Raw genomic sequence first — 47372 nt, forward strand, 5'->3', positions numbered from 1 at the left:
GATTGGCCGCCTCCGGTTCCCAGCATTTCCGCTGGTCTCCCTCGCGGCGACTTAGAAAACAATACACCCACCACGCCCCCACCGCAACTCCACCCCCCACACCCACCCCACCACCCAAAAACCCCGCCACCACAACCCAAAACCACCCGACCAGGCCCGCCGGCGTCGTAAGCCAGCAGTGTGTGGTGCGTCACCGCCGAAGGGAACAGTGGGGGGCGTGAAACCGCCAAGTCCTTAAACGCGAGAAGGGCCGGCAACCAAATGGTTGCCGGCCCTTCTTCAAGCCACTGGCTTCAGGAGTCCTGAATTACCAGGAAGACTTCGTGATGCCCGGGAGCTCACCGCGGTGAGCCATGTCGCGGAAGCGAACACGGGAGATGCCGAACTTCTGGAAGGTACCGCGCGGACGGCCATCGATGATGTCGCGGTTACGCAGACGTACCGGCGAGGCGTTGCGGGGCAGCTTCTGCAGGCCGAGGCGAGCAGCTTCGCGTACTTCGTCGGTTGAGTTGGGATCAACCAGAGCCTTCTTCAGTTCGAGGCGCTTTGCAGCGTAACGCTCGACGATGACTTTACGCTGTTCGTTCTTAGCGATCATTGACTTCTTAGCCATGTGTTTAGCGCTCCTCTCGGAATTCGACGTGCTGGCGGATTTTGGGGTCGTACTTCTTCAGGACCAGACGGTCCGGGTCGTTACGACGGTTCTTGCGCGTCACGTAGGTGTAGCCCGTGCCCGCGGTCGACTTCAGCTTGATGATCGGACGTACGTCCTTATCCTTTGCCATTAGAGCTTCACTCCTCGTGCCAGGATGGCGGCGACGACTACGTCAATGCCGCGTACGTCGATGGTCTTGATGCCACGAGCAGAAACCTGCAGCGTGACATTACGGCGCAGGGACGGAACCCAGTAGCGCTTCTTCTGGATGTTCGGGTCGAACCGGCGCTTGTTGCGACGGTGCGAGTGCGAAATGCTGTGTCCAAAGCCCGGCTCGGCTCCGGTCACCTGGCAGTGTGCTGCCATGACGACTCTCCTCAAAAAATAAATGAAACGGCTAACGGAGTTCCCGTTGACCGTGCGTTGGGCGGCGTCCGCATCCGGCTCCCTCCCCCAACCGTCGTTGTCCGCGGGATTCAGACGGCACAAACCGTCTACTTCCTCACTGCGGCGAAGATTGTGGGCCACGGGCACCTGGCGCCGGCGATCTGTTGGACCGTCATTGCGAAGTGCCGGGATGCTGGGCGAATACAGGAATGCGCGCAACTTGAGCCCCTAACTACCGGCCTCCAGGACCGTCGATTTTTCAGACGGGTCCTGCCAACCGGAGCAATTGCGCACGCTCCGCGCCACCTAGCGCCTACCAAGTCTACGAGTTCGGCGATTTAAAGACCAATCCGGCGCTGAATGGTGTATAGGGTAGCGCCCCACAGCCAGTGCAGGCGTCGGGCCGGTGCCCTCCCGAGTCATATGCCCGACGAAGGCTTTTCACAGCGAAATGATAGGCAGGGGGGCAATTCTGGATCCATGAACACACAACTTCTGACGAACCGTCCCGGGATTCGCCGCAGCTCCGGCGGCGCTGTGAACCCCTTCAGGGCGCAGTACCGCCGGCGGTTGCTAAGAGCGGATCTGCTGACGGTCCTTTTCTGGACGTCGCTGGCCGGCGCGGTCGCCTTGTGGCTGGCCGACGGCGGAATGGCCGGCTTCTCGACTCCAGCCGGTTCCTTCACCGCGCTGGGGATTGTAGCTGGCCTCGCCGGCATGGACCTTGTGCTTCTCATGCTGCTGCTGGCGGCCCGAATCCCACTCATCGACCAGACAGTCGGCCACGACCGCGCCCTTGAGTTTCACCGCAAGCTGGGCAAACCGGCCCTGTACCTGCTGCTGGCACACGGAGTCCTCATTGCGATCGGCTACGGCATGGCGGAAGGGCTGGACCCCGTCAGCGAGTCGGTTGCCCTCTGGGTCCTTGTGCCTGACATGTGGCTGGCCTACATTTCCATGCTCCTGTTCATCGCCGTCGTCGTCACCTCCCTGGTAGCCGTCCGACGTCGGTTCCCTTACGAATTCTGGTACGCCGTCCACCTCCTGACGTACGCGGCCGTCCTGACCTCGCTCCCCCACCAGTTCAGTGTGGGCGGTCTCTTTGCCGAGGGAACCTGGCAGCGCTGGTACTGGCTGGCCCTCTGCATCGCGACCGGCGCCGCGCTCCTCTACTACCGGGTGGTCCAGCCTGTGGTGGCAACATTCAGGCACCAGTTGACCGTCAAGCGCGTGGTGCGGGTGGCCCCCGGGGTGGTCAGCATTGAGATGTCCGGCCTTCGACTGGACGAGCTGGCGGGCAGTGGCGGCCGGTTCTTTATCTGGCGGTTCCTGGCTCCGGGCCTGTGGTGGCATCCGCATCCGTTCAGTCTGTCCGCCGAACCTGTCCACTTCGACGCCGCCGGCCAGGGCACGCTGAGGATCACTGTCCGCAACCTGGGCAAGGGGTCATCCCAGCTGGCGTCGCTGAAGCCCGGCACCAAGGTGGCAGTGGAGGGACCGTACGGGCTGTTCAGCACGTCCGCGCGGAGCCGCACCCATGTGGTCATGGTGGGAGCCGGAATTGGCATCACGCCGGTTCGTGCCCTGCTGGAGAGCACGCCATTCCAGCCCGGCAACGCCACTGTCATCCTCCGCAGCCACAGCGAATCCGAGCTCTACCTGGGCGAGGAGATCCTCGATCTCTGCCGGCGCCGCGGCGCCACGCTCTTCCACTTGACCGGCTCCCGCCCGGCCGGCATCCAGACCTGGCTTCCGGAGCACGCCGCCCGTGCCGGCCACCGGCTTGCCAGTTATGACCCGAAGATCGCCGACGCCGACGTGTACGTCTGCGGCCCCTCCGCCTGGGCAGACAACGTGCTTGAAGACGCCCGCGCAGCCGGCGTCCGGGAAGACCAAATCCACTACGAAAGGTTCGACTGGTGAGAACCCGCGCAGCAGTTTCAGCCGCCCTGGCCTCCGCCGGCATCCTCATCGCCGGCTGGCAGTCCGGCGTCCATGTAGCCGATACCGGCAGCTCCGTCGCAAGCGCGGCCGCCGGGACCACCGGGTCCACGGGTTCGTCCGGCTCAAGCGGAACGTCCGGCTCCACGGGTTCGTCCGGCTCAAGCGGAACGTCTGGCGCGTCGGGTGCGGGCACCTCAGGGGCCTCGGCCAAGGCCGTAGGGACGTACCCTGGCTCGGTCGTCCAGACCCGGTTCGGCTCCGTGCAGGTGCAAATCACGGTTCAAGCCGGAAAGATCACCGACGTCACGGCGCTGCAGCTGACCGATGCTGAACGAAAGTCCGTGCAGATCAGCAACCGGGCCGCCCCGCTCCTGCGCGCCGAAGTGCTCCAATCCCAGTCCGCGGATGTGCAGACCATCAGTGGTGCCACGGTGACTTCCGAGGCGTACTTGAACTCCCTGCAGGCGGCCCTCGATGCAGCCAACCTCTGAGCTGGGCGGCTCTGCCCTGCGGGCCAGGACGTTTGGCTCGATGGGCACAGTCATCAGCCTGACCGTTCCAGCGGGGGCCGTCCCGGAAACTGTGGGCGGGGAGGGCGGGCTCGACGCCGCAAGCGCCGCCGTCGAGCGCGTCTTTGCCGGGTTGGACGAAACGTTCAGCCTGTACCGTCCCGATTCGGAGGCGAGCCGGCTGGCGCGCGGCGAGCTTTCCCTGCGGGACTCATCCGCCGCGATGCGGGACCGCTACGCGGAGGCGCTCGGCTGGCGGCTCAGGACGGAGGGCGCGTTCTCCCCGGAGCGGCCCGACGGTGTGCTGGACCTTTCGGGGCTTATCAAGGGCTACGCGATCGGGCAGGCCGGTGAGGCGTTGCGGAGCCGCGGGATCACCGACTGGTGCCTTAATGCCGGCGGCGACGTGTTGGTGATGGGCTCGCCCGTGCCGGGCAGCGGAACCGCGTGGGCGGCCGGCGTCGTTGACCCGCTGGACCGCTCGGCGCTGCTTGCCGCCTACGAGCTGGGCGGACCTGGCCCCCGGTGCGCCCTTGCGACGTCGGGCTCAGCGGAGCGGGGTGACCATATCTGGGCAGCAGGAGCCGGAAGCCGGACTGCGGGCTCCTCCGGCGCCGGGTTCGCCCAGGTCTCCGTGGCCGCGGCAGACATTGTCACCGCCGATGTGCTCGCGACGGCGATCGTGGCCGGCGGGACCGCGATGCTGCACCGGGCCACGGACGGTTGGGAGATCGATGTCCTCGCCGTCCGCCGCGACGGGGAACTGCTCGCGACGCCGGGGTTCCGCGCCTAGGGTGCCGTTCTAGAGGTGGGTCAGCTGGCCGTACTTCGGCTCCAGGCCGTCGCCGGACGACTTGCCGGTGACGCGCCGGACAACCCACGGGCCGGCGAATTCTCGGACCCACCGGGCATTCGCGCGGAGGGCGTCCACCCGGCTCAGCTCGGGAACCGGCGTCATGGGCGGGACGTCAATCGAGTGCTCGTGTGCCAGCACCGTGAGGACGCGCTTGGCCATGTTCGCGTGGCCGGCGGCAGACATGTGCATCCGGTCCGTGGCCCACATGCCCCAGTCGTAGTACTCGCTGAAACGCCAGTAGTCGACCAGCAGGGCCCCGTGGTCCCCGGCGATGCCGCGAACCAGTTCGTTGTAGATGGCCGTACGGCCGCGCATGGTGCCGAAAATCTTGGAACCCCGCGCATCGAAGCCGGTGAACATCACCACGGTGGCGCCCGTGGCCGTGAGCTTGCGGATTCCGGCATCGTATTCGGCCAGCAGGTCATCGATGTCGACCTTGGGCCGGAGGATGTCGTTGGCGCCAGCGTAGATGCTGACCAGGGTGGGATTGAGGGCGACGGCGGCATCGACCTGTTCGGCCAGGATCTGGCGGAGTTTCCGTCCGCGGATGGCAAGATTCGCGTACCCGAAGCCGGGATCGGCGGCGCCAAGCCCCTCTGCCACCCGGTCCGCCCAGCCCCGGACACCGTTGGGCCGGGTAGGGTCGTCGTCGCCGACGCCTTCCGTAAAGGAGTCTCCAAGGGCTACATAGCGGGACGTGAAATCCATGGATCCAGTCTGCCAGCAGTTGCCGTGAGCAACAAAGACGGTGATGCCCGACGTCGGACTGCGGCGCCTTCGGCTGTCGCGCTTAGATGTCGCGCAGGATCCAGTGGTCGTCGTCGAGTCGGGCCACGATCTTTTCGCCGATCCGGGCCAGGTCCGCGACGTCCTCGGGGCTCAGGGCGTCGAGGAACAGTGAGCGGACCGCCTCGACATGCCCCGGGGCGAGTTTCACAATAGTCTGCATTCCGGCATCGGTCAGGTGGGCCGTGGTCACGCGGGCGTCGCCCGGGTGCGGCCTGCGCTCCAGCCAGCCGCGGTTCTGCAGCTTGGTGACCACATGCGAGAGCCGGGACAGGGAGGCGCTGGTGCGCGCGGCGAGCTCACTCATGGGCAGGAAGCGCCCTTCGGCCTCGGAAAGCATCGCCAGCACGTTGTAGTCGAACAGGGAAAGCTTGCCCGCGGCGTGGAGCTGGGTGTCCAGGGCGGCCGGCAGCATGGTGTTGATGCTGAGCTGGGCCAGCCAGGCCCGGCGTTCGTCGGCGTTGAGCCAGCGGGGTTCTGTCATGGCTACATTCTAGGAGACTGGAAGCTTGACGATTCAACTTCAGCCGGGCAATTCCGGAAAACTTCCCGCCTGTCCGTGGCCAGCTACCGGTAGGCTGGCCGCATGTACGTAGTCTCCCTGACATACAAAGTCCCCGAGGACATTGTGGAGTTCCATCTTCCGGCGCACGTGACGTGGCTGCAGGCAGCCTTCGACGACGGCGTCTTCATGGTCGCGGGGCGCAAAATCCCCCGCACCGGCGGTCTGTTGCTCTCGAACGCGGACCGGGCCAGCCTTGACGCCGCCCTGGCCAAGGACCCGTTCTACGTCAACGGTGTGGCTGAATTCGAGGTCATGGAGTTCCACGCCAACAGGGTGGCTCCGGGCTACGAAAACCTGCTGGACAGCTAAGGCCCGGCGGCTACCCGGCCCCGGACTGGCCGCTGGCGCGCTGGTCGGGCAGCAGTTTCTTCAGACCGCCCTTGCGCGGGACCCGCACGGGTTCGGGCCAGCGCGGCCGGAGCTGATCGCCGAGGGTTACGCCGCGGAGCTTCCGCCCGAACAACGGCAATACCCAGTCGCGGACCCAGCGGCGCTGCCGGCGTTCCCACTCCCGCAGGCCCGGTTTCACGGGCGGTTCCCATTCCCTGGGTTTGATCTTGTGCGGCACGCCAAGGTGGTCCAGGACCTGTGAGGCGAGGTATTTGTGGCCTGCCTTGGACATATGCAGCCTGTCCGAATCCCACATCCGCGGGTCATGGAAGGCGTCGAAGCACCAGTAGTCCACCAGCACCGCGCCGTAGCGGCCGGCGATCTCGCGGACGCGCCGGTTGTAGAAGGCGTTGCGTTTCTTCAGCGGCTCCAGCAGCGCCGAGACCTTGACGTCGAAGCCGGTGAAGAGCACCAAGGTTGCCCCCGTGCCGGCGAGCGCAGCCACCAGGGACTCGTAGTCCCGCATGAGGGCCCCGATGTCCGTGCCGAAATCCAGGATGTCGTTGCCGCCCGCGTAGAGCGTGACGAGGGTCGGCTCCATGGCCACGGCGGGACCAAGCTGTTCGCCGGCGATGTGGCGCAGCCGTTTGCTGCGGATGGCCAGATTGGCGTACTCCCACCCCGGCTGCGCCTTGGCCAGCCTCTCCGCAACCCGGTCTGCCCAGCCCCGCACGCCGTTGGGGAAGCGGGGATCGTAGTCCCCCACGCCCTCGGTGAAGGAATCCCCCAAGGCAACAAAGACCCGCCGCCCGCCTCGATCCGGAAGCAAAGGAACTGAACCCATCCGTCCAAACTAACCCCCGCAAAAAGCGGCCAGGGAAAGGGAGAGTTAACCCAAGGTGACCGACCGAGCGAGCCGCAACCGCAACCGCAACCGCAACCGCAACCGGCGAGTGTCCTTAATGTCACCCGGGCCGCACTGAAGGTAACCCACCCCCAAGACCGCAATCGCCGCTTTGCAAAGGAGCGCATCGCCGACTAAGGCCGCCCGCGGCCGCAGGAGGTGTCTAAGCGACGGCAAAGCAGCGATTGCGGGCGAAGCCGCACAGCAACCTGCACAACGGGAGCGACGGCAAAGCAGCGGTGGCGGGCGTAAGCCCGGAAGGACCTGCGGGAGCGTCAGGGCAAGAACCGCAGGACCTGCGGGAGCGTCAGGGCAAGAACCGCAGGACCTGCGGGAGCGTCAGTTAGAGCTCAGCTTTCCCCTGCCGCCAGTACCCCATGAACGCGACCTGTTTCCGGTCAATCCCCACGTCCCGCACCAAGTACCGCCGCAACTCCTTGACGGTGCCCGCTTCGCCGGCGATCCAGGCGTAGAACGGCAGTGCCCCGGTGGGCTTGTCCGGGTTCTTGCCGGCTCCGATCATCGCGGCGTCCATCCGGGCGGGGGTCTCCCAGAGGATGTCCTGGTCCACGTTCACGTCATCGGGTTCGGGCCCTGCCCCGCCGCCGGCCGCAGAATCAGAGGGCGGCCGGAGGCCGACCCAGCCGGGTTCGGGAACAGCGGCGCGGACGGCTTCCTGCAGGAGTTCGCCGTGCGGACGTGAGCGGCCGATCGAGGCGCCTCGTGCCAGCCAGGTGATTTCGACGTCGGCGTCGGACCTCAGATCCAGGAAGTCCCCGGGCTCGGGGACCTCAAGAAACGCATGTCCGCTGATGTAAGACGGGAGGCTTTCCAGGATGGCGCTGATGGCCGGGACAGCGGTCTCGTCACCGGCAAGCAGTACGCGCTGGGCCCGGCCCGGCCGCCATTCGATGCCGGAGTAGGTCTCCGCCGTGACACAGTGCGCGGCCCGGTTGTTGGGTCCAATGAGGGTGAGGGCGTCGCCGGGCCTGGCGTTCAGGGCCCAGTTCGCGGCGGGTCCGCCGCTTCCGGCGGCGTCGAAGTGCATGACAAAGTCGACGTCGATCTCCGGATACACGGAGTCGAGGCGTTCCTGCCGCACTGTGTAGGTGCGCATGGAGCCACGGATCGCGGGATCCATGGCCAGCCATTCCTGGTACCAGCCGGACTGCTCCATGTGGAACACCGGCAGCGGCAGCTGGGTGCTGTCCCCGGCAAGGGACGGGATCATCAGCTTCACGCGCAGGTCCAGGGTTTCGCCGTGGACGCCGAAGCCACGCAGGGAGTATCCGCCGAAGGTGATCCGGCGGAAGTTGGGGCTGAGCTCCTGCACCGCGGCGACCGTCACGTCGAACGCCAGGGTCATTGGTTGGGTGGGCGGCTGGCTGCTTACCCCAGAGGGAGTACGGCGTATCCGCGACTGGCTGCTGCCTGCTGCAGTGCCGCCCGTTGCACTGCCGGCTGTTGCACTGCTGTTAACTGCCCTCATAGGACCAACTCCAGGGTTGCTGTTTCTGCTTTTGGGAACTCGGCGTGGTGCCGGCCGAGCGGGATGATCAGTGGTGTGCCGGAAATGGGGTCGGGCAGCACCCGCGAGTCCAGGCCGAAGACGTCACGGACCAAGTCCTCGGTGACGACGTCGGCGGAGGTGCCCTCGGCCACGATCCTGCCGCCTTTCATGGCGATGACATGGTCCGCATACCGGGCCGCCAGGTTTAGGTCGTGCAGGACGATTGCCACGGTGGTGCCGCGGCGCCGGTTCAGGTCCGTGATCAGGTCCAGGACCTCCACCTGGTGGGCCAGATCCAGGTAGGTGGTTGGCTCGTCGAGCAGCAGAACGTCGGTTTCCTGGGCCAGCGCCATCGCGATCCAGACGCGCTGGCGCTGCCCGCCCGAGAGTTCGTCGACGTTGCGTTCGGCGAGCTCCAGCGTTTCGGTGGCTTCCAGCGCACGGTGCACAGCGAGGTCGTCACCCGTGCTCCAGCTGCGGAAGAACCCCTGGTGCGGGTAGCGTCCGCGGCCAACGAGGTCGCGGACCAGAATTCCGTCGGGGGCGGTGGGGTGCTGCGGGAGCAGGCCGAGGATGCGGGCGAGTTCTTTGGCCGGGCGGGAATGGATGTCCTTGCCGTCCAGGGTCACGGTGCCGCCAGCCGGCTTCAGCAGCCTGGACAGGCCGCGGAGGAGCGTGGATTTACCGCAGGCGTTGGCGCCCACGATCATTGTCACCTTCCCCTCGGGAATCTCCGCCGTGAGGCCTTCCACCACCCGGCGCTGGTCGTACTGCAGTGTCAGGTCCTTGGCGTTGAGAACTGCCATGTCAGGCGTCCTTTCGGTTGGCCGTGACCAGGAGCCACAGCAGGAACGGTGCTCCCAGCGCGCCGGTGACCACACCGACGGGAAGGACGGTGCCGTCCAGCAGCAGGGGGGCGATGTTGGCGGCGAAGTAGTCGGCGGCGAGGACGATCAGGGCGCCGACGAACGCGCCGGCCGGAAGACTGGCCTTGCCGGTGAAGCGGCGCGCGATGGGGCCGGCCAGGAAGGCGACGAAGGCCACGGGCCCGGCAGCTGCAGTGGCGCCGGCGGCAAGGGCGACGGCAACGGCCACCACGCCCAGCCGGGTGATGCCCACCCGGATGCCGAGCCCGGCGGCGGCGTCGTCTCCGAGTTCCAGGATGCGCAGCGGGCCGGCGAGGACGGCGGCGGCGGGCACCAGGACCAGCAGCGCCAGGGCCAGCACTCCGGCACGGTCCCAGCTGGCGGAATTCAGGGATCCGTTCAGCCAGATCAGGGCCTCGGCCGCGGTGCGGATATCGGCCCGCGTCATGAGGAAGTTGACCACGGCGTTCAATGCCGCGGCGATGCCGATGCCGGCCAGGATGAGCCGGCTTCCGGCTGTGTTGGCGTGATTGCCGCCGCCAGATCCGAGGGAACCGCTGCGCGAAATTGTGTAGATCAGGACGGCTACCGCCACGGCCCCGCACAGTGCCGCGCCGGACACCGCCGCTCCGGAGGCGCCGAAAACGACGATGGCGGTGACGGCGGCCGCGCTGGCCCCGTAGCTGATGCCGATCACGTCGGGACTGGCCAGTGGATTGCGCAGCATCGTCTGGAACAGGGTGCCCGAGAGCCCGAAGGCAATGCCGATCATGGTGCCGATGACTGCCCGCGGCAGCTTGGTTTCCATCACGATGAAGCTGGCGCCGGGGATCCTCTCGCCACCGGTGAGGTGGGCCGTGAGGATCCTGACGAAGTCCGGGACGGTGACGGTGTAGCTGCCCAGCAGGATGCTGACGGCGAGGAGCACAACGACGGCGAAGGCCAGCAGGGCCGTCCGGCCCATCGACACACGGCCCATCAGCACACGGCCCATCAGCGCACTGCGAAGCGGCCCCACATTGGCGCGGACCGGGCCGGCCGGTTCGGCCAGTTCGCGCTCGGCGGGTGCGTTCTCCCCCAGCTCGCGCCTGACGTTGGCGAGGTCTGCTTTGCTCACAGCCCTGCCCCCTTCCCGCGGCGGACCAGCCACACAAAGACAGGCGCACCCACCAGCGCCGTCATGATGCCCGCCGGGACTTCGCCGGGCAACAGGATGACACGGCCCACCACGTCCGACAGCAGGAGCAGCACCGGTGCCAGGACCAGCGAGAACGGCAGGATCCAGCGGTAGTCCGGGCCGGTCAGGAAGCGGACGGCGTGCGGAACCACCAGGCCGACGAATCCGATCGGCCCGGCCAGCGCCGTGGCCGAGCCGCAGAGCAGCACAATGCCCAGCGCGGTGACGGCGCGGACCAGTCCGACGCGCTGGCCCAGGCCGCGGGCGATGTCATCCCCGAGGGCCAGGCTGTTAAGGATCCGTCCGGTGAACAGCACAATCAGCGCCCCGGCGGCCAGGAACGGCAGCCCGGGCAGCACCACCGACCAGTCCCGGCCGGCGATCCCGCCGACCTGCCAGAAGCGAAACCGGTCCAGGGTGTCCTGACTGGAGACCAGAACGACGTTCATCAGCGAATACAGCCCCGCGCTCAGGGCCGCGCCGGCCAGTGCCAGTTTGACCGGCGTCGCGCCTTCCCTGCCAAGTGACGCGATCAGGTAGACGACGACGGCGGCTGCCGCGGAGCCGATGAACGCGAACCAGATGTAGCCGGTCAGGGACGAGACGCCGAAGACGTAGATCCCGGTGACGACGGAGAGGGCCGCGCCGGCGTTGACACCGATGATCCCCGGGTCCGCGAGCGGGTTGCGGGCCACCCCCTGCATGGCCGCGCCAGCCAGTCCGAGGGCGCCGCCGGCCAACAGACCCAGCACGGTGCGGGGGACGCGGGCGTGGATGACGGCGTGGTCGCCGTCAGCGGGATCGTACTGCGTCAGGGCCTGCCAGACGGTGCCGAGCGGGACTCCGCGGGCACCCACAGCCAGGGACGCCGCGAAGACCAAGACAAGGACGACGACGGCGGCCAGCAGCCAGGCGGCCTGCTTGGCGGCGGCTTTCCTCCCGGCGGGGGCGACAGGTGCGCCGGGCACACTGCCGGCGGGCGCCGTCGCCGTACTGATTGTCATGGAAGCGTGTTACTTCGCTGCGGCGGCGACTTTGTCCGCGGCGCCGGCCAGCTGCGGCAGGAACGTGTCCAGGGACCACGGCAGGCTCAGCGGCGAGGAAGCGGAGATGGACAGGGTCAGCGTGTTGTTCGAGTCGGCAACCAGCGCGCCGGTCTTGACGGCCGGGATCTGGCCCAGCAGCGGGTCAGCCTTGATGGAGTCGGTGGTGGCGGCATCCGGCACCCAGGTCACGAAGATGTCCGAGGTGAGTTCGTTGGCCTTTTCGGCGGACCACGGGATGAAGAATTCCTTGGAGCCCTTGGAGTTGTCCTCGACAACGGATGCGAGCTTCATGCCGATTTCGTTGAGGAAGCGGGGACGGTTGTCGTTGGCGGTGTAGACGTTGACGCCGTCGCTCTTGTCCGGTTCCAGGTTGCCGTAGATGAAGGACTTGCCGGCGATCTGGGGGTACTTGGAGACCTTGTCCTTGATCGTGGCCTCGGTGTCGGAGACCAGCTTGGCGGCTTCGACTTCCTTGCCAAGGGCCTTGCCGATGATGGCGGTGGAGTCCTGCCACGGCGTGCCGTAGGCCAGCTCCGGGTGCGCCACGACGGGGGCGATCTCGCTGAGCTTCTTGTAGTCCTCCTCCGTTAGGCCGGAGTAGGCGCCGAGGATGACGTCAGGGTTCAGCTTGGCGATCTCGGTGAAGTTGATGCCGTCAGCCTCGGAGAACTGGACGGGAGCCTTCGCGGAACCGAACCCGGCGCCGAGCTCTTCCAGTGCGGCGTCCTTCCACGGTGTGGAGCCCTTGTCGTTACCGCCCCATTCGTTCTTAGGCACGCCCACGGGAACCACGCCGAGGGCGATCGCGACGTCGTCGTTGACCCAGGAAACGGTGACTACGCGCTTGGGCTGTTCCTTGATGGTGGTCTCGCCGAAGACGTGCTTGATGGTCACCGGGAAGACGGTGCTGGCCGGCTGGGAGGGAGCGTCCGCCGCCGTCGAGCCGGCAGGTCCGGTAGAGCAGGCGGTCAGGGTCAGCGCGACGGCGGCCAGGAGGGCTGCGGCCCGCCCTGCGCTCTTGCGGAGGCGGCGGCCGGCGGGGCGGCCGCCTGAACGGGTGAAAAGGGCGGAAGCCACGGAACTCCTTAGGTAAGTGATGCAAACCTAAGTAAGGCTAGCCTATCCTTTGTATAATTAAGAAAGGTTTGAGTAACGTAATTGTCTCAATTGCCCTTTGAAGTGCACCGGAGCATCGATGCGCCCCTCGTTGCACTACTCAAGGCCCAGCCGCCGGGTGCGGAATGCGAACTGGACACGAATCCCGGGCTTTGCGAGGATGGGCTCGCCGGATAATCGGAACCGGTGATGTGTTGGGACGGGGGAAGTGAGCATGGACATCGCGACGATGACTGTTGCCACGGTTAGCGGGGTGGCCGCTGTGGCCTGCTACGCGCCCGCGCTCCTGCCAGCCCCGCCCGCGCAGGCCCTTCCCGCGAAGTCCCGGACCAGCACGGACTAGTCCCGCGAGACGCCTTGCCCCACACCGGAGTTGCAGGCTGGCAGTCTTCTGCCCACAATCCGCCTGGCGCGCCGCGCGCCCGTCTGGCCGGAGCCATCCGATTTTCGAAAGTGTCCGTCATGCAAAAATTCACGGCGCAGCAGATCCGCTCGTCCTTCATCAACGCGAGCCGCTCAGAAGCCGCCAAACTCAATCTGCCCAAGAGCTTCGACACCCTGGATTGGGAAGCATTGGACTTCCTGGCCTGGCGGGACGCGAAGATGCCCCTCCGCGGCTATCTCGTGGTGCAGGGGCCGAAGGGTCCCACCGGCATCATGCTCCGGGCCCCTGAAGGCGGGGCCAAGAAGAACCGTTCCGTGCTCTGCGAGCTGTGCCGGGACGTGTTCTCCAAGGACGACGTCCTGCTGTGGGTGGCCAAGCGCGCCGGGCAGTCCGGCCGCAACGGCAACACGCTGGGCACCCTGATCTGCGCCGATTTCCTGTGCTGCCGCAATGTCAGGGTGGAGCCTGCGGCCAACGAGATCAACCCGGACCCGGCCGCGGTCGTGCTGCGGCAGATCGAAGGGCTGGTGGCCCGCACGGCCCAGTTCGTGGAGCGCGTCCAAGGCAATTAGCCCCGGCCCAAGCAACGCGGGGTCACTTACGGCCCATTACGGTGGCGTTTATGGGCCGTAAATGACCCCGCGTTGCTTCAAGGGAGAGGGGTGAGGTCAGCGCAGGACGATGTCCACGGGGTTCGCCTCGGAGCGCCAGGTGCCCTCCGTGCCCGGACGTGCGGCGATCACCGGAGCCGTCAGGACGCCGGAACGGTTGGTGCGCTTGTCCCGGAGGATCTCCGTCACCGAGCCAAGGTGCCGGGAAAGGTCGATGACGTTCTCCGGCGCAGCCAGCAGGAGCTGGAAGCCGAACTCATGCAGCGCCTTGATGCCCGCGCCGGCGAATTCCTCGGAGGCGAGCACGAAGGCCTCGTCCATCATGACCGTGCCGTACGTGGTGAAGCCCTGCTCGGCGATGCCCAGCTGGTAGCTCAGCGCCGCCGCCATGATGAATGCGGTGAAGCGCTGCCGCTCGCCACCGGACATGGAGCCGGTGTCCGCGTGCATGTAGACCTCGGTCTTCTTCGCGCCCTTCGCTGCCCCCTTGGCACCGGCAACCTTGGAACCGGCACCCTGGACTTCGCGGTGTTCCTTGCACTGGATGAACAGGTGGCCGCGGACGTCCAGCACTTCGGCCCGCCAGCGGCGGTCCTCCGGGGTCTGCGAGCCGAGCCGCTTCACGAGCGTTTCGAGCGACTTGTAGCGGGTGGTGAGCTCGGCGTCGTCGTCCCCCTCCGCCCCGGACGTAGCAGCGGACGCCGACGCGACAGTCTTGCCGGGCCGGGTGTGCCGGACCTTGAGCGCGTTCTGGATGGCGTCCTTGAACTGCTTCGCCGTCGCCGGCAGCGTCTGCTTGATGTCGAGTTCCAGGAAGCTGCCCTCGTGGAAGTTGACCTCGGACAGGATCCCGTTCAGCGGCAGGATGCGGCTCGTGATGGCGCGCCGCTCCTCGTCGAGCAGGTGCAGCAGGGTGGAAAAGGATTCGTGCGTCCGCTGGTTGAAGAACTGCCGGAACTCGGCCTCCTGGGCGGGCAGCCCGTCGCTGACAATCGCGTGGTAGCGGGATTCGAACTCCCCCGCGGCGCCGATCGAGGTGCCGTGGTCCGCGGATATCGCCGTGCCCCACTCCCGGACGAAACCCTCGAAAATGCGGGTGAGGCGCTCCGAGGTGGCCTGCCCGCGGGACTCGGCGACGTGCAGTTCGGCCAGGAGCCTGGTGCGGACCTGGTTGGCGAGGTTGTCGAGTTCGTGCATCTCCAGGACGTCACCGAAGCCGGTGAAGTACGGTTCCAGCGCGGCGACGCCGGCGTCCGACGGCGGTGCCTGCGCCAGCCGGGTGCGTGCGGCATCGAGCAGCGCACCAGCGGCGGTCATGCGCGCATCGAGGGCCTTGTACTCGCTTTGCAGCACGGCCGCGGATTCGGTGCTGGACTGGTGCTTGTGCCGCGCGGCTTCGATGCTGGCGCGGAGCGGTTCGAGGTCGGCCTGTGCGGCGAGGGCGTCCTTGAGGCGCTGCTCGATCCGGGCGAGCTCCTCGCCGGCCACGGCGGCCGAGACCTGCTCCCAGGGCCGGTGGTCCTCGGCCACCCGGCGCAAGGCTTCAAGCTGCCGGGTCATGCCCTGGTGCGACTCTTCCCGGCTTTGCGCCAGCTCGGCGGCCTTGGCCAGCTCCTGCTGCAGGTCCTCAACCTGGGCCGCCACCAGTTCGAGCTTGGCGGCATTGTCGAACCCGAGGACGTAGTCCTGGCGGGACGTGAAGCGGTCATCCTTTTCCACCGTGTGGCGGTTGCGCTTGACCACACCGCCCAGGCTCAGGCCCTTGTCCAGGCCGGCGAGCTCGTCCGGGTTTTCCACACACGGGTAGGCGAAGTCGAGGGCAATCCGTTCGCGGAGCCAGGCGCTGGACTGCGCAAGCGCCTGGGCGTGTGGCCCGGCGGGCAGCCCGACATCGGTGAGGAAACTGAGCTTGGTCAGCAGGTCGCGATCGGCCACGTCCTCGACGGCCAGCGCACCGCCGGCCAGGGGCCGCGAGACGTCCACGGCACGCAGCGCCCCGCGCACGGAATGGTCGTTGAGGTAACGGGTGACTGCCGCGAAGTGCTCGCCCGGGACCAGCAGCGTGGTGGCCAGGCTCCGCAGCGCGCGCTCGGCAGCCGGGCGCCACTGTTCCTGGCCCTCGGCAAGGTCGATCAGCTCGCCGCCGAAAGGCATCTGCTCCTCGGGCACGCCCGTGGCAGCGGCAATGGCGCTCCGGTTTTCAATGCTCGACGGCGGCAGCAACGATTTGCGCGTCTTCAGCGAGACGAGCTCCTGCTGGGCCGCGGCGAGTTCGCGCTTCCGGGTGGCGTGGCCATCAAAGGCTTCGAAGCGCAGTTCCTTGAGCGCCTCGGAATCGTCCTGGAGCTCAGCCGAGCGTGCCGCGGCGTGCTCGTGGGCCTGATCCCAGCCGGCGGCCGACCACTGCAGTTCCAGCCCGGCGTCGGTCAGCGCCTTGCGGGTCGATGCCTCGACTTCCTGCCGGAGCTTGAGCCCCACCCGGGCGTTCTCCAGGGACTGCTCGATCGCGGAAATCGCGTTGCCGCCCTGGTTGTTGTACTCGCCCTCCAGCTGGCGCAGTTCCTTGGCGAAGCCGTCACGGACAGCGCGTTCGGCGGCCAGGTCCGTGGCCTTCGCCTGGGCCAGCTCCTTCAGCCGCGCCAGGGTCTTCTCGTGGACTGTGACCGCGAGCTGCTGCCTGTAGGCCTCGAATTCCTCACCTGTTAGGTCCCGCAGCCGGTTCGCGTCCAGGAGCGCCTGCGCGTATTCCTTATTCAGCCCGGGGACGGGGGCCAGCTGGTCGCGCTGCTGCCGGACGTCCTCGAGGCGCTGCCGGATGGACATGAGGTTGCTGAATTCCTCGACGACGTCATCCGCCGCGGCCAGCGTGGCAGGGGCATCGAGGACCTGGTCGCGGAAGAAGGTGTTGACGCTGCCCCCGAGACCCTTGCCGGCCTGGATAACGCGCAGCAGCGGAAGGGCCTGATCCGAATTGATGCCGAGAAGCCGGCGGAATCGTTCGGCGAAGGCCTTGTGGACGTCGAAGATCTGGGCGTCCGGGAAGATCGCGTCCAGCGCAGACTTGGTGAACCGCTTCTCCGCGATGCCCTCGATCGCCGCGAGGTCCAGCGGCTTGTTATCGATCACGTAGTACCGGCCGACGCTGGATTCCGTGCCGTTCTTGGGCAGGTCGAAAAGCGCCGAAACCGTCACCCGCGTGCCGGCGGCGTTGTCGAACGTCAGCGCGACGGCGGACCAGGTCGCGCCGGGGCGCTGGAACGCACTCGCCGAGCCCTCCCCCACGGCCTTGTCGCCTACCTTGCCGCGCATGTACGTGAACGTGGTGCGCTTGTCCTCGACGGCGCCGCCCGCCCGCTGTGCAGCCGCTTCGTTGGAGCGCGGACGGGCGTCGAAGACCCGAAGCATGGCATCGAACAGCGTGGACTTTCCGACGCCCGAATTGCCGGTCAGCAGTGTGCCGTTGCGGTCCACGTGCATCGTGTGGGCGCCATGGAATGTGCCCCAGTTGACCACCTGGACCAGGGCCAGGCGCATCTGGCCGGGGTTGGTGAGCTCGCCCATCGGGAGCATGGTTGCGATGCTCACTTGGTCTCCTCGGCTTCTTCAGTGTGGCTGGGTGACGACGACGGCGATGCCGCCCCCGCCCCTGCGCCGCGCAGCTGATCTTCGATCAGCTCAGCGTGCGGCTCCGACAGGCCCGATGCCACTCCCGGGGCGGCATCGCCGTCGTCGTTGTACGGGTCACCTTGGGCGTCCGCAGCGACTGCGGTGCCGCTGTTCACGTCACGTTCGGCGACGGCATCGCCGTCGTCGTCCGGGTCTTCCTCCGCGTTTGCCGAGGTGTCTGTGTCGAGCTCCAGGAGCGGCTCCGTTCCCGACTGGTCTGTGCTGGCTGCCACCAGGGCTTCGATTTGGGCCGGGATGTCGCCGATGTTTTCGAACGGCAGGGCCAGCGGGAGGGCGTTGGAGATGGTGTAGACCTCGTCCAGGCCCGTGGCGAGCAGGAGCTGGCGGGCCAGGAGCTTGGTGATGGCGCGATTGACGACGTCGGCATCGCGCAGGGCGTCCTGCTGGCCGGTGGGCTGGTAGTGGGCGACGAGTTCGGCGATTTCCTCGCGCGTGATCGTCGGGTCCGTCTGGGCGGTGACGTGCCGGTCCAGGAGCAGGCGCAGGCGGAGCAGGACGATGGTCTCGACCCGGCTCAGGGCACGCTGCTGGCGCAGGATACTGGAACGCGTACTGCCGCCGATCGCCTCGGGGTCAACCGGGCGCAGGACGGCGACCTTACGCTCGTGGTCCAGTTGCAGCGTGAGGAAGAGTTCGGAGAGGCGGCTGCGCAGGATCAGCTGGTTGTCCAGGAGCGTGGTCCACAGCTTTTCGTCGCGGCCGCCGTCGATGTAGGGGCCCTTGAGCAGCTTCACGAGCGCCTGCCGCACCTTCATGGGCAGTACGCCGGTGTCGCCCGGGAAGAGTGCGGCGCCGTCGACAAACGTGTCCCGGGGGGTGACGATGAAGGGGTCGCTGCGGACGTGGGCGCCATCGCTGTCCGCAGGCGCAGACTCGGGCGCGGACTGCGGGTCCGCCGCCGCGGTCTCCGCCGCGGTCTCGGTCGCGGTCTCGGTCGCGGTCTCTGCCGTGGTTTCTGTCGTGGTCTCGGTCAGGGTCTCGGTCACAGTCTCTTCAGTCATGGTCAATCCTTCGCGAGCGTGACGACGGGCAGGTAGGCGGTGCGGGTGGTGCCGTCGATTTGTTCGAATTCGATGGGGCCCCAGGTCCCGCGGTCGAAGCCGGCGCCTTCGTGGAGGGTCTGCGACAACAGGGCCCGGATGGAGTTGATGTGGCGTTCCTCTGCCGGCAGGTGCGCCCAGGCCTCGGTGAGGGTTGAGGCCCCCGCGAGCGCGGCGCGGATGGCCTCCGGCCTGGCTTTGGCGGTCCGGGGCGAGCGCGCCCGGTCCGAGTCGGAGAACGCGATGGGGTCGGCCAGCTTGGGTGGAGCCGCGAATTCGTCAGGGTCGAAGAGCTTGACCATGGCCAGGGACTCGAAACCGGCGCTGAACAGCACCGGGCCGCGGACCAGGCCGGGCCGTTCGCGCTCGTACGGCAGGGCGCGGATCGCCTGCTCAGCCTCCCGCAGGACCTTGCGGAGCCGGACCGACTGCCGGAAGTCGTCACTTTGGACGTAGGTGTTGAGGCTCTCGCTGAGCTTGCCGTAGATCCGCTGGATCTGGCTGTGCTGGGTGCGGAGTTCGGCCACAAGGTTCTTGAGCGTCTCGCGTTCATCGTGGCTGAGCTCGTCCGCGAACTGCCGGCTCAGGACTTCGCCGATCGCCGACCGGAAGCGCAGCTGCTGTTGCGGGTCCTCCAGGAACGCGGTGAAGGAGCGGAACGTCCGGCCTTCGGGGCTCTGCCGCAGCCGCTTGTCGGCCTCAAGCACCTGGGCCATGGTGGCGCCCTTGCTGAGCGATTCCTCGATGATCTGGTTGCGCAGCTCCCCCACGAGCTCTTCGATCCGGTCACGCATCTTCTTGTAGTCCGCGGGCAGGCTGGCCGCGAGATCGAGGATGTTGCCTGCCGCCTCCACAGCCTCGTCGTCGTCGAGCAGCCCGTCGAAATCGCCGGAGCTGATGTCTTCCATCAGCTGGCGGCGCTCGTCGATCTCCTCTTCGAGGGATTCAATGCGTGCGCTCTGGTCCGGGTTGGTCTCGTTGGCGAGCTTCTCGACGTCGCCCAGCAGTGTACCGAGCCGGGAGCCGTTCAGCGTGGACCGCTCGCTGGAGAGGCTGTCCAGGAAAGCCAGGACGCGGGCAGCAGGCTCCGTTACTTCGTAAACGATCTGGCCCGACTGGTTCCGGCGGGTCAGGAAGTTCTTGCGGGTCCATTCGTCCGCGTATTTCTTTCCGGAAAGTGTGCCGTTGGCCGAGCCGCTGTGATGCTCTCCGGTGCCGGGGGCCTGCCGGCGGAGCTGCTCGAGGAAGGCGTCGACGTCGGCGTGGAACTGTTCCAGCGGCAGTTGCGCGCGCGTGCGGGTGAAGGAAGCCTGGAGCACGGCGATCACCCAAGGCGCCGAACGCGTCAGCGCCCAGGCAGGTCCCTTGGTAAGGAGCTCAAGGTCCCGGAGCCGGGTGCTGATGGCGTCGGCTGATGACACGGCGGAACGGGACACGCGCTCTCCTTCGGCTGTAAGGGGATGGTTTGGGGTGGCGTTGCGGGGCAGCGGATTCTAAAAACTGCCAGCTACAAGGTTAACGCAGGGCCCCGTCCGCATTCATCGTTGTCTGGGCCCCTATGTCGGCGCACACTGGAATGACCAGCCGAAGGGAGACGATCATGCGCAAGAGAACGGTCTGGATCACGGGGGCGGCCTCTGCAGCGGTGGTGCTGGGGGGAGCGTCAATTGCGGTCGGGGCCACCCAGGCCAGGGATGTCTGGTCCGGAAGTGCGGGCGCCCTCACCGCCAAGATCGGGAACTTTGAGATCGGTGACGATTCCGATGGACCGGCGCTGAGTGACGCCGACCGTGCCATGGCAACACAGGCCGCGTTGGCGAAGGTGGGCCAGGGCAGCGTCACCGAAGTGGAGCGCGATGACGACTCCGGCGCGGCCTACGAGGTCGAGGTACGCCTCAACGACGGGTCCCAGGTCGAAGTCGCCCTCGGCGCGGACTTCCAGGTCATGAGCCAGAGCGCCCCTGAACACGACGAAGACTGACACCGGGCAGCCTCCCGGCACTGACAAGCGGAGCGACCCCCCGATCGGTGAGGGTGCCGCAACTCAGCCGTGACCTACGCCCCGGTAGCATTTCGATCCCGTATCAAGAGGCCCCCAACGTCCAAAGGACCCTAGTTCAGCACGCCCACGGCACCCTACGCTCGGGCTACTGGTTCAACCGGAGCAATGGTGCAGGGGGAAGAATGCAGTTCGACCTAAGCGCAGTGGAAACCGGCACGATGGTGGTCATTGGAACCCTCGTGTTTGCCGTGATGATCGGCGCCTTCATGATGGTGTCCGCGTTCGCGGCCATGGTTTTGGTCGGTGCCGGCCGGCTCGCCTGGTACCTCGTGGCCGGCGCGGTGGTGGGCCTGGTCCACGGCATCAACCACGGTTGGGACCGGCTGGTCCACCACGCCTCAACGGTGGAGATGCCCGCGGATTTCCAGGTCGACTTCGGCACGGACTTCCGGTCCGACTTTCCGGGCCAGGCCTCCCCTAGCACAGGCACTTACCCGCGAGTAGTATTGCGGGACAGCTAAAGGGTCCTCCACCCGCGGCGGATCCAGGGCTCAAGCCGGTCACCCGGTTAGAGGAGATGCCCCGTGAGCTCCGCCATCGAAGACCCCGCCACCACACCCGGTACTCCAGCGTCAGATTCTCCAACATCAGGCATTCCGATTCCGGCGGCCGACGGGGACGCTGAGCACGTCGGCCCCGACGCGACGGCCGCCGACGCCCGCGCCATTGCCGAGGCCGCCCGCGAAACCAGTTGGACCCAGCCCAGCTTCGCGAAGGGCCTCTACCTTGGCAGCTTCGATTTGTCGCTGATACACCCGTGGCCCGAGGCCCCCGCCGACGACGTCGAACGCGGCGAGGCGTTCATGGCCCGGCTGGCCGACTACTGCCGCACGATGTCCGGGCGCACCATCGAACGCGACGACCGGATCCCGGACGACTATCTCAGAGGGCTCGCGGAGCTCGGTGTGTTCGGAATGAAGATTCCCCGCGAATACGGCGGACTGGGCCTCACGCTCGTGTATTACGGCCGCGCACTGGCCCTGCTGGGCTCGGTGCACCCAAGCCTCGGCGCCCTGATCTCCGCGCACCAGTCGATCGGCGTCCCGGAGCCCGTCAAGGTCTTTGGCACTCCGGCCCAGAAGCGCGAATACCTGCCCCGCTGCGCCGCCGGCGCCGTCACCGCTTTCCTGCTCACCGAGCCCGACGTCGGCAGCGACCCCGCCCGGATGGGCAGCACGGCCGTCCTCTCCGACGACGGCGAGTCGTACCTCCTGGACGGCGTCAAGCTCTGGACCACCAACGGTGTTATCGCCGAGCTCGTCGTGGTCATGGCCCTCGTGCCGCCGCACACCGATGCGGACGGGACCGCCCACAAAGGCGGCATCAGCTCCTTCGTGGTCGAAATGGACACCCCTGGCATTACCGTGGAAAACCGCAACACCTTCATGGGGCTCCGCGGGATCGAAAACGGCGTCACCCGCTTCCACCAGGTCAGGGTCCCCGCTGCCAACCGGCTGGGCCGGGAAGGCCAGGGCCTGAAGATCGCCCTCACCACGCTGAACACGGGCCGGCTCTCCATCCCCGCGCTGTGCGTCGCCACGGGCCGGTGGAGCCTGAAGATCGCCCGCGAATGGTCCGACGCCCGCACCCAGTGGGGCCGGCCGATCGGCCAGCATGAGGCAGTGGGCAAGAAAATCGCCTTCATCGCCGCCAGCGCCTTCGCCCTGGACGCCGTGTTTGAACTCTCCGCGGAGATGGCCGACGCCGGGCAGAAAGACATCCGGATCGAGGCGGCCCTGGCCAAGCTGTGGTCCACGGAGATCAGCTGCCTCATCGCGGACGAACTAGTGCAGATCCGCGGCGGCCGGGGCTTTGAAACGGCGGACTCCCTCGAAGCCCGCGGCGAGCGCGCCGTCGCTGCGGAACAGCAGCTCCGCGACATGAGAATCAACAGGATCTTCGAGGGGTCCTCGGAAATCATGAGGTTGCTGATCGCCCGCGAGGCCGTGGACGCGCACCTGGCGGCCGCGGGAGACCTCGCCTCGGAGGATGCCCGCCTCTCCGACAAGGCGAAGGCCGCCGTCGGCGCCTCCGGCTTCTACGCGAAGTGGCTGCCCAAACTCGTGGCCGGCGCCGGCATGGACCCGCGCTCCTACAGCGACTTCGGCCGGCTCGCGAAACAGCTGCGCTACGTGGAGCGCTCCTCCCGGCGCCTCGCCCGGCAGACCTTCTACGGGATGGGCCGGTGGCAGGCCAAACTTGAGCACAAGCAGGCGTTCCTGGGCCGGATCGTGGACATCGGTGCGGAGCTGTTTGCCATGGCAGCCTGCTGTTCGCGCGCCGAGATGCTGCTGCGGACGCAGCCGGAACGCGGCGCCTCCGCGTACGAACTCGCCGAGGCGTACTGCGAACAGGCCCGTGTTCGCGTCGACGAATATTTCGACCGGCTGTGGCGGAACACCGACGACGCCGACCATGCCCTGGCCCGCAAGACACTGGCCGGGGACTACACCTGGCTGGAAGCCGGAATCCTCGACCAGTCTGAAGGGACCGGTCCATGGATCGCGGACGCCAGCCGGCGCGCCTCCGTCCGGGAGGACCTGCACCGCAAGTACCGCTGACGGGCCGTCGCCACGGATAGTAAGCATCCTTGCTAACCGGATTCCGCCGTGGTTAGGTTGACGCCAGACCGGCGTCTCCAGTGTGCCCGGTCATTCAGCGAAAGTGAGCAGCCCTCATGAGCAGCACCGCAGGCCCCGACGACAAGACGACACAACACGCCGCGCAGGACGACGCCACAACCCGCCCGGTGACAGCAGTCCGCCACGACGACCCCGTCCGCGACGCACCGGTCCGCGATGCTGTTCACGACACTGTCGTGGAAGAGATCCCCACGCGCGAGACGGTAGTGGCCCGCGAGAAGGAACAGTTCGGCGGCATCAAGGTCGGCTCGGCATTCTTCGGCTGGCTGACGGCCACGGGTACGGCCGTGCTGCTCACCGCGCTGGTCGCTGCCGGCGGTACCGCCGTCGGTCTGGCCACCAACACCGATGTGAACGACGCCGTCGACCAGGCCTCCAGCAATCAGACGGTCGGGCTGACCGGCATCATCGTGCTGCTCGTGATCCTCCTGGTCGCCTACTACTGCGGCGGATACGTCGCCGGGCGCATGGCCCGCTTCAACGGCGCCAGGCAGGGCTTCATGGTCTGGATCTGGGCCCTGATCGCCGCGATCGTCGTCGCCGTGCTGGGCCTGGTCGCCGGGCAGCGCTTCAACATCCTGGCCAACCTGAACAGCTTCCCGCGGATCCCGATCAACGAGGGCGAATTGAACACCCTGAGCATCATCGCGGCGATCGTCGTGGCCGCGGTGGCTTTGGTGGGCGCAGTGCTGGGCGGCCTCGCGGGAATGCGTTTCCACCGCAGGGTGGATCGGGCCGGCTTCAGCCCGGCAGCAACGGTTGAGAACCACCCCGTCAGGGACAACTCAGCACGGGACAACTCAGCCGGGCGCCCCTAGCCGCGACGGCGTCAGCCCGGAGGGCTCAGCCGGCAACGACGCCATCTACGTAGTACCAGCGCCGGTCCACCCGCATAAAGCGGCTGGTTTCGCGGTGCAGGCCGCGTTCGCCCTCGTGCCGGTAGTGCGCCGCGAATTCCACCGTGCCTTCGCTGTCCAGCGGGCCGCCGCGGCTGGTGGAGAGGATGTCCAGGCGTCGCCACTGCATGCCGGAATCAAACTCCAGCTCAGCGGGCCGAGTGTCCGGGTGCCAGGTCCGGAGCAGGTACCCCTCGTCGTGGACCACGAAGGCGCTGTACCGGGAGCGCATAAGCTGCTCCGCCGTAGGCGCCTCGGCGTCCCCGCGATGGAACCGGCCGCAGCAGTGCACATACGCCTCGCCCGACAGGCACGGGCAGTTCCCCTCATACGGCGCGGAATATGCCGCTTCCGGAATACTCACGGAGCGGTCCGTGCCAGATGCTCCGGCGGGCTCGGAATCGGCTGCTGCGGCGTGCGTCACAAGATGTCCTTCCGGCGGGCCGGACGACGCCGGCGGGGCTGTCTCCGACTATAGACGCCCGGCCGGCAGGGCCCGTGCCCCGCCCGCGGATAACGGCTTTGACACATATTCGCCACCACCGCCGGGGGCGGCACGGGGCCAGCGAAAAGTACGTATTGTTAAGGGGGCTCCTGCCCGCCGCGTGCTAGCGGCAGGGACCACGCTGAAGCAGGCCGGCAAGGAGAGGTGACATGGAAGATCCAACGACCATTGCGCTGAACCTGACTTTTTTCGGGACCCTCGGCGTGGCGTTCTTCATGTTCCTCGGCCTCTTCCTGGTCTTCGCCGCCACCCTCGTGCTCGCAGGGATCGGCCGGCTGGCGGCAGTCGTTGTCCTGGCCGTCGCCGGGCTCGTCCGCGGAACCCCGGTATCACGGGAAAATGGGGCTGGGGAAGAGCCGGCGCCGCACCGGCCGGCCAAGGCAGCGAAGCCCGCACGCCCCGCCCGGAATGCAGCCAAAAAGGAACCCGCACTGTCGCCGGAGTGGGCGGCCGCCGTGGCCCGGGCAGATGCCCGCGCCGCCGCGAGGGCCAGAGCCGAGGCCGGACCCGCCGTCCGGGTCACCGTCCGGGACCTGCCCGACCCCCTGGCACCGGCACAGGACATCACAGAAGTCTCTGCCCTCGTGCAGTCTGCCACGGACACCAATGGAACACTTGGCTCCGTCCCGCGGGCGTTCAAAAAGCCGCCCATGCCCGCAGCGAAGTCCCTGCTGGACACCGGATCGCTCGTGGCGCTGCGCGGCACTCCGCCGGCCGGGAAGGCCAAACGGCCGGTCCAGGAACGCAAGGCCGGCTGAGCCCTTACCCCGGGCAGGCAAGTCCGCTACGTTGGAACCCATGGAATTCAGATACCTCGGGAACAGCGGCTTCAAGATTTCAGAAATCACGTTTGGCAACTGGCTGACCCATGGCTCCCAAGTGGAGAACGATGTCGCCACCCAGTGCGTCCGGGCCGCGCTCGACGCCGGTATCAGCACCTTCGACACGGCCGACGTGTACGCCAACACGGCGGCGGAGACGGTCCTCGGAGCAGCCTTGAAGGACGAGCGCCGCGAGTCGCTGGAAATCTTCACGAAGGTCTTCGGCCCCACCGGGCCCAAGGGCCACAACGATCTCGGCCTGTCCCGCAAGCACATCATGGAATCCATCAACGGCTCCCTCACCCGGCTGCAGACCGACTACGTGGACCTCTACCAGGCACACCGCTACGACTACGAGACGCCGCTGGAAGAGACCATGCAGGCCTTCGCGGACATCGTGCGGCAGGGCAAGGCCCTGTATATCGGGGTCAGCGAGTGGACGGCCAACCAGATCCGCGACGGCCATGCCCTCGCCAAGGAACTGGGCTTCCAGCTGATCTCCAACCAGCCTCAGTACTCCATGCTGTGGCGAGTGATCGAGGCCGAGGTGATTCCGGCGTCGGAAGAACTGGGCCTGTCCCAGATTGTCTGGTCCCCGATTGCCCAGGGCGTGCTGAGCGGCAAGTACCACCCCGGCAAGCCTGCCCCTGAGGGCAGCCGCGCCACGGACTCCAAGGGCGGTTCACGGATGATCGAGCGTTGGATGTCCAACGAGGTCCTCACCGGCGTCCAGCAGCTCAAGCCGATCGCGGAGGAGGCCGGGCTGACCATGGCGCAGCTCAGCATCGCCTGGGTGCTGCAGAACAAGAACGTGGCCTCCGCGATCATGGGCGCGTCCCGGCCGGAGCAGATCGAGAAAAACGTCGCGGCAGCCGGCGTGAAGCTGGACGCGGTGATCATGGACAAGATCGACGCCGTCATCGGCTCACTGGCCGAACGCGACCCCGCGCAGACCAAGTCGCCCGCCTCCCGCGAGGCCTAGGCCATGACCAACGCTCCTGAGCTTGCCGTCACCGGGTCCACCGGCCAGCTGGGCGCCCTGGTGGCCAGGCTGCTGGCCCAGGCCGGCAGCCAGCAACGGCTCCTGGTGCGGGACGCCGCCCGGGCACCTGAGCTCGAAGGCGCCGTCCCCTTCGTCACCACCTACGCCGAGCCGGAGCAGGCGAAGACGGCGCTTTCCGGGGCGAAAACGTTGTTCATGGTCTCCGCAGCCGAGGCCGAGGACCGGCTGCAGCAGCACTACGCCTTCGTCGATGCCGCGGCCGCAGCGGGCGTCCAGCACATCGTGTACACCTCGTTCTTCGGCGCGGCGCCGGACTCCACGTTCACGCTGGGCCGGGACCACTTCGCGACGGAGGAGCGCATCAAGACCTCCGGCATGGACTACACGTTCCTGCGGGACAACTTCTACCTGGACTTCCTGCCGCTGCTGGCCGGCGAGGACGGCGTGATCCGCGGCCCCGCCGGAGACGGCGTCATGGCTGCCGTGGCGCGGTCAGACATTGCCCGCTCGGCCGTCACCGTACTGCGGGACCCGTCCCTGCATGTGGGACGGACCTATGACCTGACCGGCCCGGAAGACATCTCGCTGGCCCGCGCCGCCGAACTCCTGACCGCCGGAACCGGCCGGGCCATCACCTTCCACAACGAGACCCTGGCGGAGGCCTACGGGTCCCGTGCCTCGTACGGCGCCCCGCCATGGCAGGTGGACGCCTGGGTGAGCACCTACACGGCCATCGCCGCCGGCGAACTCGCCGGTCCGACGACGGCAGTGCATGAGCTGACGGGCCGGGAACCGCTGAGCCTGGCGCAGTTCCTGGCCGAGGCGCACACGCTGTAGCCCCTTGACCGGAAGAGACGGGACCGGAAGGGACGGGACCGGCGCGTCCCGGTGTTGACGGTTTCCGGGCTGCGGCGTAGACCTGAGACCAGGTGATACCTACGAAAACCGGCGGGTCCTTCACAGGAGCGGGACCGGGCCGGTCCGGAAAGAATCGCGGCATGCCATGCCAAAGCAAATGTCCAGACACTCTTCTGTCCTTAAGAGTCCGCGCCGGCAGGCCGGACAACCCCGGGCGCATCCCGGCGAACCGAGCCACGGCCCGCTGACGGCGGAGGAACTCCAACTCGCCGTGCGGAACCATTCCATGCCGCTCGAGGCCCTGCGGAGCGACACCACACCGCCCGGACTGCACTACGTGCTCACGCACTTCGACATTCCGTTCATCGACGCCGAGCACTGGCATCTGTGGATCGGCGGCGCCGTGCAGCGGTCCTTCGAACTGAGCCTGCGGGCCTTGCTCCGGGCACCGAGCATCACCCTCCCGGTCACCCTGGAGTGCGCCGGCAACGGCCGGTCCCTCCTGCGGCCCCGCCCACTGAGCCAGCCGTGGGTACTCGAGGGCGTGGGGACCGCCGTGTGGACCGGTGTCCCGCTCGCCTACCTGCTGACGCGGGCCGGAGTGGAGGACGACGCCGTGGAGGTGCTCTTCACCGGGGCCGACGCCGGCAGCCAGGGCGGCGTCGCCCAGCAGTACGCGCGCAGCCTGCCGATCGAGGAGGCCTTGCGCCCCGACGTCGTGCTCGCCTACCGGATGAACGGCGCAGACCTGCCGCCTCAGCACGGCTATCCGCTCCGGCTTGTGGTGCCCGGCTGGTACGGCATGGCGAGCGTGAAGTGGCTGACCTCGATCAAGGTTCTGACCAAGCCCTATGACGGTTTCCAGCAGGCAGTGGCGTACCGCTACCAGCATGACGCCGAGGATCCCGGAACCCCGGTCACCTGGATCAAGGTCCGCTCGCTCATGATGCCCCCGGGGGTCCCGGATTTCTTCACCCGGAGCCGGATCCTGCCCCCGGGACCGGTGATGCTCACCGGCCGGGCCTGGTCCGGGCAAGGCGCCGTGCAGCGCGTCGACGTCGGAATCGACGGAAAGTGGGCAGCGGCCCATCTGGAGCACCCGGCAGCGCCGTTCGCGTGGTGTGCGTGGTCGATGCCGTGGGTGGCCGATCCGGGCGAACACGAGCTCTCCTGCCGTGCCACGGATGCCAGCGGCGCGGTCCAGCCGCTGGAACCGGAATGGAACTACCAGGGCATGGGCAACAACGTGGTGCAGCGGATCAAGGTCAGCGTGGCATAGCGCCCCCACCCGGGGCGCGGGGACTTAGCGGCCGCGCCGCAGGTGCTCCGCATTCAGTTCATCGAGCTGGGAATCCGTGAGCTCGTCAAAGCCGCGGGCCTCGCGTTTGTCGCTGCGGGAGAAGCGGATGAACATCAGGATGATCAGGGGCAAGTCGACAATTTCGCAGATGAACCACAGGACGTCCCCCGCCAGCTGCTGGTCACGCAGGGCGTTGGGGAACCAGCCCATCGCAGACGGCGTCGTTGCGACGTGATCCAGCACCTGGCCGTTGAGGCGCAGCAGGATCCCGGGCACGGCATCGACCAGCAGCTCGATGAAAACAAACACGAACTCCATGATGAAGAACGCGCTGGAGCGGCGGAAGTCCGCGTCCTCGATGATCGGCAGGGCCATCATCATGCCAAGCAGCGGGACCCCGACCGTCAGGAGCGCCTCGGTCCAAGCGGCTGTGCGGAGGGTGTAGAAGGCCGGAGTCAGGAAGGTGGCGAAGAGGGCAAGGCCCAGGAGCGGGGCGGCCATGGAGTTGCCGGCAAACCGCACCGCGCTGTGCGCGAGCGCCCTGTTCAGCCGGCCGACGCCGCGCGGCGGCAGGGCCGCACGGGCGAGGGAGATGGGTTTTCCCAGGCCGATCAGCAGCGGCACCACGAAGAGCAACAGGGAAATCTTGAGCGTGAAGGCCCACCGGAGCTGCGCGCTGTAGACGCCAGGGAACCCGCACGTCAGCACTGTCAGGGACCCAAGGCCCAGAACATAGAACGCCAGCGTCCGCCACCCGGGATGGCGGTGCCCGCGCGCCGCCGCGGCCCTCAGGCCCAGCGCGTACAGCAGCGCCGAGCCGCCGATCAGGGCGGCGGCGGCCCAGTCGATCTGCCAGGCGGTGAGGACTACATCAAGGGGCGGCACGGGCTCATGATAGATACCATTTCTTGGAAGACGCCGGGCCCGTGCCTGGCCGGGCGGCCCGGGGCAGGCCTCAGCATCCCTCGTAGCCGGTGAGCACCTTGACCTTGTCCGCCGAGGCGGACGACGGATCGAAGGTGTAGCCGATCCACTCCCGCGCGAGCCGCCGTGCGAGTTCCAGCCCCACCACGCGCTGGCCCATCGTGAGGACCTGGCAGTCGTTGGATAGTACGGACCGCTCCACGCTGAAGGAGTCATGGGCGGTCGCGGCCCGGATGCCGTCCACCTTGTTGGCGGCAATGGCGACGCCGATCCCCGTGCCGCAAAACAGGATGGCCCGGTCCGCCTGCCCGTCCCGGATCAATTCGCCCGCGGCGATGCCCACGTACGGGTAAGGCTTGGCGAACTCCTCCGGGGCGTCGCCGCGGTTGACACCGATGTCGATGACCTCGGCCACCCGCGGGTCCGTCCGGAGGTCCGCCAGGATCTGGTCCTTGTAATCCACTCCGGCTTCGTCCGCACCCACAATGAGCCGGATCCCTGCCGCCGGGCTCACGGGCGTGCCCCTGCAGCCTGCCGCACACCGGCAAGGTGCGGACCGAATACGGTGAACACCATCGCCAGGGACGTGGCTCCGGGGTCGGGTGTGCCCACGCTCTTTTCCGCCAGGGGCCGCGCCCGGCCCTTCAGCGGGCGCAGGGCCGCGGTGGCCTGCGCCGCGGTGGCAGCCTCCCGCGCAGCTTCCGCCCAGCCGGCATCCGCGCCGGCCCCTTCGCTGGTGAGCCGGCTGAAGGTCCCGGCAAACGGGACCAGCGCGTCCACCATGGTCTTGTCGCCGACGTCGGCCTTGCCGAGCTCGGCGATCCGGGCGGCAAAGGCTGCCACCGCTGCCGCAAGTTCGGTTGCACTGGGTGCGCGGTCGTTGCCGAGGGACTCGCCAAAGGCCCGCAGGCCGGCGCCCCACAGCACCCCGGAGGTGCCCCCGGCGCTGTCCGCCCACGCATCGCCGGCGGCGGCCAGAGCGGCACCGGCACCGGCACCGCGGGACGCAGCGCCTGCCGCGGCGGCACTGGCCGCATCAATCCCGCGGACCATGCCCCGCCCGTGGTCTCCGTCGCCGGCGATGGCATCGAGGTCGCCAAGGACCTTCTCGGCGTCGTGGATGGCTTCGCGGGCGGCCGCCAGGGCGGCAACGCACTGCTGTGCATAGTCGCGTGAAGCGTCTGCCGCGGCGAAGGCCTCCGGCGCCTCCGTGTCCTCGACCGGGGTCGACTCGTCCGCCTCGCCGCGGGGGAGGGCGGCATTCCCGCGCCGGTAGGCGGGGGTCTCCGCCGGAGCGGTCCAGAGCGGCTCGAGTTCGTCATCGAGCCACGTCACGGTCAGGGACACACCGGCCATATCCAGGCTTGTGACCAGCTCGCCGACTTCCGGCATCACCAGTGTGTAGCCGGCGGCGCGAAGCAGCGGTGCGACGCTGAGCCAGAGGACGAAGAGTTCTTCGTGCTTAGTGGAACCGAGCCCATTGAGAATGACGGCGATGCGGTCTCCCGCACCATGCGGCGTCTCAGCCAGCAGCCGGGACACGAACTCCTGGCCCAGCTCCTTCGCGGGCGGCAGATCCGTGTCGAACAGGCCGGGTTCGCCGTGAATGCCCAGGCCGAGACCCATCTGCCGGTCCTCGAGGGTGAACAGCGGCGCCTCGGCGCCGGGGAAGGTGCAGCCGCGGAAGGCACCGCCGATGGTGCGGGTCAGGTCGTTGGCCTTCCGGCCCAGGCGCACCACCTCGGCGAGGTCGGCGCCGGCTTCGGCGGCCGCGCCCATGATCTTGAAGACCGTGAAATCACCGGCAATGCCGCGCCGTTTTTCCGACTCCGACGGCGGCGCACTGGCGACGTCGTCGGTCACCAGGACGTTCTCCGCTTCGATCCCCTCGGCGGCGAGCCGTTCGCTGGCCATGCCGAAGTTCATGACGTCGCCCGCGTAGTTGCCGTAGGTGAAGACCACCCCGGCCCCGGAATCAGCCGCCTTGGCAACGGAGTACGCCTGCTGGGCCGACGGCGAAGTGAAGATATTCCCGACGACGGCGCCGTCGGCCAGTCCGGCGCCGATCAGCCCGGCGAAGGCCGGGTAGTGCCCCGAGCCGCCGCCGGCCAGCACGGCCACCTTCGGTTGGCGGGGCCGGTGCCGGCGGACGGCGCCGCCGGGCACCTGGCGCACCAGATTCGCATGGACGTCGCAGAAGCCGGCGAGGGCTTCCTCGGCGAAATCGGACGGGTCGTTAAATATTCTGGTCATCGTGGGCTCTTTCAGCTGCTCGCGGTCTTCTCAACGGCGGGAGTGCTAGTGGATGTGGCTTCCGCCGTTGATATCGATGGTGGTTCCGGTGAGGTAGGCGGACTCCTCGGAGGACAGGAACGTGATGACGGCCGCGATTTCCTCGGTGCTGGCGTTGCGCCCCAGCGGAATTCCGGCGTTGATGGCAGCTTCCTGCTCTTCGGTGCTGCCCACGCGGATGTTCGTGTCCACGGCGCCGGGGGTGATGGCATTGACGGTCACGCCGGTGCTGCCGATTTCGCGGGCCAGGGCCTTGGTGAAGCCCAGGATGGCGGCCTTGGCTGCGGAGTAAGGGACCTTTCCGAAGACGCCGCCGCCGCGCTGGGCGGAGACGGAGGACATGTTCACGATCCGGCCCCAGCCGCTGGCAATCATGTCCGGCAGGAAGGCGCGGGTGACAAGGTAGGTTCCCGTCGCGTTCACGGCCATGACCTTGTTCCAGAGCTCCAGGGTGGTCTCGAGGAACGGCACCGGGGAGGTGATGCCGGCGATGTTGGCCAGGGCGCCGACAGCAGGGAGGCTGCCGGAGCGGACTTCGGCGGCCACGGCGTTGTACGCGGCTGTCACGGAGTCCTCGCTGGCGACGTCGACCTCGTAGCCAAACGCGGGAACGGTGAACTCGTTGCCGATCTCCGCTGCGACTTTGGCGGACTTCTCGCCGTCGAGGTCCAGGATCACCACGGCCCAACCCTGGCTGGCGTAGCGGCGTGCAGTGGTGATGCCGATGCCCCGGTCCGAGGTTGCCCCGGTGAGGACGGCGGTGCGTTGGATGGTGTTCATGATGCTCCTTGGGTGGGTGTTGTGTCTTTGATTGAATCGATTGCTCCAGAAGCGCCGTTTTGGCGGTCCAAAAGGGCCGTTTCGGAGCAATCGATGGTTCAGATGAGGTCTGTGATGAAGCTCGCGGCCTTGGCGGCCGCCGCGGGGCGCTCCCCGTGGGTCACGTCCCGGGTCTCCAGCTCCAGGGAGAAGTGGCCGGTGTAGCCGTCGGCCGCGAGGGCCTCCAGGCCGGCGGCGAAATCGGCCTGGCCGTTGCCGATGCTGAGGTTGATGTTCCCCGGCACGGCATCGCGAAGGTGAACGTGGGCGATCCGGCCCTGATGGCGCCTGAGGTAGTCCAACGGATCCTCGCCGGCGGCCACGATATGGCTGAAGTCCATGACGATCCCGACCCCGGAACCCGCCAGCCGCCCGGCCAGCTGTTCCGCGCGCTCAAGGTTCCAGCAGAACCTGAGGAAGTGCAGGGACTCGGTCCAGAGCTCGACGCCGAACACGTCGGCCCGCCGCTTGGCGGCGGTGAGTTGCGCGGCAATGGTGTCCAGGTCCTCGTCGAGGCTGCGGACAGCATCGTGGCCGAGGGCGCCGCAGGGCAGCACCAGCGCCTTGGCGCCCGTGCCGGCCGCCAGGGTGAGCAGCGCGTCAAGGTGCCGGTTCCGCGCTGACTGTGCGTCGGCGTCGAGCAGGGCGTTCAGGTCCCCGATGTCCCCGTTGACCGACCGGACCCGCAGCCCGGAGGCAACCACCTCGGCCGCGACGGCGGCGACGGCATCGGCGTCAAGGTCGTAGGGAACGTGGTCGCACACGCCGGGTAGGGCACCGAGATCTATTTCCTCGAAGCCGAGGCCTTCGATGGTGCGCAGGGCCTCTGGCAGGCTCTGGTGGCGGAAGCTGATGGACGAGCAGCCGAGTCGGGAATTGAACATCGTCGTTGATCCTCTGGTCGCGCGCGGAGGCGGTGGTGATATGGACCACACTACAAAATTCAACTGTCAACAGTCAACCTTTGAAGTTGACTGTTGACATTGCCTTATGGCACGGGTCACACTGGCGTATCATCTGTTAACAGTCGACAGTGTCGGTGCGGAAGCGTCGGCAGCTCTCTTCGAAAGGGATTGACATGAGCAACGAAGCTCTGACCATGCGGGGCCCGGTGCACGGCACCAGGGAAGCGAAACGAGTCGCGATCGGCTCCAGCGTCGGCGCCGTCATCGAAACCTATGACTTCATCGGCTTCGGCACAGCGGCTGCCCTGTACTTCGGTACGGCCTTCTTCCCCACCGGCGATCCCGTGACCGGAACCCTGGCTGCCTTCGCCACCCTGGGTGTCGGATTCGCGGCGCGCCCGATCGGCGGCATCATCGGCGGGCACCTTGGGGACAAGGTCGGCCGCAAGCCGGTCCTGGTGGCCTCCCTGATCCTCATGGGCATCGCCACTTTCGTGATCGGCCTGCTCCCCACCTACGCCCAGGTGGGTCTGCTGGCGCCGGCTCTGCTGGTGTTCGTCCGTATCGTCCAGGGCCTGGCCTTCGGCGCCGAATGGGGCGGCGCCATCCTCATGAGCTACGAACATGCACCCTGGAAATCGAAGGGAAAGTACACCGGCATGGTCCAGGCCGGCTTCCCGGTCGGGCTGCTGCTGGCCAACCTCGTGTTCCTCTTCAGCGTCCAACTCGGCGGCGAACTCGCCTGGCGCATTCCCTTCCTCGCCAGCATCGTGCTGGTCGTCGTCGGACTGATCATCCGCTCCAAGGTCCCCGAATCCCCCGTTTTCGACGAGGTCAAGGACAGCGGCGACATCGTCAAGTCCCCCATCACGGAGGTCCTGAAGACCGACTGGCGCAACATCGTCAAGGGCATCGGCCTGCGCATCGCCGAGACCGCCGGCTACGCCGTGTCCATCACTTACATGATTTCCTACCTGAACAGCCAGCACCTGGCCGACAAGTCCCAGACCCTCGTGGCCTTGTGCATCGCCTCCGCCATCGGCATCTTCGCCACCCAGGCCTGGGCACGACTGACGGACAGGATCGGCCGGCGCCCGCTATACATCTGGTCCTGCGCCTTCGCCGTGGCCTTCGCGGTGCCGATGTTCCTGCTGGTCAACACCGGACTGTTCATCTTCATCATCGCCACCCTCGTGATCTCCTACGCCGTCTGCCAGAACTCCCTGGCCGGCGCCCAGGGCCCGTGGTTCCCGGAGCTGTTCCAGGCCAAGACCCGCGCCTCCGGCGCCTCGCTGGCCTACCAGATCTCGGCCATGGTCTCAGGGTTCACCCCGTTCATCACCACATTGCTCTTCGTCAGCTTCGGCTGGATGGGACCGGCACTGCTGTTCGGCACCTACGCCGCCATCGGCCTGTGGGCCGCCGTCGCCACCCGTGAAACCTGGGGCAAGCGCGAACGTGAATTCGCTGATCAGGCCACCAAAAGCACCCCCACCCACGTGAGCGCGTAGAAACGCACCGCCCCGGAAGCCGTCGAAGGCCTCCCGCAGCAGCTCGTCACGTCATATTTGAAAGGCAGAATCGTGGTTTCAACACAGGAAATGACCACCCGAGGCAAAGCCTCCGACGTCGAGGCAGAACGCCTGGCACGGGTCGAAGGGGCCGCCTACCGGATCCGCCACCATGCCCTGAACATGGGCGAAGTGCAGGGCCAAGGCTACGTTGGCCAGGCCCTCGGCGCGGCCGACATGCTCGCCGCGGTCTACGCAGACCAGCTCCGGTTCCGCGCCGACGATCCTGAGTGGGAGGACCGCGACCGGTTCCTGCTCTCCACCGGCCACTACGCGATCGGCCACTACGCGGCCCTCGCCGAGGCCGGAATCATCCCCGTCAAGGAACTGGAGACCTACGGCTCGGATGACTCCCGGCTGCCGATGTCCGGGATGTCCACCTACACCCCCGGCATGGAGATTTCCGGCGGCTCCCTCGGCCACGGCCTCTCCATCGCCGTCGGCGCCGCCCTGGGCCTGCGCTACCAGGGTTCGGGTTCCCGGGTCTATAACTTCCTCTCCGACGGCGAACTTGACGAGGGCTCCACGTGGGAGGCCGCGATGGGCGCCCAGCACCACCGGCTCGGTAACCTCACCGCCATGGTGGACATCAACGCCCTGCAGGCCGACGGCAAGACCGACACCGTGCTGCGCACCGAGCCCGTCACCGAAAAGTGGCAGGCGTTTGGCTGGTACGCCCAGCGCGTGAACGGGAACGACGTCGGCGCGCTGCTGGCCGCGTTCGACAACGCGGCCGCCCAGGCTGCTGCCGTCGGACGTCCCTCCGTGATCCTGTGCGACACGAAGGTGGGCCGCGGCGTGCCGCTGCTCGAGGACCGCGAAAAAGCCCACTTCATGCGCATCGAAGAACACGAATGGCAGCTCTGCCGCGAGCAACTGACCGCAGGTTTCGAAGGAAAGGCCGCACGATGAGTACCGCAACAACACCGAAGCTGAAGACCTCTGCCATGATCGCCTCCTTCGCGGACCCGGGCCAGAAGACCGCGTCCGCGCCGTTCGGGCATGCCCTGGTCAAGGCCGCGCAGGAGAACGACAAGATCGTGGGACTGACCGCGGACCTGGGCAAGTACACGGACATGCACATTTTCGCCCAGGCCTTCCCGGAACGCTTCTTCCAGATGGGCATGGCCGAACAGTTGCTCTTCGGCGCCGCTGCCGGCCTGGCTGAGACCGGTCTGGTCCCGTTCGCCTCGACGTACGCGGTGTTCGCTGCCCGGCGTGCCTATGATTTCCTGTGCCTGGATGCCGCCGAGCCAAACCTCAACGTCAATATCGTCGGCGGGCTCCCGGGGCTGACCACCGGGTACGGTCCAAGCCATCAGGCGACCGAGGACATGGCGATCTTCCGCGGGATGCCCAACCTGACCATCGTGGATCCCTGCGACTCGCTGGACATCGAGCAGGCGGTCCCGCAGCTGGCGGCCAGCAAGGGGCCCACATACTTGCGTCTGCTGCGCGGCAACGTCCCCACCGTGCTGGACGAGTACGGCTACACGTTCGAACTCGGCAAGGCGAAAGTCCTGCGTGGCGGCCGTGACGTCGTCTTCGTCTCCAGTGGGCTCATGACCATGCGGGCCCTCCAGGCGGCCGAGGCGCTGGCAGCGCACCACGTGGATGTCGCGGTCGTCCACGCCCCCACCATCAAGCCGTTCGACACCGCGACGGTCCTCGCCGAGCTGAACACCGACCGCCTCGCGGTCACGCTGGAGAACCACAGCGTGGTGGGCGGGTTGTTCGAAACCGTGGCCTCGGCCGTGGTCACCGCGGGGCTGGGTAAACGGGTGGTGCCGGTAGCGCTGCCGGACGAATTCCTGGACGCGGGCGCGCTGCCCACCCTGCACGAACGCTACGGCCTCTCGGTGCAGAGAGTCGTTGCCAAGGTGCTCGCCGAACTCGGCTGAGCATGGGCGGGGCCGACAGTCGCCGCCCCCGCCCATGCCGTACCATCAACTGTTAACACACCAACTGTAAACAGTTGACCACCGACAAACAGTTGACCACTGAGCGTGAGGACTAACGATGGCCGGAGCAACAGCCCCGCTTCTCGGACTGGAAAAGAAGAGCCTCCGCGAGCAGGCGCTATCCGCCCTGCGCACGGCCATCACGAGCGGAGAGCTGGAGCCAGGGCGGCATCTGGTGGAGACCGAACTCTCCGACATGCTCCAGATCAGCCGTGGAACACTGCGCGAGGCCCTGCGCCAGCTGGAGCAAGAAGGACTGCTGTCCGCCGGACCGCGCGGCAGGCTGTCCGTGCGCCACCTGGACGGTAAGGAAATCCGGGACATCTTCGCCGTCCGGGCTGCGCTCGAATCGCTTGCGGTCCGGACACTGTGTGAGTTGCCGGACCGGGCCTCAGTGATTACTTCCCTGCGCTCGGCCGTCGATGCCATGGCCGCGGCCGCCGAGGCCAGCCTGGAGGAACGGATTGAATCCGATCTGGAGTTCCACCGGACACTGTGCCGGCTCACCGGAAACGAGACCCTGCTGCACTCCTGGGAGTCGCTTGAGGGCTCCATTCGGATGTCCATCATGTTTGCCGGGATCGAGAGGGCCGTCAAGAACATGAGCGTGGACCGGCACCACGACATCGTCGCCGCGATCGAGACCGGCAACGCGACACTGGCCCGCACGACGGTCCTCGAACACATGGACGTCGCCGCAGCCAACCTGGTGGCCTGACCGGCGTCAGTAGTCCACGATCGCGCCGGCGGAGATGTTGACGGTCGCGTCCGTGATGGCCGCCGCCTTGTCCGAGACGATGAAGGAGGCCACGTTACCGACGTCCGTCAGCGTGGCCGTCCGGTTCAAATGCGCGGCCCTGGCAATCTCCACTACGATCTCTTCGCGGCCCTCGGCCTGCCACGGGATGGTTTCGATAATGCCGCCGGTGACCATGGTGACCACCCTGATGCCGTGTTTTCCCAGTTCCAGGGCCCATTGCCGGCGCAGTCCTTCCATCGCGTCGAGCGCCACCTTGAAACCGCCCAGGCCGGGGATCGTCTGGGGGCCCGAGCCGCCGAACATGAGCACGACGCCGGAGCGTTGCTTGACCATGTAGGCGGCGGCCGCGCGGGTGGTCAGGAAGTGCGTCCGCGCGGCCAGGGTGATGGGCTGGGTGAAGTCATCCACATCGATCTCCATGAGTGGCTGCTGGATGTCGCCGAATGAGATCACGTTGAAGGAGATGTCGATCCTCTTGCTCTTCTTCGCCACCCGGCTTACGAAGGCATCCACTTGCTCTTCGTCCAGGGCGTCGACGACGGCGGTTTCGGCTGTGCCGCCCGCCTCGCGAATGTCATTGGCTACTTTTTCCAGCCGCGATTCCGTCCTTCCGGCAATGTGCACTGTGGCGCCGTCGGCCGCGAAAGCCCTTGCCACCGCCCCGCCGACCGCCCCGCCGCCGCCATAGATCAGGGCGGTCTTGCCGTGAAGCATGCCGTTTTCCGGAATCCCGATGTTCACCATGGTCGCCTGCCTAGTGCCGCGGAGTACGTGAATTCCCTCAACTATGTTCTTGCGGAGGGCGGGTGGCAAGAGGACCGGGCGCAGCGCGGCATTAGCTTCTGGGCGGCCCTCCGGGTCCGGTGGCTGGTCCTCCGGGTCCGGGCGCGGGCCCGGGTCCTGGTCCGGGGGCGGGTCCGGGCCCGACGGGTCCGGCAGCGGGTCCGGGGGCGGGCCCTCCGGTTCCGAGCGCGGGTCCGGCGTATGCAGGCACCGGCAGCTCGCCCGGATCGACCGGACCCATATCAAGGTGGAACGGCGGATATTCGTCCCGCATGAGGGCAACGTAGGCGATAACGCGGTAGATCCAGCGGTTCAGGCCAAGCAGGAGGTCGAAGAGCCCCCGCTGGTATTGGCCCGTGAACAGCAGGATCACGCCGGCGATGAGGACCAGCAGCCCCAGGAGGGAGATGCCCACACCTTGCTGCACCCACTCGCCGTCCCGGTACTCCCACGTCCTCGCGGTCCCCGTCAGCAGGCTGATAAGCAGCAGATGTGGAATGGCCAGCAGCCAGGACTTCACCAGCACCAGGCCGCGGGACAGCCGTTCGGGATAATCGACGTCGAAGTCCGCCGGGTAATCGGTGCGGGCCAGGGTGAAGGGGGGATAGACATCCGTGCCGATCGCGCTGAACGCGTAGAAGGCCACACGCCAGTTCCAGCGGATCACACCGACACTGAAATTGAACAGCGAGCGCGGGTAGCGCGCCGTGAACAGGATCGCGAACCACGCCACAATCGTGACCACTCCGAAGGCGAACCAGAGGATAAACAGGACGATGAAGTGCGGGATGGCCAGGAACCACTTCACGAGCCACATCCACCGTGACAGGTTCGGGTCGAGGTAGCCGTGGAGGCGGGCGGGGTACACATACGGGGTCGTAGCACCCGGCGCCACCGGATACGGAGTCCCCGGCGGGGCAGCATAGGCCGCCACGGCACCCGGCGGGGCCGCACTGTTCTGCTGGCCGGGGGTGGCCCTGGGCGGGTAGGGACCCGCGGGATACGGCTGGCCGGGCTGGGCCGGCAAGTGCCCGGGAGGGACACCGCTGCCCGTCCCGCCTTGGCCCGGGCCGCCACGGCCGAGTCCAACGGCGCCCAGCACTATCAGCGGCACGCCGATCAGCAGCATCACAAGCCCGCCGATCAGCAGACCGATGAACACCGGCAGGAGCAGGTCTGTGCGTGCCCCTGCCTGCAGATTCACGCTCACCGGAGACGTCGCGTCGGCGTTCATGACCACCACTGCCCAGGACCCGGAGCGGAGGTCCCAGGTCAGTTCCTGTTCCCCCGGGCCTGTGGCAGTCGCGGCCCAGAAGGTCTGCTGCGCCGGATTGGACGGGATTTGGGAGCCGGCCACTTCGCGGTACTGCGCTCGGAAGGGGTTGAACCTGACGTCGACGATTTCGGTGCGCCGGACACCGGCCAGGTACGTCGCGACGTCGGCCCGCGGGGCAATTCCGATGAAGATTTCCTTGCCGGGGTCGGTGGAGGAACCGCGGAGCAGCACGCTGCCCGCAATGTCCACCGGAACGCCGTCGTCCACGCCGCCGCCGGTCATGAGGTCCAGCCGGGGGGTCGTCAGCGCGTAGGAATTGCCTGAGAAAGGCGCCGACGGCGTGATGAAGTACCTGCCGTCACGTTGTTGGTAGTTGACCCAGCCCGCAAAGCCGGCGCCCGCCAACAGTCCCAAACCGACCAGCGCGCACAGCGAGCCGATCACCAGCATGACAATCCGGCCTGCCTTCATGGCCGCCGTCCTTTCAGATGGTCCGTTTGCCACGCCCGGCCGGGCGTGGCTTCCGGAAGCTGGCGGCCCGGGCCGCTACCGCCCGAGCGGGATCACGAACGGCTTGGCTTCGTCGATCGCGCCGGCACTGCCGGCGCGGAGGACAACGAACGCTTTCATGCCGTGATCACGACTTTGAGAGCCTTCGTCTCCGCGGCGCGGGCGAAAGTGTCGTACGCCTCAATGAACTCGTCAAAGGTGAAGTGGTGGGTGGCGAAACTGTCCGCGGGGATCTTTTGCTGTGCCACGAGCTTGAGCAGCATGGGGGTGGTGTTGGTGTTCACCAGGCCCATGCTGATGTTGATGTTCCGGATCCAAAGGTCTTCGACGTGCAGTTCCACGGCCTTGCCGTGCACGCCCACGTTGGCCACGGTGCCGCCAGGACGGACGATGTCGGTGCACATCGTGAAGGTCGCCGGGACGCCCACGGCCTCGATCGCCACGTCCACGCCCTGCCCGTCGGTCAGGAGCATGAGCTGCTCCTTCCAGTCGGCATCGGATGAGAGGACCACGTCGGTGGCTCCGAATTCGCGGGATTTCTCGAGCCGGTTCGCGTCGAGGTCGACGGCGATGATCGTGGCGGCGCCGTAGAGGCCGGCGGTGGAGATCGCGGCAAGTCCCACGGGGCCCGCGCCGATGACGGCGACCGTGTCGCCGGGCTTGACCCGGCCGTACTGCACGCCGATCTCAAAGCCGGTGGGGAGGATGTCGGAGAGCATGACGGCCTGCTGGTCGCTGACTCCCTCAGGCAGGAGGTGCAGGGAGTTCTCTGCATAGGGGACGCGGACGAACTCGGCCTGCGTGCCGTCGATCAGATGTCCGAAAACCCAGCCGATGCCGGAGGTTCCTTCCTCCCCCAGGCAATGGGAGTACAGGCCTGTCTTGCAGTTGGCGCAGTGCCCGCAGGACTTGATGCACGAAATGATGACGCGGTCCCCGACCTTGAGGCTGGTCACGGAGGCGCCGATCTCCGTGATGGTGCCGACCCCTTCGTGGCCCAGGATGCGGCCCTTGGCCACCGCGGGGACGTCGCCTTTGAGGATGTGCAGATCGGTCCCACAGATGGTGGTGGTGTCCACTTTGACGATCACATCGCTGGGATTCTGGATTGTGGGATCGGGGACCTCGGTCCACGATTTCTCCCCGGGACCGCCATAGACGAGGGCTTTCATACGTGCTCCTTGGTTTTGAGGATGACCAGCGGGTCCACGAGGCGCAGACGGCACGGAGTCTCCGTGCCATCGATTCCCGAATACAGCAACGAGGCGCGGGCACGCTCACGGAGTTCCTCGATCGCGGCGGCCGACACCCGGGCATGGGCGAGGTCGAGCACGAGTTCGAACCCGGGAAGCTTGCTTGTGACTCGGCGGCAAACGACATACAGTGCCCGCACGTTGGCCACGGTCACCACACCATGCACGTCGATCCGGGCTGTTTCGGCGTCGGCGTTCAGGCGGATGAGCACCTTGAGTTTAGGGTCCCCCGAATGGTGATGGATACTCATGTGGCCGTGGTCTCCTGCCTTTTCCTGCTGAAGCCGGAAAGTGCAAACGCCATTTCCTTCCCCAATTCGCGGTGAGACCCGTGCCGTATTTACGTGAAGTGGTTCTTCGCTCGACACGTCCCCCAACTGGCCGTGCAGCAACCTCCCCACACATTCAGCTTGGGGGGCGCTCGTGGCAGAGGTAAGGGGCGAAAGTCCCGTGTGCGCCTGTTGGGTCCTGCGGCGTCGCCCGTCTAGCCTGTTCCTATGTCTGATCCGCTCGATCCCTGCCGACCCCCGGATCTCGTGCTGGCCTCCGTGCGGCACCCCGGGGAGGAAATATGCTTCGACGTTCATCTTCGCGCCGGGGCCGTGTCGGCGATCATCCCGTCGCGCCCGGGCTCGGGTGCGCTCCCCGCTGCAACCCGGGTGGTGGATCTGGAGGGCCGCTACGTCATTCCTGGGCTGTGGGATGAGCACGTTCATATGACGCAGTGGGCGCTGGCCTCCAACCGGCTTGACCTCTCCAGTGCCGGCTCGGCGCGCGAGGCGGCCGCCGTCGTCGGGGCCCATATCGCCGGGGACACTAGCACCGGGTCCGGAAGCGGCGCCGGAGCTCCGGGTCCCGTCCAGACGCTGGTGGGCGTCGGTTTCCGCGATGCCATCTGGCATGACCTGCCCAGTCTGGACCTCCTGGACGGCGTGACGCGCGGCCGGCCTACGGCGCTGATCAGCCACGACCTCCACTGTGTCTGGCTCAACTCCGCAGCGGCCCAACAGTACGGAATGCCGGTGGATGCGGGCGGCCTGCTCCGGGAAGAACCGGCGTTCGCCCTGACCCGGGAGCTTGGCCAGCTGCCGGACGCGGTGGTGGATCCGTGGGTGCGGCAGGCAGGGCAGGCTGCGGCCGCGCGGGGCGTGGTCGGGATTGTGGACTTCGAGATGACGTGGAACCGCGACGCCTGGCTGCGGAGGCTCTCCGGCGGCTTCGCTGCCCTGCGGGTTGAAGCGGGCGTCTATCCGCAGGACCTGGACCGGGCCGTGGCAGAGGGGCTGCGGACAGGTTTGGCGGTGGCCGGCAGTGGCGGGCTGCTCAGCGTGGGCCCCCTGAAAGTGCTGATCGACGGCTCGCTCAATACCCGCACAGCGTATTGCGTGGACCCGTATCCGAACGGCGGCCACGGGCTGCTGACCGTGAGCGAGGCGGAGCTGCTCGCCCTGTTGGTCCGGGCCCGGCAGGCGGGTTTTGTGCCGGCGGTCCACGCAATCGGCGACGCGGCCAACCAAGTCGCCTTGGATGCGTTTGAGGCGGCGGGCCTCGCCGGACGGGTGGAGCATGCCCAGTTTGTCCGGAGCGAGGATTTCGCCCGCTTCGGCCGGTTGGGCGTGACCGCGAGCGTCCAGCCTGCGCATGCCCTCGATGACCGGGACGCCGCCGAGGCGAACTGGCCGGGGCGAACGGACCGGTCCTTCCCGCTCCGTTCATTGCTGGCCGCCGGGGCGACTCTCGCCCTGGGCTCGGACGCTCCGGTGGCCCCACTGGATCCGTGGATTGCCATGTCCGCTGCCACGGCGCGGGCCCGGCTGGATGGCCGCGGGCCGTGGCATGCCGAGCAGGCCCTCACGCGGCAGGAGGCCCTCACGGCCTCGACCCGCGGTCGCGGCCGTCTCCGGGTCGGGGACCCCGCCGATATTGCAGTACTCGACGGCGACCCACTGACCGTGTCGGATGCGGAGTTTGCGGCCATACCGGTGGCCGCCACGTTAGTGGCGGGACGGTTCACGTACGGCGGCTAAGCACCTTTGACGCGCGCCTGGACTAGGTTGGCATACGGCAGGCGGCCGTATTCTTCGATGAATGCGGCATGGTACCGGGCTTCGGCCGCGTTGAGTTGCTCAACGGGCAACTCTTTCCACGCGATGATCAGGGACCCGGGCACGGCGAGCTGCCAGATGAGCCGCCCATCCCAGTGGCCCGGCGGCTTGCCTTCGCCGAAGTCGACGAATTCCTGGATTTGCCGGCGCAGTCCGCGGTTGCCCTTGCTTCCGGGGCCGGCTTTGCCCACGAAGAGGACATCGGCGCCGTCCACCCATTCGGCGTCGAGAGCGTCCGTCTTGAGGGTGGGGTTCTTCTTCTTGAAGATGCCGGCGGTGCTCCTGGCCAGGAACTGGGGCTGGAAGCCCTCGGGCCGCAGTACCGCGAAGATCCCGGGCTTCTGCGGGATCCGGTTGATGTCAAGGCCCTGGAGCGGCCGGAAACCGGTGAAGCCGTCCTGTTTCAGCGACTGTGTGTTGATGGGCATGGGTTCCTTGGATCGGGGCTCGTGGCGTTCCTTGAAGCTTACGGAAGAAGCTCACTCACTGAAGTCCGGGCTCAGCCGCGGGTGAAGGTGCCCAGCCCGGTCTGATCGTAGAAATCAAGCCTGACGCTCGGAGCCGTGCCGTTTCGGGCTGCGGCGTCCGCGCCGGGGGCTGCAGCCGCGTCGGGGGCGAAGATTGCCCCGGCAAGACCGTTGGCGTTCTCGCCGATTGATTCAAAGCTGAAGGTGTCGCCGTCAAAATGAGTGAGCGGGAACTTGGTGGTCCTGCCGGCCGGGCCCAGCTCAAGGGTCAGCGCGCCGTTCTCCACCGCGACGGTGAGCGGGCCGTAGTAGGAGTTCGCGTAACTGCCGATGTAGAAGTCGTTGCCCTGCGCCGGTTTGGCCTGGGCCGGCGCCTTGGCATAGTCGACTTTTGGCTTCTCCGCCTCATCGATCTTCTGGAAGACGCCCGAGGTGAATCCGATCCAGTCCACTGTCGGGGCGCCGTTCTGGGCCGTGTCCAGGAATGCGGCGCAGATGGCTTCGGGGATGCCCTGCGGGCGGCCATTGGTCAGGGCCACAATGCCCAGCTGCTCGCCGGGGAGCAGTGAGACGGCGGTCGCGGCACCAAGGTTGAAGGCTCCCGAGTGCCCGAGCATCAGCCGGGCGTGGTCGTCGTAGGAGACGTTCCAGCCCAAGCCGTAGAAGCGGGTGCGGGCGCCCGGCGTCGCCGGTGGGCCCGACACGGCGTGCGGGACATGCGTGACACCAAGCGCGTCCGGATCGATGACCTTGCTTCCCTCAAAGCTGCCGTTGGCGAGCTGCAGGCGGATCCAGCGCGCCAGGTCGCGCACCGAGGAACTGGCCCCGCCGGCGGGTGCTTCGGCGTCGGCATCCCGGGTGTATTTGGCCACCCAGGTCTTGTTACCGGCTGGGACGTGGATCAGTGCCTTGTTCGTCGCCTTTTGGTAGTCCGCGTGGCGATAGCTCGTGGATGACATGCCCAGGGGCTTGAACAAGACCTCTTCGGCGAGGTCTGCCCAGGGCTTGTTCATGGCATCGGCGACAGCCTGTGCACCAGCCGTGTAGCCAAAGTTGCTGTAGTTGTAGCTCGACCGGAAGGAGTCCAGCGGCTGCTGGTTGAGGTGGCTGAGAATATAGGACTGGTCGAATCCGAGGTCTTCCAACAGATCGCCCGCCCCCGTACTGAGGCCGCCTTGATGTGACAACAGGTCGGCCGCCGTGGCGTTCCGCGTGACGTAGGGGTCTTTCAGGGCGAAGCCGGGGGTGTGGTTGATCACCGGTTCCGTCCAGGAGATGGCCTTGCGGCCCACGGCCACGGCCGCCACCGTGGAGGCCAAGGGTTTGGACACCGAGGCCAATTGAAAAACGGTATCCGCGTCCACTGTCTCGGGCCGGCCCGATTCCCGCACGCCGAAGCCCTTGGCGTACACCATTTGGTCTTGGTAGACCACGGCCACGGCGACTCCGGGAACACCGGTACTCTCCATCACGCCCTGGACCATCCCGTCCAGCTTTGCCAAGGCGGCGTTGACCTTCTGTTGGTCCAGGAGCGGTTTGACCTGCGGTTCCGGCGCCGGAAGCAGAGACGCCGACGGCGTATCGGAGCCGCCGGAGGCACTGCTTCCGGCACCGGCGGGGGCACTTTGGGCCGTGCAGGCGGCCAGCAGCGGCATGCCCGCTATACCCGCGGCGCCGACGCCGACGGCTTTAAGTAGCGAGCGGCGGTCCGAAGGCAGCGAGCTGATACTCGCCGCGATAGATTCCCTCTGGTTCATGGACAATCCTCCGCCCGGTTCCGCCTGGGGCGCAGAGCTAACGCCCTCTCCCATGATGGACCCGTGCCCGTTTTTGAGACAGGGGCGGTGCGCTCGGGTGTGGGTCCTCGGACGCCGGGATCTCGGGGCCGCACCTCCACAACCGCCAACGAATCCCACCAATCCCGCTAACCTCGCGGCCTCCTTCTGGTTGCGCTATTAATGTCCGATCCCCGGAGGAGACTGGATTCATGGACGGCAATCAGGGGCCCGAAGTGGTTCCGGCGGGAGACGGCGGCTACGGCCTCGGCCGCGCCGGGAGCAGTGACGACGGCGTCCAGGATTTGCTCGCATTCTGCTCCCGCGTACTCCGGGACGTATGTCAGGCCGAGGATCCCGCCGGGATGATCGAACAGTACCGACGGCTTGACGAGTTGCACTCCGCGCTCGACGCGTTGCGGACGCGTCTTCAGCTCGACGTTTTCCTGGGCAGCGTTTCGGGAGTGACGTTGGGATCTGGAAGGTCGCCGATGGCTTCCGAAGCGGGGGAACGGCTCCGGAGGGCCATAAATGTCATAGCCCGCAGGGACACTTAACTCATGGACGGCAATCAGGGGCCCGAGACGATTCCGGCAGACCCGGCACCGGCAACTGCGGGGACCGTCGCTGAACTGGCCCGGATCCTGGCCGTCCTCCCGGCCCCGGACAGCGCCGCCGCACTGATCGACGAGATCCGGGACCTGGAGGACCTGAAATCCGCCATGGCAGCCCGGCAGACCCGGCACGCCGTGGCCTTCGACCTGCTCCAACGCCGCGAACAAGCCCGGCTCGGGGTCCCGGCCGAGAAGCTTGGCGCCGGGGTCGGCGGGCAGATTGCCCTGGCCCGGCGCGAATCTCCCGCCAGGGGCGGCCGGCTCCTGGGCCTGGCCAAAGCCCTGATCACCGAGATGCCGCACACCCTCGCCGCCCTGGAAACCGGTCAGCTGAACGAATGGCGCGCCACCCTGCTCGTCCGTGAAACCGCCTGCCTGAGCGCCGCGGACCGGGCCGCCGTCGACGAGGAATTGGCGCCCGACGCCGGGACGTTCGCCGGGGCCGGTGACCGGTCCCTGGTCGCCGCGGCCCGGGCCGCCGCGTACCGGCGTGACCCCCGCTCCGTCACCGAACGCGCCGCGCACGCCGCCACCGAGCGGCACGTCAGCCTCCGCCCGGCCCCCGACACCATGTGCCACCTGACCGCCCTGCTGCCCGTGACCGCCGGCGTCGCCGTCTACAAGGCGCTGAACGGGCACGCCGACACCCTCCGTGCCGCCGGGGACCCGAGGGGCCGCGGGCAGCTCATGGCCGATGCCCTGGTCGAACGCACCACCGGCACCCCCGGCGGGATCACCGGCGTCGAAATCCAGCTCGTCATCACCGACCGCACCCTCTTCCAGGGCAACGCCGAACCCGCCCGGCTCCCCGGCTACGGCACCGTCCCCGCCGCCTGGGCCCGGGAACGCATCGGCGCCGGGACGAACGCCGAGGACCGGAACTTCAACACCTGGCT

The 47372-nt window shown here is 67.4% G+C and carries 46 protein-coding genes and 1 pseudogene; 21 read left to right on the top strand and 26 right to left on the bottom strand.

The features are described from left to right. Positions 1–307: 307 nt before the first annotated feature. The 3 genes from rpsN to rpmB are packed head-to-tail and all read right to left on the bottom strand — an operon-like array spanning position 308 to position 1021. Positions 308–613, bottom strand: coding sequence for a 30S ribosomal protein S14 (rpsN, locus tag AC1DN2_RS20075; RefSeq protein WP_026266887.1), 306 nt, complete (start codon positions 611–613; stop codon positions 308–310). A gap of 4 nt (positions 614–617) precedes the next feature. After that, positions 618–785, bottom strand: a complete 168-nt coding sequence (gene rpmG / locus AC1DN2_RS20080; protein ID WP_003798558.1) for a 50S ribosomal protein L33 — start codon at positions 783–785, stop codon at positions 618–620. Then, the gene (gene rpmB / locus AC1DN2_RS20085) at positions 785–1021 is read right to left on the bottom strand and encodes a 50S ribosomal protein L28 (protein ID WP_011693744.1); all 237 of its coding nucleotides are present in this window, start codon (positions 1019–1021) and stop codon (positions 785–787) included. The genes rpmG and rpmB overlap by 1 nt, the downstream gene beginning before the upstream one ends. 501 nt (positions 1022–1522) lie before the next feature. Here rpmB and AC1DN2_RS20090 point away from each other — a divergent pair. From AC1DN2_RS20090 to AC1DN2_RS20100, 3 genes are read left to right on the top strand one after another with little or no spacing between them, the layout of a single operon-like run. After that, positions 1523–2965: a ferredoxin reductase family protein gene (locus AC1DN2_RS20090; protein WP_476851693.1), complete on the top strand. Its 1443-nt coding sequence runs from the start codon at positions 1523–1525 to the stop codon at positions 2963–2965. Beyond that, positions 2962–3477, top strand: coding sequence for an FMN-binding protein (locus tag AC1DN2_RS20095; RefSeq protein WP_476851694.1), 516 nt, complete (start codon positions 2962–2964; stop codon positions 3475–3477). The genes AC1DN2_RS20090 and AC1DN2_RS20095 overlap by 4 nt, the downstream gene beginning before the upstream one ends. Positions 3478–3517: 40 nt before the next feature. Continuing rightward, entirely contained in the window at positions 3518–4288 is a 771-nt protein-coding gene (locus AC1DN2_RS20100; RefSeq protein WP_476851724.1) for an FAD:protein FMN transferase, read from the top strand. Between the two features lie 9 nt (positions 4289–4297). On the opposite strand, the gene AC1DN2_RS20105 is transcribed toward AC1DN2_RS20100, so the two are convergent. Both AC1DN2_RS20105 and AC1DN2_RS20110 read right to left on the bottom strand, forming a co-directional pair. Further along, positions 4298–5059 (bottom strand): SGNH/GDSL hydrolase family protein, encoded by a 762-nt coding sequence (locus AC1DN2_RS20105; protein WP_476851695.1) that lies wholly within the window; start codon positions 5057–5059, stop codon positions 4298–4300. An 82-nt stretch (positions 5060–5141) separates the two neighbouring features. Continuing rightward, a complete protein-coding gene (locus AC1DN2_RS20110) occupies positions 5142–5621 on the bottom strand; it encodes a MarR family winged helix-turn-helix transcriptional regulator (protein ID WP_223915074.1) in 480 nt (159 codons plus the stop codon). Between the two features lie 102 nt (positions 5622–5723). Between AC1DN2_RS20110 and AC1DN2_RS20115 the strand changes: the two genes are divergently transcribed. Beyond that, positions 5724–6011: a YciI family protein gene (locus AC1DN2_RS20115; RefSeq protein ID WP_018776102.1), complete on the top strand. Its 288-nt coding sequence runs from the start codon at positions 5724–5726 to the stop codon at positions 6009–6011. A 10-nt stretch (positions 6012–6021) separates the two neighbouring features. On the opposite strand, the gene AC1DN2_RS20120 is transcribed toward AC1DN2_RS20115, so the two are convergent. The 6 genes from AC1DN2_RS20120 to AC1DN2_RS20145 form a co-directional block, all read right to left on the bottom strand. Further along, complete coding sequence (locus AC1DN2_RS20120) at positions 6022–6876, bottom strand: SGNH/GDSL hydrolase family protein (RefSeq protein WP_476851696.1); 855 nt, start codon at positions 6874–6876, stop codon at positions 6022–6024. Between the two features lie 403 nt (positions 6877–7279). Continuing rightward, complete coding sequence (locus tag AC1DN2_RS20125; protein ID WP_476851697.1) at positions 7280–8302, bottom strand: siderophore-interacting protein; 1023 nt, start codon at positions 8300–8302, stop codon at positions 7280–7282. A gap of 119 nt (positions 8303–8421) precedes the next feature. Then, on the bottom strand, positions 8422–9252 hold the full coding sequence (locus tag AC1DN2_RS20130; protein WP_476851698.1) for an ABC transporter ATP-binding protein: 831 nt from the start codon (positions 9250–9252) through the stop codon (positions 8422–8424). Between the two features lies 1 nt (position 9253). Next, positions 9254–10291 carry a FecCD family ABC transporter permease gene (locus tag AC1DN2_RS20135; RefSeq protein ID WP_476851725.1) on the bottom strand — a complete coding sequence of 346 codons (1038 nt, stop codon included), beginning with the start codon at positions 10289–10291 and terminating at the stop codon, positions 9254–9256. A gap of 134 nt (positions 10292–10425) precedes the next feature. Next, on the bottom strand, positions 10426–11493 hold the full coding sequence (locus AC1DN2_RS20140; protein WP_476851699.1) for a FecCD family ABC transporter permease: 1068 nt from the start codon (positions 11491–11493) through the stop codon (positions 10426–10428). 9 nt (positions 11494–11502) lie between these two features. Beyond that, positions 11503–12612, bottom strand: coding sequence for an iron-siderophore ABC transporter substrate-binding protein (locus AC1DN2_RS20145; RefSeq protein ID WP_476851700.1), 1110 nt, complete (start codon positions 12610–12612; stop codon positions 11503–11505). 253 nt (positions 12613–12865) lie between these two features. On the opposite strand from AC1DN2_RS20145, the gene AC1DN2_RS20150 reads away from it, so the two are divergent. Next, positions 12866–12994 (top strand): hypothetical protein, encoded by a 129-nt coding sequence (locus tag AC1DN2_RS20150; protein ID WP_476851701.1) that lies wholly within the window; start codon positions 12866–12868, stop codon positions 12992–12994. 119 nt (positions 12995–13113) lie between these two features. Further along, positions 13114–13608 (top strand): FBP domain-containing protein, encoded by a 495-nt coding sequence (locus AC1DN2_RS20155; RefSeq protein ID WP_476851702.1) that lies wholly within the window; start codon positions 13114–13116, stop codon positions 13606–13608. 96 nt (positions 13609–13704) lie between these two features. Here AC1DN2_RS20155 and AC1DN2_RS20160 read toward each other — a convergent pair whose 3' ends face one another. The 3 genes and pseudogenes from AC1DN2_RS20160 to AC1DN2_RS20170 all read right to left on the bottom strand — a co-directional run bounded on the left by AC1DN2_RS20160 (position 13705) and on the right by AC1DN2_RS20170 (position 19810). Next, positions 13705–17232, bottom strand: a complete 3528-nt coding sequence (locus AC1DN2_RS20160) for an ATP-binding protein (protein WP_476851703.1) — start codon at positions 17230–17232, stop codon at positions 13705–13707. A gap of 212 nt (positions 17233–17444) precedes the next feature. Then, a pseudogene (locus AC1DN2_RS20165) lies at positions 17445–18335 on the bottom strand (DUF4194 domain-containing protein); the annotation flags it as partial. 2 nt (positions 18336–18337) lie between these two features. Further along, positions 18338–19810, bottom strand: a complete 1473-nt coding sequence (locus AC1DN2_RS20170; protein WP_476851704.1) for a DUF3375 family protein — start codon at positions 19808–19810, stop codon at positions 18338–18340. Positions 19811–19974: 164 nt separating this feature from the next. On the opposite strand from AC1DN2_RS20170, the gene AC1DN2_RS20175 reads away from it, so the two are divergent. From AC1DN2_RS20175 to AC1DN2_RS20190, 4 genes are all read left to right on the top strand, one after another. Continuing rightward, positions 19975–20355 (top strand): PepSY domain-containing protein, encoded by a 381-nt coding sequence (locus tag AC1DN2_RS20175; protein ID WP_476851705.1) that lies wholly within the window; start codon positions 19975–19977, stop codon positions 20353–20355. Positions 20356–20558: 203 nt separating this feature from the next. Further along, the gene (locus AC1DN2_RS20180) at positions 20559–20897 is read left to right on the top strand and encodes a hypothetical protein (protein ID WP_476851706.1); all 339 of its coding nucleotides are present in this window, start codon (positions 20559–20561) and stop codon (positions 20895–20897) included. Between the two features lie 63 nt (positions 20898–20960). Beyond that, positions 20961–22997 (top strand): acyl-CoA dehydrogenase family protein, encoded by a 2037-nt coding sequence (locus AC1DN2_RS20185; RefSeq protein ID WP_476851707.1) that lies wholly within the window; start codon positions 20961–20963, stop codon positions 22995–22997. Between the two features lie 116 nt (positions 22998–23113). Beyond that, positions 23114–23896, top strand: coding sequence for a hypothetical protein (locus AC1DN2_RS20190; protein WP_230007273.1), 783 nt, complete (start codon positions 23114–23116; stop codon positions 23894–23896). Positions 23897–23921: 25 nt separating this feature from the next. Here the strand turns inward: AC1DN2_RS20190 and AC1DN2_RS20195 are convergent, their stop codons facing one another. Continuing rightward, entirely contained in the window at positions 23922–24338 is a 417-nt protein-coding gene (locus AC1DN2_RS20195) for a YchJ family protein (protein ID WP_476851726.1), read from the bottom strand. A gap of 290 nt (positions 24339–24628) precedes the next feature. On the opposite strand from AC1DN2_RS20195, the gene AC1DN2_RS20200 reads away from it, so the two are divergent. The 4 genes from AC1DN2_RS20200 to AC1DN2_RS20215 all read left to right on the top strand — a co-directional run bounded on the left by AC1DN2_RS20200 (position 24629) and on the right by AC1DN2_RS20215 (position 28440). After that, the gene (locus tag AC1DN2_RS20200) at positions 24629–25237 is read left to right on the top strand and encodes a hypothetical protein (protein WP_476851708.1); all 609 of its coding nucleotides are present in this window, start codon (positions 24629–24631) and stop codon (positions 25235–25237) included. 40 nt (positions 25238–25277) lie between these two features. Then, positions 25278–26282 carry an aldo/keto reductase family protein gene (locus AC1DN2_RS20205; protein ID WP_223915020.1) on the top strand — a complete coding sequence of 335 codons (1005 nt, stop codon included), beginning with the start codon at positions 25278–25280 and terminating at the stop codon, positions 26280–26282. A gap of 3 nt (positions 26283–26285) precedes the next feature. Next, on the top strand, positions 26286–27140 hold the full coding sequence (locus AC1DN2_RS20210; RefSeq protein WP_476851709.1) for an SDR family oxidoreductase: 855 nt from the start codon (positions 26286–26288) through the stop codon (positions 27138–27140). A 178-nt stretch (positions 27141–27318) separates the two neighbouring features. Next, positions 27319–28440 (top strand): sulfite oxidase, encoded by a 1122-nt coding sequence (locus AC1DN2_RS20215; protein WP_476851710.1) that lies wholly within the window; start codon positions 27319–27321, stop codon positions 28438–28440. 24 nt (positions 28441–28464) lie between these two features. On the opposite strand, the gene AC1DN2_RS20220 is transcribed toward AC1DN2_RS20215, so the two are convergent. The 5 genes from AC1DN2_RS20220 to AC1DN2_RS20240 all read right to left on the bottom strand — a co-directional run bounded on the left by AC1DN2_RS20220 (position 28465) and on the right by AC1DN2_RS20240 (position 33380). Next, complete coding sequence (locus tag AC1DN2_RS20220; protein WP_476851711.1) at positions 28465–29346, bottom strand: cytochrome c oxidase assembly protein; 882 nt, start codon at positions 29344–29346, stop codon at positions 28465–28467. 70 nt (positions 29347–29416) lie between these two features. Continuing rightward, entirely contained in the window at positions 29417–29881 is a 465-nt protein-coding gene (locus AC1DN2_RS20225; RefSeq protein WP_476851727.1) for a ribose-5-phosphate isomerase, read from the bottom strand. A 14-nt stretch (positions 29882–29895) separates the two neighbouring features. Continuing rightward, positions 29896–31638, bottom strand: a complete 1743-nt coding sequence (locus AC1DN2_RS20230) for a dihydroxyacetone kinase family protein (RefSeq protein WP_476851712.1) — start codon at positions 31636–31638, stop codon at positions 29896–29898. A 45-nt stretch (positions 31639–31683) separates the two neighbouring features. Next, positions 31684–32457: an SDR family NAD(P)-dependent oxidoreductase gene (locus AC1DN2_RS20235; RefSeq protein ID WP_223915012.1), complete on the bottom strand. Its 774-nt coding sequence runs from the start codon at positions 32455–32457 to the stop codon at positions 31684–31686. 98 nt (positions 32458–32555) lie between these two features. Continuing rightward, a complete protein-coding gene (locus tag AC1DN2_RS20240; RefSeq protein ID WP_476851713.1) occupies positions 32556–33380 on the bottom strand; it encodes a sugar phosphate isomerase/epimerase family protein in 825 nt (274 codons plus the stop codon). Positions 33381–33574: 194 nt separating this feature from the next. Here AC1DN2_RS20240 and AC1DN2_RS20245 point away from each other — a divergent pair, with 194 nt between their 5' ends. The 4 genes from AC1DN2_RS20245 to AC1DN2_RS20260 all read left to right on the top strand — a co-directional run bounded on the left by AC1DN2_RS20245 (position 33575) and on the right by AC1DN2_RS20260 (position 37651). Then, positions 33575–34912 carry an MFS transporter gene (locus AC1DN2_RS20245; RefSeq protein ID WP_476851714.1) on the top strand — a complete coding sequence of 446 codons (1338 nt, stop codon included), beginning with the start codon at positions 33575–33577 and terminating at the stop codon, positions 34910–34912. Between the two features lie 90 nt (positions 34913–35002). Then, entirely contained in the window at positions 35003–35884 is an 882-nt protein-coding gene (locus tag AC1DN2_RS20250; RefSeq protein ID WP_476851728.1) for a transketolase, read from the top strand. Further along, entirely contained in the window at positions 35881–36873 is a 993-nt protein-coding gene (locus AC1DN2_RS20255; protein ID WP_476851715.1) for a transketolase family protein, read from the top strand. The genes AC1DN2_RS20250 and AC1DN2_RS20255 overlap by 4 nt, the downstream gene beginning before the upstream one ends. A 118-nt stretch (positions 36874–36991) precedes the next feature. After that, the gene (locus AC1DN2_RS20260; protein WP_018776075.1) at positions 36992–37651 is read left to right on the top strand and encodes a GntR family transcriptional regulator; all 660 of its coding nucleotides are present in this window, start codon (positions 36992–36994) and stop codon (positions 37649–37651) included. A gap of 6 nt (positions 37652–37657) precedes the next feature. On the opposite strand, the gene AC1DN2_RS20265 is transcribed toward AC1DN2_RS20260, so the two are convergent. The 4 genes from AC1DN2_RS20265 to AC1DN2_RS20280 all read right to left on the bottom strand — a co-directional run bounded on the left by AC1DN2_RS20265 (position 37658) and on the right by AC1DN2_RS20280 (position 41766). Further along, a complete protein-coding gene (locus tag AC1DN2_RS20265; RefSeq protein ID WP_476851716.1) occupies positions 37658–38437 on the bottom strand; it encodes an SDR family NAD(P)-dependent oxidoreductase in 780 nt (259 codons plus the stop codon). A gap of 91 nt (positions 38438–38528) precedes the next feature. Continuing rightward, the gene (locus AC1DN2_RS20270; RefSeq protein ID WP_476851717.1) at positions 38529–40223 is read right to left on the bottom strand and encodes a DUF4389 domain-containing protein; all 1695 of its coding nucleotides are present in this window, start codon (positions 40221–40223) and stop codon (positions 38529–38531) included. A gap of 155 nt (positions 40224–40378) precedes the next feature. Next, positions 40379–41434, bottom strand: a complete 1056-nt coding sequence (locus tag AC1DN2_RS20275) for a zinc-dependent alcohol dehydrogenase family protein (RefSeq protein ID WP_476851718.1) — start codon at positions 41432–41434, stop codon at positions 40379–40381. After that, positions 41431–41766: a hypothetical protein gene (locus tag AC1DN2_RS20280; RefSeq protein WP_028276886.1), complete on the bottom strand. Its 336-nt coding sequence runs from the start codon at positions 41764–41766 to the stop codon at positions 41431–41433. Before AC1DN2_RS20280 ends, AC1DN2_RS20275 begins: the two co-directional genes overlap by 4 nt. 246 nt (positions 41767–42012) lie before the next feature. On the opposite strand from AC1DN2_RS20280, the gene AC1DN2_RS20285 reads away from it, so the two are divergent. Next, the gene (locus AC1DN2_RS20285) at positions 42013–43542 is read left to right on the top strand and encodes an amidohydrolase (protein ID WP_476851719.1); all 1530 of its coding nucleotides are present in this window, start codon (positions 42013–42015) and stop codon (positions 43540–43542) included. Here AC1DN2_RS20285 and AC1DN2_RS20290 read toward each other — a convergent pair. Beyond that, entirely contained in the window at positions 43539–44048 is a 510-nt protein-coding gene (locus AC1DN2_RS20290) for a hypothetical protein (protein WP_476851720.1), read from the bottom strand. The genes AC1DN2_RS20285 and AC1DN2_RS20290 overlap by 4 nt on opposite strands. 71 nt (positions 44049–44119) lie before the next feature. Then, positions 44120–45844 carry a serine hydrolase gene (locus tag AC1DN2_RS20295; protein ID WP_476851721.1) on the bottom strand — a complete coding sequence of 575 codons (1725 nt, stop codon included), beginning with the start codon at positions 45842–45844 and terminating at the stop codon, positions 44120–44122. Between the two features lie 230 nt (positions 45845–46074). Between AC1DN2_RS20295 and AC1DN2_RS20300 the strand changes: the two genes are divergently transcribed. Together AC1DN2_RS20300 and AC1DN2_RS20305 are read left to right on the top strand one after the other, a co-directional pair. Next, positions 46075–46419, top strand: a complete 345-nt coding sequence (locus AC1DN2_RS20300) for a hypothetical protein (RefSeq protein WP_476851722.1) — start codon at positions 46075–46077, stop codon at positions 46417–46419. A 3-nt stretch (positions 46420–46422) separates the two neighbouring features. Beyond that, a partial coding sequence (locus tag AC1DN2_RS20305; RefSeq protein WP_476851723.1) for a DUF222 domain-containing protein occupies positions 46423–47372 on the top strand: 950 nt, incomplete at its 3' end.

Source organism: Arthrobacter sp. 01L42 (assembly GCF_056400005.1).

Coding starts and splice junctions, on each gene's coding strand:
- rpsN (WP_026266887.1), bottom strand. CDS start 613: ATGGCTAAGAAGTCAATGATCGCTAAGAACGAACAGCGTAAAGTCATC.
- rpmG (WP_003798558.1), bottom strand. CDS start 785: ATGGCAAAGGATAAGGACGTACGTCCGATCATCAAGCTGAAGTCGACC.
- rpmB (WP_011693744.1), bottom strand. CDS start 1,021: ATGGCAGCACACTGCCAGGTGACCGGAGCCGAGCCGGGCTTTGGACAC.
- AC1DN2_RS20090 (WP_476851693.1), top strand. CDS start 1,523: ATGAACACACAACTTCTGACGAACCGTCCCGGGATTCGCCGCAGCTCC.
- AC1DN2_RS20100 (WP_476851724.1), top strand. CDS start 3,518: ATGGGCACAGTCATCAGCCTGACCGTTCCAGCGGGGGCCGTCCCGGAA.
- AC1DN2_RS20105 (WP_476851695.1), bottom strand. CDS start 5,059: ATGGATTTCACGTCCCGCTATGTAGCCCTTGGAGACTCCTTTACGGAA.
- AC1DN2_RS20110 (WP_223915074.1), bottom strand. CDS start 5,621: ATGACAGAACCCCGCTGGCTCAACGCCGACGAACGCCGGGCCTGGCTG.
- AC1DN2_RS20115 (WP_018776102.1), top strand. CDS start 5,724: ATGTACGTAGTCTCCCTGACATACAAAGTCCCCGAGGACATTGTGGAG.
- AC1DN2_RS20120 (WP_476851696.1), bottom strand. CDS start 6,876: ATGGGTTCAGTTCCTTTGCTTCCGGATCGAGGCGGGCGGCGGGTCTTT.
- AC1DN2_RS20125 (WP_476851697.1), bottom strand. CDS start 8,302: ATGACCCTGGCGTTCGACGTGACGGTCGCCGCGGTGCAGGAGCTCAGC.
- AC1DN2_RS20130 (WP_476851698.1), bottom strand. CDS start 9,252: ATGGCAGTTCTCAACGCCAAGGACCTGACACTGCAGTACGACCAGCGC.
- AC1DN2_RS20135 (WP_476851725.1), bottom strand. CDS start 10,291: ATGGGCCGTGTGTCGATGGGCCGGACGGCCCTGCTGGCCTTCGCCGTC.
- AC1DN2_RS20140 (WP_476851699.1), bottom strand. CDS start 11,493: ATGACAATCAGTACGGCGACGGCGCCCGCCGGCAGTGTGCCCGGCGCA.
- AC1DN2_RS20150 (WP_476851701.1), top strand. CDS start 12,866: ATGGACATCGCGACGATGACTGTTGCCACGGTTAGCGGGGTGGCCGCT.
- AC1DN2_RS20155 (WP_476851702.1), top strand. CDS start 13,114: ATGCAAAAATTCACGGCGCAGCAGATCCGCTCGTCCTTCATCAACGCG.
- AC1DN2_RS20175 (WP_476851705.1), top strand. CDS start 19,975: ATGCGCAAGAGAACGGTCTGGATCACGGGGGCGGCCTCTGCAGCGGTG.
- AC1DN2_RS20180 (WP_476851706.1), top strand. CDS start 20,559: ATGCAGTTCGACCTAAGCGCAGTGGAAACCGGCACGATGGTGGTCATT.
- AC1DN2_RS20190 (WP_230007273.1), top strand. CDS start 23,114: ATGAGCAGCACCGCAGGCCCCGACGACAAGACGACACAACACGCCGCG.
- AC1DN2_RS20200 (WP_476851708.1), top strand. CDS start 24,629: ATGGAAGATCCAACGACCATTGCGCTGAACCTGACTTTTTTCGGGACC.
- AC1DN2_RS20205 (WP_223915020.1), top strand. CDS start 25,278: ATGGAATTCAGATACCTCGGGAACAGCGGCTTCAAGATTTCAGAAATC.
- AC1DN2_RS20210 (WP_476851709.1), top strand. CDS start 26,286: ATGACCAACGCTCCTGAGCTTGCCGTCACCGGGTCCACCGGCCAGCTG.
- AC1DN2_RS20215 (WP_476851710.1), top strand. CDS start 27,319: ATGTCCAGACACTCTTCTGTCCTTAAGAGTCCGCGCCGGCAGGCCGGA.
- AC1DN2_RS20230 (WP_476851712.1), bottom strand. CDS start 31,638: ATGACCAGAATATTTAACGACCCGTCCGATTTCGCCGAGGAAGCCCTC.
- AC1DN2_RS20235 (WP_223915012.1), bottom strand. CDS start 32,457: ATGAACACCATCCAACGCACCGCCGTCCTCACCGGGGCAACCTCGGAC.
- AC1DN2_RS20240 (WP_476851713.1), bottom strand. CDS start 33,380: ATGTTCAATTCCCGACTCGGCTGCTCGTCCATCAGCTTCCGCCACCAG.
- AC1DN2_RS20245 (WP_476851714.1), top strand. CDS start 33,575: ATGAGCAACGAAGCTCTGACCATGCGGGGCCCGGTGCACGGCACCAGG.
- AC1DN2_RS20250 (WP_476851728.1), top strand. CDS start 35,003: ATGACCACCCGAGGCAAAGCCTCCGACGTCGAGGCAGAACGCCTGGCA.
- AC1DN2_RS20255 (WP_476851715.1), top strand. CDS start 35,881: ATGAGTACCGCAACAACACCGAAGCTGAAGACCTCTGCCATGATCGCC.
- AC1DN2_RS20260 (WP_018776075.1), top strand. CDS start 36,992: ATGGCCGGAGCAACAGCCCCGCTTCTCGGACTGGAAAAGAAGAGCCTC.
- AC1DN2_RS20265 (WP_476851716.1), bottom strand. CDS start 38,437: ATGGTGAACATCGGGATTCCGGAAAACGGCATGCTTCACGGCAAGACC.
- AC1DN2_RS20270 (WP_476851717.1), bottom strand. CDS start 40,223: ATGAAGGCAGGCCGGATTGTCATGCTGGTGATCGGCTCGCTGTGCGCG.
- AC1DN2_RS20275 (WP_476851718.1), bottom strand. CDS start 41,434: ATGAAAGCCCTCGTCTATGGCGGTCCCGGGGAGAAATCGTGGACCGAG.
- AC1DN2_RS20280 (WP_028276886.1), bottom strand. CDS start 41,766: ATGAGTATCCATCACCATTCGGGGGACCCTAAACTCAAGGTGCTCATC.
- AC1DN2_RS20285 (WP_476851719.1), top strand. CDS start 42,013: ATGTCTGATCCGCTCGATCCCTGCCGACCCCCGGATCTCGTGCTGGCC.
- AC1DN2_RS20290 (WP_476851720.1), bottom strand. CDS start 44,048: ATGCCCATCAACACACAGTCGCTGAAACAGGACGGCTTCACCGGTTTC.
- AC1DN2_RS20295 (WP_476851721.1), bottom strand. CDS start 45,844: ATGAACCAGAGGGAATCTATCGCGGCGAGTATCAGCTCGCTGCCTTCG.
- AC1DN2_RS20300 (WP_476851722.1), top strand. CDS start 46,075: ATGGACGGCAATCAGGGGCCCGAAGTGGTTCCGGCGGGAGACGGCGGC.